We start from the raw sequence: 57,671 nt of genomic DNA, 5'->3' as shown, positions 1-57,671 counted from the left end.
TCCTACTTCAAGACCACATTCATGTGCAATTAAATGTGTTAAAAGTGAATAGCTTGCAATGTTAAATGGAATGCCAAGGAATATGTCACCGCTTCTCTGATATAACTGACAAGAAAGCTTTCCATCTGCTACATAAAACTGGAATAGCGTATGACAAGGCGGTAAAGCCATACTTGGTACATCTTCAGGATTCCAAGCAGAAACAATTAGCCGGCGTGAATCTGGTGTTTTCTTAATCATTTCAATTACATCTTTTAATTGATCAAGTGTCTCACCAGCTGTCGTTTTCCAAGCACGCCATTGCTTTCCGTATACGTCTCCTAAATATCCAAATTTCGTTGAGAATTCATCGTCTTCTAAAACGTTCTTTTTAAACAATTCCATTTGCTCATCGTATTGCTTCTTAAATTCCTCATCTTGTTGTGAGCGAAGACCGAAATCTGTCATATCAGGGCCAGTATACTCATCGCTTTCTACCCAGCTCTTAAACGCCCATTCATTCCAAATATTATTATTATGTTGCAATAAATAGCGAATATTTGTATCACCTTTCATAAACCAAAGCAGCTCACTTGCTACTAGGCGAAATGGCACTCTCTTTGTCGTTAATAGAGGAAATCCTTTACTTAAATCGAAACGCATTTGATATCCAAATACAGATACAGTACCTGTCCCTGTACGATCTTCTTTCTTCGTACCGTGCTCCATTACATGACGGCATAAATTTAAGTATTCATATTCAACATGTTTCATATGTAGAAAAACCTTCTTTCAATCGTATATGAGATTTATCATAACATGAAAAACATCGAATTTAATAATCCAAATTAATAAAAATTCTTTCAATATTTCTTACAAAATTATTAACTTTCAATATTAAAAAAGGTTTTCACTTTTCTATTACAGAAAGTATAGTGCGGAACATAAAATTTATATTTGGAGGTTGGAAGCATGTCTAAAATCAAAACTCCTGTTTTAAGTACGTTACAACATAAGGTTGAGAAGATGATGAAGGATTTACACGTTCCTGGAGCGGCTGTAGCTGTTATAAAAGATGGTGAGGTAATTATTTCAGAAGGTTTCGGCTATCGTAACATAGAGAAAAAAGAGGCTGTTACTCCGCAGACACGATTCGCAATCGGTTCTGCGACGAAAGCATTCGGTACGCTTTCATTAAGCTTATTAGCACAGCAAAAAAAGTTTAATTGGGATACTCCTGTCCAAACTTACGTACCTAACTTCTCTCTATCCGATATGCTCGCTAACTCGCAAGTTACAGGACGAGATTTAGCTTCTCATCGTACTGGGGTAAGTCGTCACGATGCTCTTTGGTACAGTTCTTCCTTAACTCGAAAAGGTCTTGTTGAAAAAATAAAGCATTTATCACTTGATGCACCGTTCCGCACAGCATTTCTTTATAACAACTTAATGTATGCGACAATTAGTTACATTGTGGAAAATATTACAAATCAAACGTGGGAGCAATACGTTGCAGAACATATTTTAGAACCTTTAAATATGAGGCATACAAACTTCTCTGTTACAGACTCACAAAATACAGATGATTATGCTTTACCTTATATTGAAAATGACGGTGAAATAAAAGAAATTCCATTCCGAAATATCGATACAGTTGGAGCGGCTGGATGTATTAACTCTACCATCGAAGATATGGCAAAATGGGTTTTGCTTCATTTAAACGAAGGAAGCACAGGAAATCATGATTTGATTTCTACTGAACTACTCCAAGACATGTATACACCGCATACTCCAATTCCAGATCAGCCAATGTTATCAACGAGTGAATCTCCATTAAATAGCTATGGACTCGGTTGGTTTATTAGTGCTTACCGCGGTTATAAAATGATTCATCACGGCGGTAATATTGATGGGTTTTCTGCACTTGCATCATTTATGCCAAACGAAAATATTGGTATTATCGTACTAACAAATTCTGGACAAACTTTACTTCCTACTTATATTACAAAGCATATTTACGATGAACTTCTCGGACTAGAATATATCGACTGGCATGAACGCGCTGTAGAAGATAGTGAAAAAATGAAAGAAATGATGAAAGAGGCAACTACATCACTTCCCGAACCAATAAAAGGGACTATCCCTTCTCATGCATTAGATGACTACACTGGAACTTTTGAGCATCCCGCTTATGGAACACTGAAAGTATACAAACAAGATGATTTCCTACATGTACAATTTATGGATATGGAATTTCAGCTAAAACATCATCATTACAACATCTTCTCAGCATCAATTAGTTTGTTCCAAATGAAAATGGGGCTTTTATTCGCTTATGATATGAATGTAAATGGTGAATTCCCGACTCTTCAATTACACGTACCTGCAACTTTAAGTACTCAGCCTCTTACATTTACGAAAATTAAATAACAAAATAATAGAGGGAAGATTACTCTTCCCTCTATTATTTTGCAATCAGAAATTCACCTTGCAACCTATAATCCTATTATTGAATTTAACAAATAAAATGAGGATAACCCAAATGCTAAATTATTTATCGTTTTCTGACAGAAGACTCCTTCCTCAAAAATGTGAAGGTGTGAAACACCAATTTTAGGTGGGAGATGAATGTCAGTAGGCGTAAGCCTACGTTTTTTTGTATACTGTAGATATACGATGAAAAAGTGAGGTGCAACCTATGTTAGTAAATAAAGCATATAAATTTCGTATCTACCCGAATAAGAAACAAGAAATATTAATTGCTAAAACAATCGGTTGCAGTCGCTTTGTATTTAACTATTTCCTTGCTCTTTGGAATGATACGTATAAAGAAGCAACAGGATACGATTTGTTTAAAAGAAGTAGATAGTATCGCTCTTCAATCCACATTAAAAAACCTCGCAGATGCTTTTTCACGTTTTTTCAAGAAACAGAATGATATGCCTCGATTCAAGTCTAAAAAGAATACAGTTCAATCCTACACAACTAAGCAAACAAACGGAAATATTGGAATTGTAGGCAACACAATAAAATTACCGAAACTTGGCCTTGTTCGCTTTGCTAAAAGTCGTGAAGTAGAAGGGCGTATCTTGCATGCAACGATTCGTCGTAACCCAAGTGGTAAATACTTTGTATCTATCCATATAAATTTTTTCAAACACATAAAAACAGTAACTGAAATAGCGACTCCAACTGTAACATCTGAAGCAAAATGGGCTCCTACCACAATACGACTCATTGGTACTAGTATCTTATTAGTTGGTTCATATAAACTATTGGATATTTGTAAGTCTGTAAATGCAAAGATACATAGTAAAATAGCGAAGCTGGAAATTAATATCACTTTTCTATTTCCCATTATTTCTCCTACTTTCCACTATGCTTAAATATAAAATTCCCCATCTCAATTGCTAAATCTTCACTTTGGGGATAAACACCTACATTATCTCCATAAGCGTGCCCTAAACCACGATAAAGGACTGTTTCAGTATCCACTCCTTTTTTAGTCAATTTAGCTGCATACGCTAAACATTCTATCATTAAAAAATCATGCTCTCCTACCGTAATAAATGTACTTGGATAGTCTGGGGATACATCAACATATGGACTTAAATACTTCGAATGAATTTCTTTCGTACCAAGTACTTCTGACATACCTCCAACCATTGAATGCATTATATTAAGCATTTTTTCTAATCCTTTTTTATACTTAGGAGCAATTTCATATTTATCTATACTCCAAGAATAAAATTCATCTTCATAGTCACACATATTAAGTGTAGGATACAAAAGCAACTGTCCCTTCACGTACTTCCTACCATCTTCCATATCTTTAGTTGTACAATACTGTGTTAAGTTCCCTCCTGCACTATCACCTGCCACAAAGATATTATTCTTATCCCCGCCTAATGTATCAGCATTTTCATAAATCCACTTTAAAGTAGTGTAGCAATCTGTATGCCCAGTTGGAAAAGGATTTTCCGGAGCTAATCGATAATCCACAGAAACGGCTAGTATATCTGTTTTTTCTACTATCAATTTCACAAGTTCTTCTACTACATCTGGTGATCCTGCCATAAATCCACCACCATGAATAAAGTATAAAACTGGCGCATTCTCTTGTTTAGAAACACTGTTATAAATTCTTATCGGAATATCATATCCATCTTCCGCTTTCACTGTTTTATGCGTAATATTAACGTCTTTAGTGACAATTGGAACACTCTTAATTCCATTAAATTGTTTTCGCATATTCCTTACCGATTTTTCAGAAGCGTCCATTTTCATCATATTTTTAGGCATAAACCTCATTACATTCATTTGAACCTTCGTGTCCTTATAAAGACGTGGATCCATCGCTCCTTTTTCATCACAATCTGGTATGTTTTTTACTAAAACTTTCGCCCCCTGTACATTAATGATTTCTTGTTTTTCTTGAATTTTTTCTAATAGGTTTAAGTCATATTTTCTAGTCATCTAGTATTCATCCTCTCTTATTTTAAACGCTTTCATTTCTTCAGATTAGATAAATCTCTATTGAATCTCACTTCGTTTACTATTACTAAATAAAAAACGTTCCATGTACAAAATGTAACATGAAACGTTTTTTTATTGTTGTTCATATTTGATTCGATTATTGTCATTTTTTGATATGATATTTTTCCTATACTGTAATGGTGTATATCCGTATTTTTCTTTAAACTGTGAAATAAATGATTTTACATTTGGAAATCCGTGTTTCACTGCTATATCTTGTATAGAATTTGTACTATTAATAATATCTTCATACGCTTTATAGAGCCTGTATCTCGTTAAAAAAGTGGTGAAATTTGATCCGAACGATTTTTTGAACATACGGGAAAAATGTTCTTCACTTACAAAAAAATGTTTAGCTACATCTTTCAGTTTAAGTTCTTCATCATAATGTTTATAAATATACGTAATCATTTCTTTCTGTTTATTTCCAAGTTGATAATTATTGTCTATACTCTCTCCATCTTTGCAATATCGCAATAGAATATAAACAATTTCATAAATTAAACTATTAATTTTTATGTAACTTAAATCATCAGAATTTGTGACTAACTCCTTTAATTCATAAAATATTTGCTGGAGGTTCGTTTTCTGAACAACTGATTCTTTTATATTAAATCTATATTTATCAAAATCTCCATTTACCTCTTTAAGAAATTCATAAGAAATAATTAACATCATTACTGCACAACTTGTATTTTCAACTTTTTCGAATTCATGAACATCTCCACTATTCACAAAAATAAATTCGCCAGCGGATACTTTCTTTTTTTGCCCATTCACATACAAGAAAACCTCTCCATATACGACTAGGCTAATTTCAATACTTCTATGCCAGTGAGGAGGAATATAATAGTGAAAACCAGTAGGTAACATTGTGTCCTCTATATATTCAACCATTCCTGGAATTCTATCGCGTACTTTTATTTCTTCATATTTACCTTGCCTGATTTTCAATAGTCCACCCCCTTTTTATATTATAAAGTGAAACTTTAATCAGTGGGGATTTTGTTCATCCCCACTGATTATTAGCCTTCACCAATCGGGCGTTTACGGGCAGCCCGACTCCCACCTAACTCCTTTGCTCAAGCCAAATTTTGAGGTGGGAGTTTTACTGCCCGACAAATAGCGGGATAAAGTAGACGTCAAGGTTTTCATTCCTTCATAAAAAAACTACATATATATTATGTAAAGAGACCGTCTCATGAGTTATTTACAAATAGCAGGTGTGAGATTCCCCACCTGCTATCCTTATTTTTTATTCATCATTTCACTATCAAACCAGATTGGCTTTAATAACTCAAAGTTTTTATGATCCTCTAAAACTATAGTAAGGCGCTCTAACGTATCATCTAACATATGCGGTGCTGCTCGTAAGCTCCAGACAACTGATGAGAAAACTGTCATGCCAACGTACACCGCATATAATTTCCAGAACTCCTCTGGAATTCTACCATTAAAGTATCCTTCTATTTGTCCGATTGAATACGGGATACTAATGTCTCTTGCAAATAATGCAATTTTCACGAAATCATGAAGTGGGTCACCCCAATCATAGCCATTAAAATCAACAACACCTACATATTTCCCATCCCGCACAATTATATTTTCTAAATGAAAATCATCGTGTTGAAATCGATTTGGGCGATTTTGTACATACATTTCATTATCATCTATAAACTTTATGATTTTATCATCATTTTTTATTTTTATTCCACATGTTTTATATGCCTCTAAATATTTTCGATGTTTTTTCATTGCTCTTTCATACCATGGAAGCATATCCTTAGGAGCTTCATATGTATGCATTTTTGCTAAATCTTTTCCTGCCTCTATACCAATATTATATTGTTCTTTTGGTGAATACGTAGGCAATAGCTTCTTCGCATCTTCCCCTTCTAAATATGAAAAAATGCCATAGCATAAACCTTCTTCTGCCAACAAACCCATTTCAATTGGTTTTTGTGCTTGCACACTACGTTTTTGCATTTCATTTAAAATTTGAAACTCTATTTTCTTTCTTTCATACTCTTTTATATCGCCTGTCCGTAACAAATACTTTTCATCTTCAATAGTCGTAATGATATATTTTTTATCAGGAGAGAAACCTTTAGAGATTTCTTCAATATTTGCTGCATCTTTTACTATTTGTATATTGCTTTGCCGTGCTGTAATTGTCTTCATGTTTATTCCCCTTACATTTCTACATTTGGTGTATACGCTACTTCTATAATAAATCCATTCGGATTGTAAAAAGTAATAGACTCATCTAAATTCGCTATCCCAAATTCAATATGATGAATACCTTATCGAAGTATATTCATATTAAGAATGTGCGCCCTGTACAACTTGTACAATTTCCATCGGCGTATTGACCATAAAATCTGGTTCATCTTTTTCTACTGTTTCAATGACATCATATCCCCAAGATACCCAAATTACATTCACACCAGCCTTTTTACACGCTGCTACGTCTCGCTGTTCATCACCAACGTATAACATATCTTGTTCTGTTAGCTTTTTCGACTTTAAAAATCTTTTAATCATTTTATCTTTACCAAACAAATTTTTAGAACAATACACTTCTTGAATATTTTCTATGCCATTACTATGTAAAAATGCCCTAATATGCTCTTCTGAGTTCGAAGATATAATCGCAATCCCGTAGCCTTTTTTATGTAGTTCATCTAATACATCTTTCATCCCATCGAATAAAACGAGATCTTTTATGGTAGGTTGATATAATTTATAAAACTCTAACGCCAATATAGGAAGTTTATAAAGTGGTACATCGAGTTTTTTACATCTTTCAGAAATAGTCAATTTTCGTAAAGGCTCAATTCCTTCCTCACTCACTGTCTTATATCCATGCTTTTCAGCAAGTTGATTATAGATTGGTACAAATATATTTTGTGAATCTACTAATGTGCCATCAAAGTCAAAAACGATATATTTTTGCATCCCCATACTCCCTTTTTTCTTTTTTCCTAAACATATGATGTTATTCAACAACATAAATGTCGTATCCTTTCATAAAGAAAAAAAGAACAAGATTTTCTCTCGTTCTTTTTAAGACAACCATTTCGGCGGTACATTCGTATTCCAATAAATATTTCCTAACTCATGGTGTCCTGAATATCCATCATCAAAACGATGATAGTGGAAATTAAAATAATATCCATCTTGCGGTGGATGATCTCTCCTCACATGAAATCGCAGTAAGTCATTTCCTGATTTCGTGTCATAAACATGAAAAATCTTTTCATTATTTCCACCAGCTGGTTTTTGAGAAATCGCTAATGATTGTAACGATTCTTCTGGCACATCATTTGCAAGTTCCGCAATTGCCTCTTCAATTTTAGGTAATACAACATCTTTAAATTCATCTTCAATTACAGGCCCAATTTTAGAGCCGAATTTTTGCATAGATTGCTTCTCTGCTTCTTGCATCGCATAGTTAACAAAAGTATCGGTGGTTAACCTATCATTTGTTTCTTCATATGTATAGGACGTACTCTCCAAATTTTGTTGCCCAGCTGTGCTCGTAGGCTTGTCCGCAGCTTTGGCATTATCAAGTAATATGGAAGGAGGCGTCACTAAACCAAACGTAAATACGGTAATTAATGCGACTAAGGTTTTTCTAAACCAATTTGGCATTTATGTTCCCTCCCCTTTCACTCATTATATTTTATATAACGGTTGTTTCTTCTATTATACAAAATGATTGTAATTTTTGCACTTTACAATTTTGTTAACGTTCACATATTTTTCACTTGAATATGAAATTGTAAGATTTCATACACTATAAATACAACAACAATGAGGGGGCAATCAGATGACTTTAGATGTCGTGTACTCAGCCGCAAGCATACTCCTTTTAGTATATTTTATTTACCAGTGTGTTACAGACTAGAAAAAGAGCCATTTCCGGCTCTTTTTCTATGGTAAAAATACAATCCAACCAATGAATACTATAAAAATAACCCCAATAATTATTGCTGGCAATAAATAAAACTGTGAGAGAATGACTGTTCCGTACATAAATACGACTGGAAGGAGCAAATAACGATCCGCCTTCCACCTTAATAATAGTAATTCTCCTTCATCACAATATAAATGAAGAAACATTTTTTTCGTAAATTCATTCCAATAATCGCGCGCATAACGAGAAATTCCAACTAAAGCAAATGCAAGAATAATAGCTGCAATCCACCTCGGACTCATGATAATACTGACAGTGCTTATACATACAATTTGAATATAAAATATTCGTGCACTACTTGTACGGAAAAATTCTTTTAAAAAGGATTCAACAATACGAGAATCCTTTTTCTTCCCTAAAAACTTTTTAGAACGAGGAAACATCCACGGTTTTTTATTCGAACTACTCGGTTTAGCCGCATGACCACCAACTTGCATAATCCCACTCGTCCAGCGCATACTTTCTTCTTTCTCTTTCTCAACTTCTTTAAAAAAGCAATTTTTATAATTTAGTTTTTCTTTTATCAATACGATAATTAGAAAAACTGCTAGACCTATACATAGTATAGAATAAAAGGAATTTTTATAAATAAGAAACAGACTCACTCCAAAAAAGGATAGACTTATAGAAAATATTACATTTTTTATAATCCATAGTAGCCATCGTTTCCCCACGCGTACATGAATAAACCTCGTTAACAACGACAACATACATCGGAATACCGTAAAGAATAGCCAAAATAATACGACTTGTACCTTCGTCACTCCAATACTTTTCATCAACACCGGTAACATAGCAACTACTACCACTACATTCGTTATCGCTATTCGAATAAACGTATATATCATGCCATACTGGATTAACTTTTGCATGTGAGAAGGGTACGAAATTAAAAATAAACTATCCGCTTGTTCAAAAAATGAACGAACTCCTCTTGAATATGTAATCACATAAAATGCGAGTAGGCCTAATCCGAAATAAACCGTCTCTCCCATCGATAGTTCTTCCATCCATAGTGAACGGTAATAAATCCCTATAAATATAAGTGCTGGAATAATTATATATAGCGCAACTGTCCAATCGGTTATAGAACGTATGGACTTCCATTTCCGCTGGAGTTCATGGCGCAATCTTTTATAAAATTGTTGTTTAATCATGCTGTTCACGCCTTACGATTACATCAAAACAGTCTAACAATGAACTCCCTGGCATTTCTGCTAACGTTTGAATTGCCTCTAAATGGCCATCTGCGACTAATGTACCTTTTGAGATGAGTAAAAATCTTTCACAAATTCTTTCAGCAGTATCTAATACGTGCGTACAAAGCAAAATCCCTGCGCCGCGTTCTTTTTCTTTATATAAATAACTTAAAAACTCTTTCGTAGCTACTGGATCTAAGCCGATAAAAGGTTCGTCAATTATATAAAAATCCGGTTCTGTTAAAAACGCTAATATAAGCATCGATTTTTGTTTCATACCTTTAGAAAATTTTGATAAATACTCATGTTTATGTTTATCCATTCGAAACATATGTAATAAATCTTCAGCTTTCCTTTCCCAGCCTCCTACTTCGTTCTCGCGAGCAGCCATTAATAATTCAATATGTTCCCAGAGCGTCAAATAATCATAATATGTCGGATGTTCCGGCACGTATGCATAAGGATTTTTCTTTTCACCAAATGATATTTCACCATTCATATTTACAAGTAAACCGAGCATCGTTTTAATCGTCGTACTCTTCCCAGCGCCATTCGCACCAATCAGTGCAACTAATTCCCCTTGTTCAATCGAAAAAGCAATATCATGAATTGTCTTTTCCCCTATATCATATCCAGCAGAGCGGATATTCACTTCTAACATACATTCCCCTTCTTTCCATTTCCAATACAATCAAGGAAAAGAATAACATATAACTATCTATATATCATTATAAAATATTTATCTTCGTAGCAGGAATAAATACTTTTTAACAGAATACTTAATGTTTGATTACATTTTATTGGAGTGGATAATATGTCTTTTCAAATTCGTGAAGCTACGATAGACGATATAGATGCACTTTGTTCTTTAACAAAAGAATTAAAAGGTTCCTCTATTTCCTATGAAGATATGAACAACCGATTGCAATTCGTACAAATGAGTCCGTTTGATTTTTTATATGTTTATGAGGAAGAAGAAACTATATTTGGATTACTTGGGTTTCGTATACGTGAAAATTTAGAAGATGTAACTCGTTATGGAGAAATTTCAATTATTAGCGTTGATTCTACAATACGGCGGAAAGGCATTGGACAGGTATTAATGGATTATGCAGAGCAATTAGCAAAGACACATAATTGTATCGGCACATGGCTAGTCAGTGGAACAAATAGATTAGAAGCACATCCTTTTTACAAAAAATTAGGATATGAAGTAAATGGGTATCGATTTGTAAAATATTTTTAAACTACTGGTACGAAGAAAGGACTATAACTATGACAAACATTGAAGCAATATTCATTGATCGTGACGGAACAATTGGCGGTGATACTACAATACATTATCCAGGTTCTTTCACATTATTTCCTTTTACAAAGGAATCTTTACAAAAGTTAAAAGCCCAAAATATTAAACTATTCTCTTTTACGAATCAACCAGGTATCGCGGATGGAAAAGCAACTGCGAATGATTTTACGAAAGAATTAAAAGAGTTTGGTTTTGATGATATTTATCTATGTCCTCATAAACATGGTGATGGATGTGAATGCCGCAAACCGAGCGCAGGTATGCTCCTGCAAGCAGCGGAAAAACATGGGCTTGATTTAACAAAATGCGCTGTAATCGGTGATCGCTGGACGGATATTGTTGCTGGGGCAAAAGTAAATGCAACGACTATATTGGTTCAAACTGGCGCTGGATATGATGCTTTACATACATTCCGAGATAAATGGGCACATATTGAACCAAACTACATCGCAGAAAACTTTGAAGATGCTACAAATTGGATTTTAAATCATCAATAAAAAAATTAAATGAGACGTCTTCACATTGAAAACGTCTCATTTAACTATATATATTTCAAAAAGTTAATTCATAATGGAAATAACGATTATCTCTCAAGTATCCATTTTCAGCGTATAATCGCTGAGCTGATAAATTATCAATCTCTGTTTGTAATTTCACACCTTTTGCGCCATTTTCTAAGGCAAATTCTTTTGCAGCTTCTAACAATTTTTTACCTGTTCCGGCTCCGCGCTTCGCCTTTTGTACAAACAGATCATTTAAAATCCATAACTCTTTCATCGAAATAGAAGAAAATGATGGATATAGTTGCGTGAATCCGATATATTCTCCATCTTCAACTGCCACGAAAATAATGGATTCTTTTCTCTCGATTCGATTTCGTAAAAACACTTTTGCTCCTTCAATATCGGAATCTTGTCGATAAAATACGCGATAGTTATTAAAAACAGATGCTAGTCCATCTAAATCTGCAATTGTTGCCTCATATATTCTCATTTTGTTTTATTCCCCTTCCAATATTGTTTCATAATATCCGTTACCCATTTAGGCTGTAGAATTTCTTCTTTCGGCATAAACTCTTTCATTATCGGCTTTATATCCAATATAGGGGTGCCATCAATAGCATCTAACCCCTCAACAATAATTGATTTATCTTCTCTTTTGATCACCTTTACAATTGTAGCTCCTATGCGATTCGGACGATTTTTCCCGCGCTGTGCAAAAATGCCTACTTTAGGATAATCATTATTATTTCTAGGATGTCTAGCAAAATATTGAATTTGTTCATCAGTTACTTTATGAAAATAAAAGACAACTTCAATATGAGAAAAATCTTCAATCCCTTGTATACTTTCCTCTGTATACATATCAGTTAAAGTAATATAGGATCTTACTTCTCCCCACTCATCATCTTTTATTTCCTTTCTTTCATTATGTACAAATGCGATTGGCTGAACTGAAAACATCCGCATTCCCCCTTAAATGTAACCACTTACATTATAAAATATTTTCTGAATGTTTTCCAGACAAATGAGTTGAGTTTACATAATATAATTACAATCTATTATCTAAAGCGAAATTGACTGCTTCAATCGCATGTATATGCGTTGTATCAAATATCGGAACTGATATGTCTTCCTGCTTTATTAATAACCCTATTTCTGTACACCCTAATATTATTCCTTGCGCCCCTTTTTGCACTAACTCTTCTATAACTCTTTTATAATACTCTCTAGATTGAGATGTTATCTTTCCTAAACATAATTCTTTGTATATTACTTCATTTATTTTTTCTCTATCTTTTCCTAATGGTACTATTACTTTTATATCATTCTCTTCTATACGTGATTTATAGAAATCTTGCTCCATCGTATATTTTGTTCCAAGCAGACCAACTGATTGAATACCTTTTCTATTTATTTCTTTTGCAGTTGCATCCGCAATATGTAATACTGGAATGTTAATATTCTCCTTTATTTTCTCAACTACTTTATGCATTGTATTTGTGCAAATGATTATAAAGTCTGCTCCTCCTTTCTGCAATGAATACGCCGTATTCCCTAATACTTCTCCTGCTCCCTCCCAATCTCCGCTAGACTGGAATCGTTCAATCTCTTCAAAATTCACACTATTAATCAGACATTTTGCTGAATGTAATCCACCTAATCTACTTTTTATTTCTTCATTTAAAATTCGATAGTATTCAGAAGTTGATTCCCAACTCATACCACCTATAAGACCTATCGTTTTCATAGTAAAACACCTACCTAAACTATTTTTATAAAACCAATAACAATATTTTATTATGTATATTATACACAATAAAACAAGACTTTAAATTTATAATATAAAGTCTTGTTTTAACTATTTCCAAGGAAATTTTATTATAATATTCTGAAATTAAAGCCCTGATGTTTTTATAGCATCTTCATATTGATAATTAAAACACTCTCGATACAACTGTTTGATTTCATCATAAGAAGGAACTCGTGGATTATTTCCTGGGCTACCACTTGCAATTGCATCTTTCGCCATTTTAGAAATAGCATTTTCAAATTCAACTTCGTCAATTCCGTATTCTCTTAAATTAGGAATACGAAGATCAAAACAAAGTTTCTTAATTTCAGCAATCGTGTAGTTCGCTACTTCTTCATCAGAATGAGAATACAAATCTTTGTTTAAGCTACGTCCTACTTCTGCTAACCTTTTTATTGCACTCATTTTTGTAAACTCTAAAACTGTAGGTAATAGTATTGCATTCGATATTCCATGTGGTACATGGAATAATGCTCCCACTGGACGGGACATACCATGCACTAATGTAACAGATGCATTCGAAAAAGCAATCCCAGCTTGTAATGAAGCAATCATCATTGCTTCCCTTGCTTCCATATTATCTCCATCTTCATATGCGATACGTAAATATTTCATAATGCTTTCAATAGCTGAAAGAGCAAGAACATCTGTAAGAGGTTGTGAAACTTTAGAAATATAAGCTTCAATTGCATGGCATAATGCATCTACTCCCGTTGCTGCAGTAATATGAGGTGGTACCGAACTTGTAAAAATCGGGTCTATTATAGCAACATGAGGGATAAAGCTTGGATGTTTTATCATCATTTTCACATCTGTTTTTTTATTTGTAATTACTGCTACACTTGTTACTTCCGATCCAGTACCAGAAGTCGTAGGGATTGCGATTAGCGGTAGTGGATTGTATTCTATTTCTATATCCTTTTGGACGTAATCTTCAATTTCTCCACCATTTGTATATAACACTGCTACTGCTTTCGCAGCATCAATACAGCTTCCTCCTCCAATACCTATGATAAAATCGCATTTTCCTTCTTTACAAATAGATAACGCTTCCAATACGTGTAAATTTGTAGGCTCAGTGTTTACTTCATTGTACGTAATAACAGTAATCCCTTTCGCATTTAAGTGATCCACACATCTTTCAACATAACCGAAACTCTCCATAATTGTATCACTGACAATAAAAGCCCTTTTCCCTAACTTTCTTGATTGATCCCCTAGTTTTTCAAACGAATTTCTTCCATATAATACAGACTTCGGCATACGAAACTCAGCAACTTCTTGCAAGTACTCCACCCCTTCTATTTATAATAAATATTTGCAACTACTCAGCCATGCATTTCATTCAGAAGTTTGATAAAGTCTATTATTCCAGTTAAAATAAGCCCCCTTATTAATATACTTTGTTTTAAAACTTTGCGCGTGGCAGGAAAGGCCCTGACCGCTCCTATAAATAGCCAGGTCCTCTCTCGACCAACTTAAAAAACTTTTCTGCCGATTTTTCATAGAGTGACTGAGTAGTTACAATAAATATTTTATTATGTAAAATATCAATCTAATAAATATTTTCTTTTCGTATATTAACTAGTATTAATAGATCCCTGTTAAAGTATAGAATGCGATGACTGCAAATACAGCAATCGTTTTCAAAATTGTAATAGCAAATATATCCTTATATGACTGTTTATGTGTTAATCCTGTTACCGTTAGAATAGTAATAATTGCCCCATTATGTGGTAATGTATCCATTCCGCCTGATGCCATTGATACAATGCGGTGCATAACTTCTAATGGAATGTTATATTGCGTTGCTGCAGCAATAAATTTATCACCCATCGCACTTAACACAATTCCCATTCCGCCTGATGCTGAACCTGTAATTCCAGCTAAAATATTCGTCGTTACTGCCCCATTTACTAATGGATTCGTGAAAGTTGCAGAGATGCTATCTCTCATTATCGCAAAGCCAGGAAGTGCGGCAATAACACCACCAAATCCAAATTCAGCTCCTGTATTCATTGTTGCAAGTAGCGCTCCACCAATACTTGTATTCAATCCAGCTTGAAATCCAGTTACTACTCGTTTCCAATATAATAAAAGCGTTGATAAAATCCCTATAATAAGTGCCAATTCTACAGACCAAATCCCAACTACCGCACTTAATTCAACCTTTCCAAATGCTTTCATACCAATAGCTGAGAAATCAAAACCATCTGGATACCACTTTGGTATCATGATTGTGAAAACTTTATTCATTACACCTACTAAAATAAGTGGTACAAACGCAATTACTTGCTGTACTCTTGTAATTTCAATACTGCTTAATATCGGCATATCTTTTTGTTCTAATTGCAAAGATGCTGCCATTTCAGAATTCCCATCGTTAAAACCAAAATACCCTTCTCCTGCTGCTTTTGCCTTCTTACGCTTACTCTCTAAATAAAGTAAACCTAACGTTAAAACAAAAATTGCTCCTAAAATACCAAGTATCGGTGCTGCATAAATATCAGTTTTAAAAAAAGTTGTAGGTATTACATTTTGAATTTGTGGTGATCCAGGAAGCGCATCCATTGTAAATGTCGCTGCTCCAAGAACGATTGTGCCAGGGATTAAACGTTTTGGAATATCCGCTTGTCGAAACAACTTAGCCGCAAAAGGAAATATAGCGAACACCACTACATACACACTAACACCGCTATACGTTAAAATAGCTCCCATTAAAACGATTGCTAAAATTGTACGTTTTTCTCCAACTAACTCTACAATCGTCTTTGCGATGGAATCAGCGATTCCTGACATTTCTACTACTTTCCCAAATATTGCTCCAAGTAAAAACACTGGGAAATATAATTTGATAAATCCTACCATTTTCTCCATAAAAATATTTGAAAAGAAAGGTAATACAAAACTAGGCTCTGTCAAAAATACCGCAAATAATGCAAAAATCGGTGCGAATAATATTACAGAAAATCCTTTATATGCTACAAACATGAGTAAACTAAGTGCTAATAAAATAATAACTAGCTCCAATTATAACCCTCCTTTTAAACTGAAAATTCAATCTTTTCACGAGGAACTTTTACTCGTATTTCGAACCCTTTTATTTCATGACATTCCTCCTCTTTTTATCCCGCTATTTGCGGGCAGTAAGACTCCCACCTTAAAATTCAGCAAATGTGCAGAAGCTAGGCGGGATATCAACTGCTCGTAACAGCCCGATTGGTCAGGGCTGTTACTCAGTGCCGGATGGACAAAACTTCCACTAATTAAAGTTTTACTTTATTACAAATTTTTCATGCTAAAATTGTCTAATTATAGTATTCGATTACATATGTAAAATCCCTTTAAACAAGAACGATTTCATCGCCATATGTTATAAAGGGATTTCTAGGTTCTATTTCTATAGTTTTATCGTACTATTCTCTATACAAAAGCTTTGTAACTCTTCGACATCTTTCACTATATGAATCGCCCCAGCATCACTCAATTCATTCTCATTACCATATCCATACAATACACCTATTGAAGCAATTCCGTTACTGTTCGCACCGATTACGTCATGCTTTCTATCACCAATCATCACCATTTCTTCTTTTTTGAGTTCTTCATTTGTTTGTAAAATATGAGCAATTATTTCTTCCTTTTTTATTCTTGTCCCATCTAAATTACTCCCAACAATCTCTTCAAAAAAAGATGTTAACTGAAAGTGCTCTATTACTTGTTTCGCAAATACAGTAGGTTTTGATGTTGCTACAAACAAACGATTATCAGCATCCTTTAATTCTTGCAATAGGGTTGTAATTCCATCGTATACTTTATTCTCTAATAAACCACTTTGCTTTAAATACTCCCGAAAGTAAAACACTGCTCGTTCTACTTCTATTTCGTTCATATTATATCTATCTACAAAAGATTGTTGTATTGGTGGGCCGATAAATGAATCTAACTCGCTTATATTTACTTCTTCAATCCCGATTTTTTCTAACGCGTATAGAACAGAATTTATAATCCCTTCTTTCGGATCCGTTAATGTTCCATCTAAATCAAATAGAAATGTTTTATACATATTTAATTCCCCCACTGATTTTATATGTACCCCATTAAATCCATGCTCCTACTTAGCCCTTTACTATACTATCACCATTTAACTTTTCAGAAAATTACTTTTTCTTATCCTTATACTTTCAGTTACAAAATCACAAAAGATATGATAAAGTGAAAAAGTTATACTCAATTTAATAGAAACTGGTGAATCAAATGTCAATTACATTAATTTTTATAATGGCTTTCACAATTGTTATCCACGCGGTTGAAACTAGCTCTTATAGTATTCGATTAGCTGGTGTTCGTTTAAAAAAGATTGTCGTTGCCTTATCCATCGTAGGAATGGTACTACTTATTTCAAGAACATCTAACTTACTACAAGCTTTTTTAATTGGTGGTATTGTCGATGAAGCAAAGCTAGATTCTTCTATTGATTTAGAGCATATTATACGGCTCGTTCTATTATCTGCTTCTGTCGGTACATTGCTCGCGATTATACTCTACCCAACTTTGACAAAGCTATTTGGATACGTTATTCAAAACTTTGAAACGGATGGTTCATTCATTCGAATGATGAAAACAAATAACATTCAAAAATTAAAGTACACAAAAAAATATGTACGCTTTCCAAAGCTTGAGATGATTCATCGAATGCGTATTGGCGGAATTCCGAAGCGAATTATGCTTATTAATATGTTTGCCACTGCCATTTATACAGCTGGTGTTCTTTCCGCACTATATGCTTCTTTTTTAAATCCGACTTATGCAACAAATGCAAGTACAGCTTCTGGCCTTGTGAATGGTTTCGCCACTATTTTATTAACAGTGCTACTCGATCCACGCATTGCCCTTTTAACAGAACGTGCTTTACAATCTGAAAAGGGTGCTGAGGCAATGAGTAAAATGTATGGTTGGCTAATGATATCTAGACTTTTCGGCACATTATTGGCACAACTACTATTTGTACCAGGTGCTTACTGGATTTTATGGATTATTGAACTGATGCATTAATTTACTAGAAAGGTGAATATATCAATGAAGATAAAAACAGAGCAAGATATAATTCGTTTTATAGAAAACGACGAATGGATGATGTATGTATTAAAAATGGCAAAATCACTAGAGCTACCTGATTGGTGGATTTGTGCTGGGTTTGTCCGTTCTAAAATTTGGGATACTTTACATAACTACGAAGTAAGAACGGCTACGCCAGATGTCGATGTCATTTATTATGATCCATTACATAAAGATGAGGCGTACGAACAATCATTAAAACAGAAGCTGGCGAATATGGATGCCTCTATCCCTTGGTCAGTAAAAAATCAAACTCGCATGCATGTAGTGAATGGAATGCCACCATACTCTTCTTCTGTTGATGCTATTTCTAAATTTCCTGAAACAGCAACCGCTTTAGGAGTTACGCTTGACGAGCAAAACAATCTCATATTAACAGCTCCATGTGGAATTGAAGATGTACTTTCATTACAAGTGAAACCTACACCTCATTTTCTGGAAACGAAAGAACGAATACATATGTACAACAAAAGAGTTAATCAAAAGAAATGGCAAAGCAAATGGCCTAACATTACAATCACTTATCCCGAAATTTAAAAAGAGTGCTTCTCATTATTAGAAGCACCCTTCTTTTTTATTTCAAAAAATGCATGATTGTTTCTGCGAATCTCTCTGCTTCTTCATAATGCGGTGAATGACCACTTTCTCCGAATACAATATACTTCCCATTTGAAGCATCATTATTAAATATTTCAATTTGTTTTTCACACGTTACTACATCGTATTTTCCTACAATTAATAACATTGGATTTTGTATATCTTTTATTTTAGATAATAATGACGTATGACATGCTCCCTCTGATTTTAATCTATCAAAATGGATTTTGGAGCGATTTGAAAATACTTCCCACTCTTCATCACTATATAAACTCTCGTCTGTCTCATCCTCCTTATAATTGTAAATCTCCATTCTTTTTTCTTCTAATTCATCGCTTAATCTTATATAAGCTTCTAACAACTCTTCTGAACTAGCATTACTAGATGAATAAGCAATGCACTCTTCTGCCGCTAATTCTTTTCCATACTTTTTTAATAAAATTCCTGTCTTTTGTAATAGAGCCCTACTTGTTAATGCAAAATCGAAAGTCGGACCTTCAAATATTATTTTCTCTATTGAATTTGGATACATCGACGCATATAACAACGCTAAATATCCACCGAAAGAGTGCCCGATTACAGACCATTTCTCAATTTGTAATAGTTTTCTTATTTCCTCACAGTCTTCAACTAAATCATTTAATCCAAAAGATTCTTCCTCAGTAATTCCTTCTGATCGACAAACTCCTCTTTGATCTATCATAATTACATATAAGGAATCTTTTAATCGTTCCGCTTGATGAAATGAAAAATCATAACAGCTTTCACCTGGGCCACCGTGTAAAAATAATACTGGTTTATTTTTAGGACTTCCATGTGTTTCAACGTATAGCTTTTTCCCTCTAATGTTCATATATTTCCCAACTTCAATCAAATTTATTTTTATTATCATCACCTTCTTTTTTACTGAATATTATAACATTTAAACTTAAATAATCCCTATTACATTTAAAAATACGATAACTATCGCAAGTGGTGCTACAAATCGAAGTAAAAATGCCCAGATAGTAAATACTATCTTTCCATAATTTCCACCTACAAAAAATTCAGCTTCTAACACTTTCTTTTCCATCTTGAATGATACGAAAATACTAATAAATAATGCTCCCAGCGGCATTAATATATTACTAGATAAGAAGTCTACTGCATCAAAAATATTCTTCCCAAAAATCGTAATATCACTCCATACTCCAAATGATAAGGCAGATGGTATACCTGCTAGGAAAATGCAGAACCCGATGATCCATGATAGTTTAGCTCTTCTTTCTTGTTCACCATTTGCTAATGCTGAAACAACCGTCTCTAGTAGAGAAAATGCCGAGGTTAATGTGGCAAATGTAAATAGCGCAAGAAATACAGTTAAGAACAATCCTCCGAATGGAATTTGGCTAAATACAGATGGCAATACGATAAATAGTAAGCCTGGCCCTTCTGTCGGCTCCATGCCTAACGAAAATACTGCTGGAAAAATGGCAAGACCTGCAAATAAAGAGACGAATAAATTCAATCCAACAATTGTTATTGCTGATTTTGGTAAACTTTCTTTTTTATTTAAATACGAGCTATACGTAACCATAATCGAAATCCCTATACTAATCGCAAAGAATGATTGGCCCATTGCGAATAAAATACTTTCTGAAGTAATCTTCGAGAAATCTGGTTGTAAGAAAAACTTCACGCCTTGCATCGCATTATCCAGTGTTAATGAACGAATAATAAGAGCGACAAATAAAACGAACAATGCTGGTAGCATATATTTACTTGCTTTTTCAATTCCATTTTGTACACCTTTTGATACAACCCATATCGTAATGAACATAAATGCAAAATGACCGATAATGGCCCAAGTCGGATTTCCAATTGTCTCTGTGAATAATGCACTATAATTTTGTCCCGGAGTAATAAGCTGTCCTGTTACTCCCCTGAAAAAATATATTAAAACCCAGCCACCTACAACACTATAAAATGATAGCAATATAAAACAAGTTCCAACGCCAAGACGGCCAATCCAGTGCCATCCTGTATTTGGTGCGATACTTTTAAATGCTCCAACTGCTTGTTTCTGTGTACTGCGTCCAATCATAAATTCAGCTATAAGTAGCGGTAGTCCAATTAATACAGTAAATAATATAAAGATTAAAAAGAATGCCCCTCCCCCGCTCTTTCCAGCAATATAAGGAAACTTCCATATTGCGCCAAGTCCAATTGCTGATCCTGCTGCTGCCATTATAAAACCTAATTTCGAAGTCCATTGCTCCGTCTGTTTCATCCTATTTTCCTCCTGTTAAAATCATTTTATATTAATAAATAAATATTATTGATCCATCTGAATAAAACCTCCATTTCTTTTTCTATAAAATAAAAAAATGGCCCAACGTCTCTATATAAAGAGACGCTAAGCCATTTACTTAACGCGGTACCACCCTTATTGATTCCATTATGAATCCACCTTAGTAGTAATCGTTTGATTACAAACCTAATATCGAAGGTTAACCGTTAAGATTTACTAAGAATGTGATTCCGTTCCACCTTACTGCTCCTAGGCGAGTTCAGGATGTCATTTGACTATGTCGCACCAACCCATAGCTCTCTGTACAAATACATGACCTTACTACTCCTATTCAATGCATTTTAATATTTAGAATATATTTTCTTTTGAAATTAATATGAAGTATATCGGTTATATTTATAACTGTCAAGGGCTATGTTAATTTTTTGTCGAAAATGATTTTTATAAATTTTCAATGTAAAAATGAAAGAACAGTAAAAAAGCATCTTCGCGATAATCGCGAAGATGCTTTTTTATGGTATAAGACGTGTACAATCTCTCGGAAAAGCACTCGCTTCTCTAACATTTGATAATTCTAAAAGCTTATACACAACTCGTTCTAATCCAATTCCAAAGCCACCATGCGGTGGACATCCGTAGCGGAATGTATCTACATACGATTGAAATTTCTCTGGATGTAATCCTTTTTCTTTAAAAGATGCGAGTAACGTTTCATGATTGTGAATACGCTGTGCACCTGACGTTATTTCTAATCCTTTATATAATAGGTCAAATGAATCCGTTACGGCTTCATTCTCCTTATTCGGTATTGTATACATCGGTCGCGATTCTTTCGGATAATGTGTAATAAAGACAAATTCACTTTTATATGTTTCCTTCACATATTTCCCTAGTAACTTTTCACCTTCTGTATCTAAATCCCCTTCAGGAGATTCTTTCCGATACTTCATTTTCAAAATTTCTTGCGCTTCTGCCAATGTGATTTTAGGAATTTCTGTAATGACAGGTACTGTTATTTGTAATAGTTGTAGTTCTTTTTCACATTTTCCTCCTACTTGTTGAAACATGTATCGTAAAATATCTGTTTCTAATTGCATTACTTCATGAAAATCATGAATAAATCCAAGTTCTACATCTAACGATATATATTCATTTAAATGTCTTGAAGAGTTATGATGTTCAGCCCGGTACACAGGAGCAATTTCAAAAACACGTTCGAGTCCTCCCGCTACCATCATTTGTTTATAAAACTGTGGTGATTGAGCTAAATACGCTTCTTTTTGGAAATATGGAAGCTTAAAAACATTCGCTCCTCCTTCTGCCCCTTGCGAGACAATTTTCGGAGTAAATATACGTGTGAAATCGTTCTCTATTAGGAATTCACTAAAGCTCTGAACGAGTATAGATTTCACTTTAAATATCGCCGCGATTCGCTCATGCCTTAACGATAATACTCGCTCATTCAATAATTGATCTAGGCCAACTTGTAACTTTTTTTTATTTATTTCAAATGGGAGTGATTCTGCTCCATTTAGTACTTCCACTTCATGTGCAAGTACTTCAACACCTAATTCTGTTTTCGGTGTCTCTACTATTTCTCCAATTATTTGGACCACACTTTCAACATCAACTTTGTATCCGGCTAACTCGTTTTCTAATACACATTGAATAACTCCCGTTCGGTCCCTTAATAATAAAAAACTAACATTCCCTAGATGACGAATCTTTTTTACCCATCCTTGTAGTAATACAACCTTCCCGCCATGTTCCGTACATTCTCGTGTGAGTGAACGCTTCATTATTTGATCCATTATATTTCCCTCCATTAATTTTATTTTTATTTACGTTATTGTTGTCATCGTCATCATCCACGGTCACTCACCTCCTTTCAAAGAATACAAAAATCCGCCCCTATAAATAGGGACGGATTTTTCCGCGGTACCACCCAAATTGTCATAATGACCATCTTAGCCCTGATAACGGTAGGTACCGTTTGCTTTTACTAATTATCACGTTCAAAGCAACACTCACAGGTGTCTTTCCATCATGCGGTATCGCAATCTTCCCAGCAACCGATTGCTCTCTGTAGACCCTTGCATCATGTACTTTTCCTAATCATCACTTTTTATATTTACAGAGTATTCTATCTCTTTATTTTATAAAACGCAAGCCCTTTTAGAAAAATATTGCATTTCACTAAACAGACCCCTTCTAAAGATATGTAACATGAACATTGAACTCTATACAATTATCATTTGACAGTTTAGAAATATTTTATCCTTATCAAATTCTTTCAATTGAACTTTTTTCCATTTTATTACATAAAACACGAGTTTCCCACGCATATTATTATTAAAGTTTTATCGGAGGTGTACATATGAAAAAAACAATTAGTTTCTTTCTCCTACTATTATGCTTAGTTGTAGTTAATGAAGCATATGCCTATTCACCAAAATCTTTACCAATCTCTCAAAATTCTGATCAATGGCAAGTAAATATTGATGAAGTAAAAAGAACGAGTGAAAAATTGTTACAACCCAAAAAAGGTGTATTTCAAACATATCATTTCTCTGTAAAAAATCTTGGAAAAAGTGAAGTGTATAATGTACAAGTTGAAGTTTTTCGGAATGAACCAAATACGAAAACAAAATATGAACTCTTTTCCCTAAAAGAAAGTCGTCTAGCGGGCGGAAAAACTGGATTTGAACACGCTAATTTTCCAGTTTCTACAAAATCGGATAAGGTTGACGTGATCATTACGTGGCAAGAACATCCTTTCCGCTCTATGAGAAACGGTCAAAAAGTTGAATCTAGAAAATTTAAAGAGCATTTTGTTTTTAAAGAAGCAGTAAAGTGAACTTATCGGTATATGTACATTATTACCGCTACCAATAAATTTTCTAGTACCAGTTCTTAAGCAAATTAAAAACGTCGTGGCTTATAAATACCACGACGTTTTTAATTAATTCGTACTAATTCCTCTCGCTGCCCAAATACGATCGATTTCAGCAGCATGTTGCCCGCCGTATAAAAGAGCATCTGCTTGCTTAATCGCTTTCGCTCCATCACGGAATTTCGCATTTGGCGTTAATGACCAATGTGATTGTAAAATAATTTTTGTTGCTACATCACGTCCAAAAGATTGCGCCATTTCGTATTGACCTTGAGCCCAAATTTCCCCATCATTATGCACTTCATTCGTTATATCTTTCGGGTATACTTTATTCGTATCTAATCGGCGTAAGCACGTCGGATCTGAACTAGAATAAGCAGTCGCATCCCATTCTCCAATACATGCTTTCCCGTATCCTGTTGTCGATACTGCATCTTCATAAGTAGCACCTAAGAAGTCTCCAAATCCTTCTCCCATCGCTCCACCTTCTGGTGAACTTCCGAATCCTGGCACTTGATTATCTTGAATAGAATGACCATATTCATGCGCAATAATGCCAGCATCTTCTGCATCATCTACTCCGCCAGTACCGAAAGTTAAAGCTTTCGTTGATGGAGAATAGAATGAATTATCGTCAGTTGTACCATTTACATTCACTTTAATCGAACGTTTATTAATATTTTGAAAACCTAATCCTTGAATGTAACGCTGTAATGTATCAATATGATAATATGACATAACATCTTCAAAACTATCATTTGCACGTGTATAGTTAAATTGTAAGTTTGTAGATTTCGTCTTCGCTTTTGAAGAAATCGTAACATACTCACCAATTAAAAATCCTGTACCATCTAAACCTTTTAACGTAACAGTTTTCAATTGATTCGTTAATGCTGTTGAATCTGCATCATTATTATCTTTTAACCCTGCTAAACTTCCACTAGATACGACAGGGTTAGGTAAAAATACTTTTCCTGTTCCTTCTGCTTTTCGGTTTATATCAACTTTTTTAATTAACTTTCCATTTTCCGCATCAATGAATGTTTCCCATGCACCGAATGGATTATTAGAATGGACTACCACTTTATATACAGGAATAGCGACTCCCTCTTCAACAATATATCCGAATTCTTTTTCTGTAGGAGCCCATAAGTTTTGCTCACTTTCTCCTCCAACATACGCCATCGATTTTTGTTCTGCATCTTTTTCACTAATTTTTTTCGTAACTTCCTTCACACCTGTAACAGGCTGATAATCTGAAATCGCAAGTAATCCTTTTCCCTCTCCGTTAAGAGTAACTGTAATTTGTTTTGAAAATACAGGCGCACCATTGACCACTTGTTGGAATCTAACATATGAAGCTACTGACGTTTCTGTTGTAGAAATATATTGCAAGTCTGAAAGGTCTGCCTTCAATCCATATTCCGTAGCATGTCCCTTTAAATATTCAATTGCTTTTTTCTGTGGTGAATAAGCTTCTAACTTTACTTGCTGTTGTTTTTCCAGTGCTGAAACAGTAGAAATTGTCCCCATTACTAATGGCACAGTCATTGCCATTGCCACCATTTTTTTGTTTAACATAGAACCACTCCCCCTAATAAATTGAAAACTTTACCCCATTCCTATAAGGCTATTACTGTCCACAAGTAACGAAATAAAGTGAATCTACGAGTAATTCTATACAAACAATTCTATTACCTTTACATTTTGGGTAAGTGAAATTTTCTCAATATTTATGTGTGAAACGAGAAAAATACTGTAGAAATATATTTCTTTTGTAAATTTCTTTACCTTATGCTTTTTAAAGTAATGTGTAAAAAAATAAGTTATTTTTTACCTAACGATAGGTTGAAAATAATATTAATGAATGATACGATTTATGTAACCTTTCTTATTAGGAGGACTTATCATGAGCAAAAGTGAAGAAACACTCTCTTCCATAGTCGAAGCAAGTTATCGACTATTTGCCGGACACGGCATTGCCAAAACGACCTATACAATGATTGCTGAAGAAGTTGGTATTGCCAAGCCATCTATTTATTATTACTTTAAATCTAAAGATGCATTAATTGAAAGTATTTTTAATGAATTATGTGCAGCGATGCAGTTCTCCTCATTCTTTCATACAGAAGAATTTACGAAAGAGAATTTCATTGAGAAATGTGTTGAAATTGGCTTTAAAATGATAGACGAACAACAGAAAGATCCTTATTTTAATCGTGTATTACAAGAATATGTATTACTATCTTCAAGAAACGATATGTACAAAGATCGATTACTAACTGTACAAACAGAATATTTAAACGGATTTGAATCACTCCTAACAAAAGCAAATGAACTTCAACTCATTCAAAATAAAAATCTAGTTTCAAAAGCTCATATGTTAGCATTAGTTCTTGATAATATTGGGAATTTTATGATGTTACATTTAGATATGGATTATAAACAAATATGGATTGAAGCTGTAAATAGCATTTTTGAAAGCAGGGATTGAAGTGAATACAAAAAAGCGCATTATCGGCTTAGATTTTGCTAGAGCGTGGGCAATGTTTGGAATGTTACTAGTTAATTTCATGGTGATAACAGGGGCGGAAGGAAATGGACCTCCTCTGTTAAAAATCTTTATGACACTTTTTGAAGGTAGAGCTTCTGCCTTGTTTGTTATACTTGCTGGGATTGGCATAACTTTAATGACTAAATCATCTGTTGCTAGCCAAGAGAAAATAAAAATCAATACCAGCCGAATATTGATTTGGAAACGATCACTATTCTTATTTATTTTAGGATTATTATTGTATGTAATGGAATGGACGGGTGATATTTTACACTACTACGGCGTTTACCTTTTCATCGCTGCATTACTAATTACTGTACGAAGAACTATACTAATATGGCTTTCTATCATTATTTTACTTACTGCACAATATCTCCAACTTACTTTCAACGCCTTCGAAGGATGGGGAGGCACAATCCCATTTATAAACTATATAGACTTTTGGACCTTAACAGGTTTTCTTCGCAACTTATTTTTTAATGGCTATCACCCTATTTTCCCATGGTTTTCTTTCTTCTTAATCGGTATGATAATTGGCAGGTTAGATCTTCATAATAGGAAAATTAGACATTGGTTGTTCTTACTGGGTTTAACAGTAACCGTAATTGTAGAGCTATTATCAAAAGGGTTAACACACCTTTGTATCCCATACATTGGTGAAGCAGCCTCTACATTTTTGTTTAACACAGGACCCATTTTACCCAATATATTATACGTCGCATCCGCTACAGGATCTGCTATTGCTATATTAATAATTTGCCTCTACATTGCTGAAAAATATGAAAATAATTGGTTTGTTACTTCCATTATACAAACAGGACAATTAACATTAACGCATTATGTAAGTCATGTATTTATCGGTATTGGCGCATTGATTGTATTAAATCGTATGGAACATCAAACACTACTTTTCGTTTTATTATTTGCTACTGCATTTTTCATTTTCAGTATTTTATTTAGCGTATTATGGCGAAGGAACTTTTCTAGAGGACCTATCGAATGGATTATGCGGAAAATAACTGATTAATTTATCTTCATACAAAAAAGGAAGTTGGAATGATTCCAACTTCCTTTTTTCTTTAATTAGCCGCGTTTAATTTAATTCGGATCTTTGTCTCACCTAAAGAAAGTTCATCGTCCTCATTCGTTAAGTGACCAAATGTAAATTGCTTGACGAGTAAGTTTTCTTCTAATAAATCTTTATGATTCGTTAACGTTTGCTGTAGTTCTTCTTCTGTATCAAGAATTACATCCACTCGTAAATTAACTGGTAAATTCAACTGCTTACGATATTCTTGAACTGCACGAATAAATTCACGTGCTACTCCTTCTTGTAACAATTCTCCCGTTACATTCGTATCTAACATTACCGTATATTGACCGTTAGTCGTATTTGAAAATCCTGATTTCGCAACTTTCTCTACTAATACATCTTCAGCTGTTACAACTACTTCTTCTCCTGGTGCTACTTCGTAAACTGCTCTTTCTGTAGATACAAAGTGTTGTACTTCTTCTTTTGATAATTGTTTTAACCAACCATTTACTGCATTCACACTTTTACCAAACTTCGGCCCAGCTGTTTTAAAATTCAGCTTTAATTGATAGGACGTGTATTTCGTTTCATCGAGTTCAACATGGAACGCTTTTACATTTAGCTCATCCATGATGATATCACGATAAGATTCCCAATCCATATCATTTTCATTATGCGCTAGTAATACAAGTTCTGCTAACGGCTGTTTTACTTTTAATGAATGTTGATTACGATTACTTCTTCCAAGTTCAACAACTTGTAAAACAGCATCCATTTCTGCTTCTAACTCAGGCTGGATAAGTGATTCGTTTACAACCGGATAATCTGCTAAATGAACGCTTCTTCCTTCTAAATTCAGATGAATATCCTCAGCTACAAACGGTGTAAATGGTGCGATTAATTTACTAATTGTTACAAGCACTTCATGAAGCGTTTCATACGCAGCTGCTTTTTCAGGATTCATACCAGATTCCCAGAAACGATTACGTGATCGTCTTACGTACCAGTTACTGACTTCATCTACAAGCGCCGCGATTTCACGAGCTGCATTCGTAAATTGATAATCATCAAGTGCTGTTCTCACTTTTTTCGTTGTGCTATGCAATCTTGATAATACCCATTCATCTAATTTCGTACGTTTAACTTCATACTTTTCTTTCGGATTATACTCATCTAAATTTGCATATAAAACGTAGAAGCTATATACATTGACTAACGTATCTACAAATTTAGATTTTGCTTCCAGTACTGTTCTTTCAGAAAAACGCTTCGCATTCCACGGAGCACTGTCAACAAGTAGGGCCCATCTTAAAGCATCTGCACCAAACTGATTTACTAAATCAACTGGATCTAGTGCATTTCCTTTACTTTTAGACATTTTCTGTCCTTCCTCGTCTAGAACATGCCCTAGTGATAACACTCGTTTATAAGGTACTTTTCCTGTATATAGCGCTGATACTGCTAATAAACTATAAAACCAGCCGCGTGTTTGATCAATTCCCTCTGCAATTACATCTGCTGGAAACTGTTCTTCAAACAACTCTTTATTTTCAAATGGATAATGATATTGCGCAAACGGCATGGAACCACTATCAAACCAAACATCGATTACTTCTGGCGTACGATTCATTGTACTTCCGCATTTTTCACAGCACACTTTTACTTCATCTACATACGGCTTATGCAATTCTAAATCTTCAGGCGTTTCTTTCGTACTATGCTTTCTTAATTCGGCAATGCTTTTCGGTGAGAATTGATGATCGCAGCTTTCACATTCCCATACGTTTAACGGTGTTCCCCAATATCTATTCCGGCTAATATTCCAGTCCACCATGTTTTCTAAAAACTTACCAAACCGTCCATGCTTCATATGGTCTGGATACCACGTAACAGAATCATTATTTCGTAAAAATGTTTCTTTAATCTCAGTTGTTCGGATTAACCAGCTTTCTCCTGCATAATAAAGTAATGGTGAATCACAGCGCCAGCAATGCGGATAGCTATGTTCATATTTTTCTTTATGATATAGCAAACCTTCTTTAGCTAAATAACGAACGATATCAACGTCACATTCTTTTACAAACTTACCTTTAAGAAATGGTACTGCATCCGTATACTCACCTTTCTCATCTACAACATGTAAGAACGACAATCCTTCACTTTGAACGACTCTATAATCGTCCTCCCCATATGCTGGAGCGATATGAACGAGTCCTGTACCACTATCTGCAGTTACAAAATCTGCTGCAATTACGTGGTACCCATTTGTAACTTCCTTCATCGGAAACGGTGCTGTATAAGATGTGTTTACTAATTCTTCGCCTTTATGAACGGATAATACTTCATAGTTTTCTTTTAGTACTTCTTGTACACGCTCTTTCGCAACGATGTATACATACCCTTCTTGTTTCACTTTAACGTATTCCATATTTGGATGTACAGCAAGTGCAACATTCGCTGGAAGTGTCCACGGCGTTGTCGTCCATCCAAGGAAATATTCATTTTCACTATTTTTCACTTTAAACTTAACTGTCGCGCTTAAATCTTTCACTGTTTTATATCCTTGTGCAACTTCATGTGAACTAAGAGATGTTTGACAGCTTGGGCAGTACGGTGAAACTCTATGCCCTTTATATAACAAGCCTTTTTCATGAATCGTCCCTAAAATATTCCATACACTTTCGATATATGGATTCTCTAGAGTAACATACGGATCATCCATATCTACCCAATATCCAATACTCTCCGTAAATTCACGCCACTGCTTCTCATATGTGAATACACTCTCTTTACACTTTTGAATAAATGGTTCAATGCCGTACTCTTCGATTTCATGTTTACCTGAAATACCAAGTTGCTTTTCAACACCTAATTCTACAGGTAATCCATGTGTATCCCATCCGGCTTTTCTTAACACTTTATATCCAGCCATCGTTTTATATCTCGCTACTAAATCTTTAATCGCCCGCCCAAGTGCATGGCCGACGTGTGGTAATCCGTTCGCTGTCGGTGGCCCTTCATAAAACACAAAAGATTGTGCACCTTCTCGATTCTGAATTGATTGCTCGAAAATACTTTGTTCATTCCACTGCTTACGAATACGTTTTTCTCTCTCTACAGCTGACTCTTTTACATCTACTTTTTTCATGTACAATCACTCCTTTGAATGTTTTAAAAAGCACACAAAAAACCCGTCCCTATGAAGTAGGGACGGGTTTACCCGCGTTACCACCCTAATTCTATTAGCTTTTCACTAATAGCACTTAGCAACGTACTAACATACGCGTTCTTTGTAACGGTAGACATCCGTCCGAGCTTACTTTATTCAGCCACGGCTCCTCGGAGATGATTTTCAAATAACGTCTGCACACCGGCTTTCAGCAATACACCGGCTCTCTGGAGAACAGCTCACTATTTTACTCTTTCTCGTCTTCAGATTTGTATACTTTATTAAAAGTTATTTTATGCCATTAAACAATTAATTGTCAACTAATTCGAAATATATTTTTATTTATACCCTTTTTCTCTATTCTTATACAATTACTTTTCAAATTCTCGCAATCCTGCTAAATCTTCATCTTCCTCTGCAAGTTCAGCGAAAAATCCTGTTTCATCTTCACGAAGCACAATTTCAAGTTCATCTCTTGCCTCTTCATTTCTGTTTAATAATGTTAAATAACAAGCATGATCGTATCTTGCTAGCAAGTCAGTAGCATCAATTGCTAATATTTCACTTGTTATTTTTTCTGCCTTTGTCGTTTGCCCAGCTCTATGATACGAAGATGCTAAAGCAAGAAGAATTGCTGTTTCATTTGGATGATGTACAGAAGCGTCTTCTAATAACTGAATCGAGTCCTCAATTCTCTCTTGACTTTGATATATTTCTGCTAAAGAAAGGAATCCTCTACTTACAAATGGTGTTTTCTCAATTAATTGCAAGTAAATTTTTTCGGCTTTTCTTTCTTCGCCTAGCTTACATAATACATTCGCTTGTAGAAGAAGTGTATCATAATCATCCGGTAGCTCGCGAACCATTTGTTTCGTTAATTCAAAAGCATCTCGTAACATATCTTCTTCTTCACACTCAATGAAAAGATTTACAAGTTGCTTCGCTACATCATAATCCCACTTATTTTCTAACGATGTTTGTAAAACCTCTATAGCTTCTTTATTCATCGCCGCATTCTCATAAAATATTGCGAAACGCTGCGCTGCCATACTATTTTTCGGATTTAAATTTAAGGAGATTTCAAATAAATCGATAATAACTGTAATCATTGAAATTTCCTTCGCACGATTTTTCATGCGATAAAATGCTCTTGTAAATATAGATTTTTTCGGTTGCTCATTTTGCTGTCTTTCTACTAATCTTTCGGCAACCGCAGTAGCTGCATACATAAACGCTGTACTTCTTTCTGCTTTTTTCACCTTTAACGTATGAAGTACGTCTCGTATTTGGGATAATTTTTTATGTTGCTCCATTGCTTTTACGTACACACCAAAAATACGTTCACTTTCCAAATCTTTATGCATTACTTTCAGCGCAACTTCGATTGCTTCTACACTCTGCTTTTTAACTAGCAATTTCGCATAATGATATAGTACTTCCACATGCGCTTCATCTATTTTCATTGCGCATTCGATATATTCTTTTTCTTTATTTACCTCATTCATCGCACCATATACATATGCAATTGCATCTAAACGCCATATTTCTGGTACCTCTTCTGCTAATTGTTCTAGTTCAACTAGCAATTCTTCATGAAGATTCAAATCTACTGAAAGCTGTGCCAAATATTCCATATTAATATGCAAAGGCTCTTCTTTCATTGCCTGGACCATATGACTTTGTTCTTTAGAACTATTTTCTTCTTTTTCATATATTTCTGCTAGTTGCACATGTACACCTGTGAAATTCTTATCCATTTCTAAACATGTTTCATACGCATGCTTCGCTTCTTGAAATTGCCCTAACGCCATGAATGTTTCACCGATTCGAAAATACGGCAATGAATCCTGTTTTTTCTTAAGTGCATCATTATACCGTTTTATCGCCTGATCATACTGTCCAATAGATTCATATAAAATACCAGCGTAACAACCGTATTCAATTACTTCCGTTTTCTCTTTTTCTAACGTTCTTAAAAACGCTATGCCTCGTTGCACAAAAGCTGTGTCTTTTATTCGATTTACATACTCATCCAACACGCTCGCTATATTAGCGTATACGCTTCGTATACCGTTCTCTAATTTAGAAAGTGCAAGTTTTAACTCTTTTTCATCCTCGCCTAATGCCATTTCAGCATCCCATAGCACCATACCAGCATTCATAAGGAAATCTTGATTGTCTTCAAATTGCTTATTAATACTGACAATATAGTTTTTTGCATCCTTATATTGTTCCTTTGCCATATAAACTTGAATTAAACCGAAATGAGAATATACATCTTCATTATTTTCTTCTAAAGAACGCTTATATATAGTTTCCGCTTCTTCAAGTTCATCATTTTGAAAATGAAAATCTCCTAAACGAACATATAAAGACGCCTGATCTTCACAATTTTGAATTCCTTGTAATAGAATTTCCTTCGTATTTTTCTCATCATCCAAATCCGATTCATAGATTTCCGAAAGCTTCGTATATAAATAGGCTGCTGTTTTATCTAATTGAATCGCCACTTTAAGTCCTTTTACCGCCAAATAGACTTTCCCTAAATACTGAGCACATCTTGCACGTTCATACCATATGTGCGCTTCATATTTATATTCTTTTAATAAATCATTAAAGAATCCATATGCTTCTTCATATCGTTCTAAATCTATTAAAATTAAACCGTGATTTACAAGTGTAAACCTTTCTGGACTACGTTCTATAGCTGTTAGAGAATACTCTAGCCCCTTTTCGGATTGATCCATATACATGTATGATAATGCTAAGAAACTCCACGCAACTGGTTGATCTGCATCCAATTGTAATGATGAACGAAAACTAGCAATCGATTCTGCATAATTATCTTGCTCAAAAGAGAAACGTCCATTTATAAAATGATACAACGCTTGATTGCTTTTCTTCTCCACACTTTGAAGCATCTGTCCTGCTTTTTCCATATCCTGCAGACGAATAAAACACTGTGCACTATGCAATTTCACAAAGTCAGAGCTCGGAAACTTTTTCATTAATTTTTCTATACAAAACTGAATAAAATCTTTATCTACTTCAGCATCTAAATGTTTAATCGTATATAACCAAGTGTTTGGATTTTCACTTGTTTCTTTTAAAAATAGTACTAACTTTTCAATCCCCTCTTTATCTTGCTCACCTAAATGATCTGTAAGAGAAAAGATTGTTTTATAATAAGTGTGTTCTTCCACATTTAAAAATGAAAGTTGTTCTATTCTATCTTTCGGTATAAACGTAATAGCTAAACAATCTGTATAACGATATTTTTCTTGCAACTTATCATATTCCACAAGAATCGGTTCCAAGAAATTCGGATCTTGAATATAAAAAGCTTGCAGTACATCGTCATAACCAGAAAGCACTTGTACATGGGAAGCGTGCTCAATATCTATACTTAATAAAACGGGAATACCTTGATTGAGTAATCTCTTATAATTTTCCTCATTCCCTTGAAAATAACGATATTCGTAACCTTGCTCTTCTATATATGTAACTGTATCTGAAAACTTAGAACCTGTTACATCAAAAATATGTTGTGCAATTTCATCTTGCGTACGTTTTTCTCCCCATACCCCTAACATCATTTCCAAACTTGTCGGAACGCAATAGTTATCCTTTTGTACAACCGGAACTATCGGTAAACGAACCTTTTTTCCATCAGGATTTTTTTCTATATGATGATATAGAGAATTTTTCAAACTCTTTTCACTTTTCAATAGCGCTTGCAAATCGTGAATATTATTCATTTTATAAAATGCTTCTGCACGTAAATGTATAAAATAAGTTGTATATGCATGATGCGGAAGCATATGATTAATTTTATCTATTACCGCTAACATTTCTTCATAGCGCTCTAAATCTAATAAATATTTTACTTTTTCAAAATAGAAATATGGTACTTGAGGAAACTTTGCAATCGCATCATTAATGAGTTGTAACGCTCGCTGCTGTTCACCTTTATATGCATATAATTGCGCCAATAAGTACGTAGCTAACTCCTCACAATCTTTATGCTGCTGACCGGATAAAAGTTGTTCCTCTGCCTTCTCCCACTCACCAGTCTGTATATATAAGTAACCCCATTTATCAAAAACTGCACGTGTACTATACTTTTCCGCCTTTTGCATATAGGCATAGGCCTCTTCATTTCGCTTCATATCTAACAAACATCTAACTAACGTAAAATATGCTTTCGTTAAAACATCCGCATCAGTTTCCTCTTCATTTACCTTTTCCAAAGAATCTTTTAACAATTGTTCAGCATCAAGGATTTTACGTTCATCAATTAATTCATCACAATATAAAGAGAGCGTTCTCATATTTGGGAACTTTTTATATGTATAACGAATTAAAAAGGAGCTATATTGATGCATCAAACCTTCATCAGCGAGACGAATTAATGTATCAAACTCCTTAGCTGACGAGACGTTAGAAAGCCATTTCTTCACGTATGATAACTTATTCGTTTCTTTTATATGCGCAATTTCATTATTTATCTCATGTAATCCATCTACGAATCTCTTTTCTTTCAAACAAATCTCTAATTGCTTAAAATCTAGCATGCATTCACCTCAAATTATTATTTATACTGCCATTTGCAAGCAGTATTCTAACCTACTTGCTTAGATTTTACACATCATATAGTATGCATTCAACTAAAACCTCATATAATGAATGATATTATTTAATATTATTCAAGTTTATAACTAAATATCTTAAAAACGATACTTTTTCTCGTTATTTTGTTTAATTTGATGAAATAACATGTATTATTCAAAGATGAGTTTTATCTTCTTTTTTGAGGCTTCATTCAGTGGATGAAATTATATTAACGATTTCCTGAATATATCAATCGTAACTTACAATAGATCAACGATTTGATAAGATATATCGATTTACCGAAAAAAATGACAATCATCCTATCTTTTATTTCACTTATCAAATTTTAAATCCATAAAAACACCGTAATGATCACTTGGAAATACGTGTAATGAAGTTAATGCTAAATCTCCAAATACAGATACATTTTCTATATTTAGAGATTCAAACGAATCCTTCTCTTGTATCAAAATCCAATCATATCGTTCTTCTTGCTTTTCATCCCCTATTAAATTTGTATTCTTTCCATAATCTAAAGTTGGCTGAGCAAGAATGTTATCTTGATTTTCTTTAAGCTGAGCCACGTCTATCCATTGATTACTTATTAAGTATTGATGCACCCCTGAATGTGGTTCATCATTAAAATCACCACATAATAATTCGTAGCCACTAACTCTGTTTTTAATCCAATTATTCACCGTATCCAATTGCTCTTGTCTTACCTTACTAGATTTCCAATTTAAATGAACATTCGTTATCCCGATCTTATACTCTTTATATTTTAACATGATTCGAATGGCACAATAATTCGATTCCTCTATATCTGTTTCCCAAATAGCTTCTTCAGCTAAGATAGGAACTTTACTTAAAAAAGCTAGCCCTTCATCTGGAGAATCTGGATACTCTTTAAATACACAAACCGGATATCCAGTTTGATCTGCTATATACTGCGCAACATTTTTCTTGGGTCCATAAGTAACACAACTTCTAACTTCCTGTAGAGCAAGAATATGCGGGGAAATATTGCGAACCTCCTCACAAATGGCTTCTAATCTCTCAAACCAAAAACTCTCGTGATTCCATATATTGAAAGTAGCAATTCGAATTACATCACTACAATTTAACATTTTATTTCACCAAATGTAATTTTCATATTCGGAGCATATACTAAAAATGCATGTATATGAAACACTTCAAAAAATCGTAGTTCTGCTTCATATTGAGCAAGCGCTTCAGCAAATGTTAATCCCCGACTCATTAAACGTTCTATAAATTGCTGTTTATCACCCGGATTGCCTGCAATCCCCTCTTCTTTTAGAGAATTATATAATCCTTGCTTATCATTTTGATTTAAATTAGAGTCTAAAAAATTCACTTTATCACTTACTCTACATTCAATATTTTTAACACCTAATTCACTTAAATACATAGGTATTTTCATACCGATATTTCCATCTTTACCGTTTCTCTGTGTGTCCCTTTCAAATAATTTCTGCAAAATACCTATCTGGATAATTTCCGATTGATTCTCTCCATCTAATACGTATGAAGACATATTTGACATCCAATGTGGTTCAAAACAGATTATTTTACCACCTGGTTTAATTGAATGTATCATCTTCTCTAGCATCGTTTTTGGGGAACTCATATGTAATAAGAAAGCATGACTGACAGCTATATCATATTTATTTTCCAATTCAATTTCTGTAGCATCTCCTTCAATAAATTCTGATTCATGTGGAAGCGAATGAAACAACTCTCTCGCTTCAGCTATTAATGCTTCCCCGCTATCAATGCCTGTATACTTTGATCCCTTTGGAAGCAATGGCAACAAAACTAAGCCTAAATAACCATACCCACAACCGTAATCAACAATATGTACCGGTTCAGAAATCTTCCAAACTGTATTTACTAAAAAACTTAAATAATCGTCATTGTAATATAAATCTCTCGTATTTCTTAAATACGCTAGCTTATTATTCCAATCATACTCTTTCAGGTCCAGCACCTCCTTTTATATACAAAACTAAAGTTCTCCATTTAATAGTCACATTCCTACACTTCTAATAAAAAAAGCTAGTATACCTTAAATGATACACTAACTTTTCCACTCACATAATTTAACAATTACAATCAGTATAATCGGTACAAGCTAATGTACTGCAATCACAGTTTCTATGTTCGTCATTTCTTTTTAGGTGAAAATAGAGTAACACAATAAATATTGTACAAATAACAAAAGAAATTATTGCTTCTATATTTCTTTCATAAATGAGAAAACTAATCCCGCTTCCTCCTGAAATAAGAATTAAAACTAAGTAGATCCAAAACATGTAAAGTTCTCCTTCCGTTAATATATGCTTTTAGATGTTATCCATATAATGCTAGAGGCAATAAATAGCCCCATACCATTACCGCTTAATAAACCAGTCGTTACTCTTAGTAAATTTGTGCTGCTTCTCCATTTCCATTTTTGGGTGAATCCATCAATAAGTAACGGAATTTGAGCGGAAAATGATAGTATTATTGCAGGCAGAAACGAAGGTGTCATATAAAAATAAATTGGAAACATTAAAATACCGATAAACATGCCTGTACAACGCGCACATAAAGGTATGTATTTTTGTAGTTTAAGAAAACTTCTTTCCGGTAGTCTATGACAAGGAATATGTAAAATGAAAGCTCGAATCAATACGGACCATCCTCTCTACAAATATTTTAATTGATTTCGCAACATAATTATAGAGTTCTTACACTTCGCAGCGTATAACTCTTTATAGATAAGGGTTTATTTAAGAAAATAAAAAAAGACAAGACAGGCTAACAATCGCCTGTTTTGTCTTTTTGTTACTCTATATTACGCTTTAATTTGATTTGTAGTTTATTAGTAAAGTAATGTGAATATTTCTCTCGGCGCATAAGCACAAAATTTTTATTTTACATCTCCTCAGGTGCGCCTACCCCAAGTAAACGTAATCCCTCTTTTAATACAACCGTCACAGCGTAAGCTAATGCGAGTCTACTCTCTTTCTCTTCGTTCTCTTCTAATATACGAACATTTCCATAATATTTATTGAACGCTTGTGCTACATCTAATACGTATTTTGAAATAATAGATGGCTCATTTTTGTTGAAGGCCGCCTCAATTACTTGCGGGAATTTATTAAGTAATTTTACGACACTCCAGCTATAATCATCTTTTAATGCAAACGTACAAGTTTCAAATTCTACACTTTCTTTTCTTAAAATTGAACAAGCACGCGCATGTGTGTACTGTACATATGGTCCTGTTTCCCCTTCAAATTTCAACATATTTTCTAATGAGAATTCGATATTATGCATACGCTCATTTTTTAAATCGTGGAAGATAACTGCTCCAACACCGACTTGTTTTGCCACTTCTTCTTTTTGTTTTAAATTCGGATTTTTCTCTTCAATATTTCGTTCCGCAAGCGCAACAGCTTCTTCTAACACTTCTTCTAATAAAATAATTCTGCCCTTACGTGTCGACATTTTCTTACCATCTTTTAATATGAACCCGAACGGTACATGTTCCATACCATCGACCCAGTCATAACCAAGCTTTTTTAATACAGTGAAAAATTGATTGAAATGTAAGCTTTGTTCTGGGCCTACAACATATAACGCTTTATCAAATTCGTATGTGTTTTGACGATACAATGCCGCTGTTAAATCACGCGTTGCGTAAATAGTTGCACCATCTGATTTTCTAATTAAGCAAGGCGGCATACCTTCTTTTTCTAAATTAACGACTAATGCGCCTTCTGATTCTTCAAGTAAATCGTGCTCTTCTAAAATCCCAATAAAGTCTTCCATTTTATCGTTATAAAAAGCTTCTCCTTGAAAGTTTGTAAATTCCACACCGAGAAGTTCATAAATACGTGAAAATTCTTTTAAAGATTCGTGACGGAACCAGTTCCAAAGCTCGACTGCTTCCTCATCGCCTTCTTCTAATTTTTTAAACCAAGCGCGTCCCTCTTCTTCTAGTTCTTCGTCTTCTTTTACTTCTTCATGGAATTGAACATATAACTTAAATAACTCACGTATCGGATCCTCTTTAACTACCTCTTCATTTCCCCATTTTTTATATGCGGTAATTAATTTTCCAAACTGTGTTCCCCAATCGCCAATATAATTAATTCCTACAACTTCATACCCACATTTTCCGGCGATATGTTTCAGCGAATTACCAATCATTGTAGAACGTAAATGCCCCATTGAAAAAGGTTTCGCGATATTAGGAGAGGAATAATCGATAACTACCGTTTTTTCACATCCAAAGTGATTTTGACCGTACTCTTCTTTCTCCGCTAAAATTATTTTTAATACTTCATCACTTACTGTTTCACGATTAAAAAATACATTTACATAAGGACCAACAGCCTCTACTTTCGTAAAGAACGGATCTTTTAATTTCTCCGCCAATTCCTTCGCTACAATAGCTGGTGATTTTTTATATTGCTTCGCTAGTGAAAAGCATGGGAACGCTGCATCTCCGAATTCATCTTGTTTTGGTGTTTCGATTAAATCTAAAATTTGATTTTGTATTAATTCATTCGTAAAAATATTCGATAAACTTTTCGCAAACTGCGTTTTATAATTCATACTATAACCTCCTTATTTTTTAAAACACAAAAAACTCGTCTCTAAAAAAGAGACGAGTTTTAACCCGTGGTACCACCCTTGTTGTTCATTTCGAACCACTTTCCCGTTTATAACGAGGACAGGGGGCCTCGGCTTACTCTACTATTCGTTCAAGAAGCGTCTCCGAAGTGCGCTTCATCTTTTTCTTCTGCACTAGGCTCGCACCATCCCTAGCTCGCTTTCCTTCTGAAAAAGACTACTCTCTTCATCACAGACAGTATATTTAATTAATTATTGCTTATTATACATCTTTTCAAACAATTAGCAAGGGTCAATTACACCAAAGTGAAACTTAGCACTTTTTCTTTTGTATACGTGAAAATTATGTTTTTCAAATCTAGCACTACGGAAATGATCTTTCAGAACGACACGCTTTCTCGCCACACGCTTTGCTTCCGCAATTGTTTCGTCAGTAATATCATGATACAAAGCGAAGTGTTTTAATCCTTTAATTCCATCTGATTCTATGACAGTTTCTTCAAACATCGGATCAAGGTAAACGACATCATAACTATTCTCTTCACATTGTGTTAAAAATGCGTAATGCTCCGTTTGCTTCACATCGATTTGTTGCATTGCTTCATCAATTTCAGAAACGAATGAAGACCATGTTTGCAAGCCTTTTTTCATGATGTAAGCCATATATTCGTTTCCTTCAAGCCCTGTTACTTTTCCACTTTCACCAACAACATAACTAGCTACAATACTATCTGACGCCATACCGAGCGTACAATCTAATACTGTCATTCCGCTCTCTAATTTAGCAGCTTGTACAAACGGATCGTGCTCTCCGCGCATTAACCTTTTCACACGAAACATCGCTGAGTTTGGATGAAAGAAAAACGACTCTTCCGTACCTTTTGGATAAATGGCTAATCGATTTTTCCCTACGACAAGTACATCTTGTTCATACTGCTCATGCAGTTTATGTACTGGTATGTCATTACGTTTAATGAAAGAAAGATTTAATTCTTCCGCTACCTTGTTTGCATAATCTGTCATTTCTTTGTTCGTTCTTCCTGCTGTTGTTACTATCATTTTTTCACCTCTATATAAAGAAAAGAGGGAGATTTACTCTCCCCCTTCTTTAGCAATTCTTTTCAAAAGCTTGTTCTAAGTTTGTAATAATTTCGTCCATTGTTGCGCCTTCAATTTCATGACGGTGAATGAAGTGAACAACTTCTTTTCCTTTTAGTAATGCCATAGATGGTGAAGATGGAGGAATTTCTCCGAAGTATTCACGCATTTTCACAGTAGCATCTTTATCTTGACCTGCAAATACAGTTACAAGATGATCAGGTTGTTTTTCAGCACGTACAACCGCTTGACCTGCTGATGGGCGTGCTAAACCAGCTGCACAACCACAAACAGAGTTTACAACTACTAAAGTTGTACCTGATGCATTCTCCATAAATTCTGTTACAGCTTCTTCTGTAGTTAACTCTTCAAATCCAGAACGCACTAACTCTTGGCGCATTGGAATTACCATTTGACGCATGTATTCTTCATATGCATTTGACATCTTGTATCTCTCCTTCAACTTTCATTCCAAATTTATCATATCACGCTCTATTAATAGGTGCAAAAGAAAGATAACGATGATTTCATTTTTTTGTAGGGATTTCACAAACCCCTTCACGACAGTGTCCAACTGGGACAAGTTTTCTATTGTTGGCAATATAATCGTATACTTTACTTCCAAATCCAAGTACGATAGATAGTTTTATAAAAGGTACTGCAAACCAATAAGATGGAACGGCCTTTGCTAATACGTTAATGCTATGAATTCCGTCATACCACTTATTATTTTTTAAAATATACAATCTTTGTTCCATCTTACTTTGTAATTCTTGAGAAAGTTCATACTTCTCAACCACATCTTCATCTCGAAATGAAACAAATTTCATCTTACCCTTTTTATCTAATCTTTTCGTACGTTCTGTAACCGCCGTACACATCGGGCACCAACTATCATAGAAAACAATCATAAACTATTCCCCTTTACGAGACTCCGTCATTTGCTTCCATACTGATCCTTTTGCTTCTTCGCCGCCTTCAATACGTTCTAAAGCTAAACGTGCTTGCATCGCCACTTCAAACTCTGGATCATCTTCTGCTGCTTTTAGTGCCGGAATTGCACTTTCATCACCAAGTTCAAATAAGAACATCGCTGCACGCCAGCGTACTAATTTACTTGAATCTTTCAGAGATTTAATCATAACGAACATCGCTGCTGGATCACCTACGTCTGATAAGCAATCTCCCGCTGTACGGCGAACACTTACTGAACGATCTAATAACGCTTTATATAATAACGGCAATACTCCATCACCTTTTACCATACCTAAATAAGCTGTTGCTAGGCGGCGGATAGATACTTTCTCATCATCTAATGCCATTTTCAATACCATCATATCTTCTTCCGTTGGATCCATTTGTTCTAAAGCTGCAAAACGGTTTTTCCAGTCAGAATCTTTCATCATCTCTTCTGTTACTTTATATGGCTCACGCTTTTGAATCGTTACTTCAACAGCACCTGCTTGATCTAATAATTCTTTAACCGTTTCATTTACACGTTCTTCTGAATAAGCAGCAATAATTTCTTCTACTACTTCTTTCCCGATTTCTTCAAAATTACCGTAACGTGTACTTTGCTCTACCCACTTGCGCTCTTTCACAACGTTAGGTGCAGACATTTGCACTTTCATAATGGATTCTTTAAAACGATCAGGTAAGCCTACACGCTCTTCTGTCGTTCCATCTGTTAACTTCACTTGCATCGGAATAGTAAAGAACATTTGAACAAACACTTTCACTTCTCCAAAATGAGAAAGTTGCTGTTCTTCACTTTCTTCCACTATTTCTTCACCGAAAACGGCACGAACTTGTTGTAATAAAACTTTCCAGTCATGCTTCGCATTTCGCTCCACTGCTAAAAAGTCTGCTACATGATATACACCTTTAATGCCTTCAATTTTCAAAATTTCTTGCACTTGCATTGGTGCTTGTTCTTTATTTTCATTTGTATAATTATTACGCGCTCCTGATGGTAATACTTCATTCAAAATAACTTTCATTGTATTCGGACTTGGCGTCGGTTCAATTGCTTTAATTTTCACGTAAAAATACTCTCCTTTATTGCGTGTTCTTAGCTGTATTGTAACATGTTATCCCTCTATACTCCTACTCGGATGCTTAACTTTACTAATTCCTTTTCTACATTTCATATAAGTTTAACTATTTCTATTTTCACCTAATCATTCCGAAACTACAGTTAAAAGTCTAATTGACAATAACAAAAAAAGGCATTAATCTTAACTCATAAAATGACCTCGGTCATTTTATGATCAAAGTCATCTGAAAGTGGAGGGATAACAAATGAATAATGTCATGATTATTGGTGGTGGTATTGCTGGTCTTTGCGCAGCAATTTCCTTACAAAAAATAGGATTAGATGTAAAAGTATATGATAAAAATACTGAACCTACTGTTGCTGGTGCAGGTATTATCATTGCCCCAAATGCAATGCAAGCACTTGAACCATATGGAATTTCTGAGCAAATAAAAAAATTCGGCAATGAAAGTAACGGTTTTAACCTTGTATCCGAAAAAGGAACTATATTTAGTAAATTGACCATTCCAGCTTGTTATCCAAAAATGTACTCCATTCATCGAAAAGATTTACATCAATTGCTACTTTCCAAACTACAAGAAGGTACTGTCGAATGGGGAAAAGAGTGCGTAAAAATAGAACAAAATGAAGAAAACGCCTTAAAAATATTATTTCAAGATGGTAGTGAAGCATTCGGCAATATACTCATTGCTGCAGATGGTATTCATTCTGTCGTTCGAAAACAAGTAACACAATGTGATGGTTATCGTTATGCCGGTTATACGTGTTGGCGCGGCGTAACTCCAGCTCATAATCTATCTTTAACAAACGATTTTATTGAAACTTGGGGAACAAACGGTAGATTTGGTATCGTCCCTCTTCCTAACAACGAAGTATACTGGTATGCGCTCATAAACGCTAAAGCTAGAGATCAAAAATACAAGGCTTATACAACAGCAGATTTGTATAATCATTTCAAAAGTTTCCATAATCCCATCCCAGCTATTTTAAAAAACGCATCGGACGTTAATATAATTCATCGTGATATTGTAGACCTTATTCCAATGAAACAGTTTTTTGACAAACGCATCATCTTTATTGGGGATGCTGCCCATGCACTTACACCGAATTTAGGCCAAGGAGCTTGTCAGGCAATTGAAGATGCTATTATTCTTGCTGAATGCATCAAAAATAATGCCCACTATCGCCAAGCATTTACAGAATACGAACAAAAAAGACGAGATAGAATTGAAAAAATCTCAAACACTGCATGGAAAGTTGGAAAAATGGCGCAAATAGAGAGTAAATCCTTAACTATACTAAGAAACCAAGTAATGAAACTTGTTCCGAAATGGGTTTCTGAAAAGCAAGCACATGAACTATACAATTTTCATTTATAAAAAACTACAACGAAAAGTGGCGAAAAGTATGACCAGATTTCTCTCTATCTTATTTTCAACTATATTACTTATTAGTTTACTTGGATGCTCTGCTTACACCTCAAATAAAGCAGACTCAAAACTAGCATTAAAAACAGATGATGTAACGGATGTAAAGTTATTAAATATGAAGGAAAATATTACAGTAAAAGCAGAAACAAATAATAATGGATTTATTGTACAAATGCTCAAATCTATTCAAGCAGGTACACCTAAAGAAATCTCCTTAACAAAACAAACTATGGAATCTGTATCGAGTAAAATGGAAATTGTATATGAAGATCATTCAATCAAAACTTTATTAATTTGGGTGAATGATGATGAGACAATTACAATAGCCGAAGACTCTAATGATACAACTATTAAAGGCGTTCAAGTACAACACGACCTAAAAACCCCCATGATTGTATTAAATTTTATTAAACAGTAAATTTGTGCATAAAATAAAATTTCGTTTGAGATTATCTAAGAAATAGATATAATTGTTTTTGTTAGGAGTAGATTATATGCTTAGAGAAACGAGAAAAAAAGAATTAAAAGAACTCATATTCCTAAAAGCAGTACAGCTCTTCCAAGAACGTGGGTACGAAAATGTAACGGTTCAAGATATTACTACTGCATGCGGGATTGCAAAAGGAACTTTCTTCAACTACTTTCCGAAAAAAGAAAACATATTATTATTTTTAGGTGATTCTCAAATTGAACTATGGAATGAAAGTTTAAAAACGTATGAAAATGTGGAACATCCAAAAGAACGAATCAAACTTGTTTTAGGAGACTTACTAGATCGCTTTACTGGACATGGAGAATTAATGAAGCATGCTGTTTTTGAAATTATTAAATCTAACTACTTAGTAGAAAATGAATTAAAAAGTATACAACAGCTACAAGAAAGTTTGTCTTCAATTATTACAGCAGCGAAAGAAACAGGAAAATTAAACAGTCAATGGGATATAAATATTATCACTTCTACTATTATGAGTACTTATTTTTATACACTCATGTCCCAATCCCTATTAAATTCTAATGAAACAAATGCGAAAAATATACTCAATCAACAGTTAGATGTTGTTTGGGAAGGTATCAATCAAAAATAATAGAGGGCTATGCTACAAAGCCCTCTTAACTTTTAATACTCTTTACATCTTATTGCGATGCCCCCTCCCTCCTTCTCTCCAGAAATGTAATGCTCTCAATCAGAACTTCAGTTCTATATACTCTCTTTCCTTGTTCATCATCGTAATTACTCGTATGAATACGCCCTGTAATCCCAACAAGTGAGCCTTTCGTACAATATTCTGTTACATTTTCAGCCGACCTTCTCCATACAACACAATTAATAAAATCTACTTGTTGCTCACCTAAACTATTTCGAAAACCTCTATTCACCGCAACACATATTCGTGCATAAGCGACACCTTGTTTTGTGTAGTATAATTCTGGCTCCTTTGTCAATCTACCGATTAATACAACTCGATTCATCATAAGTTATACCACCTCACATATTTTTCTTCATTGTAAAGAAAAATGTTGGAAGGGTAAAAAGCGCAAAATGATATGTTTGTAAGCAAAAATTATTACTTTATATCTTACAAATCAAAAAAAGAAACCCTACATAGTTTAAACATGTAAGGTTTCCAAAAATATTATACTTCACTGCAAGATATGTAATATCCTCCGCGGGCCATCTTTATTTCAGCGCGGTACATTACATTTTCTAAGTAGAAAGTAATCGGTTTAACTTTACTCTCAAATTTCAATTGTTCATTACATTCTGTCGCATGTCCTTCAATAGCTGAACGAATGACTTCTGCTGACGGATATGTTAAAGCGTTATCTAGTTCTATGAAAAAACTTTTAGAAAATAGTTTTTTCATAATCCCTTTTTTCTCTTTCATCATATTCCATCCCCCTTCAATTTAAGTCGCCAACATCCATATTTTCAATTTATTTTTAAAAACAAAAAAACCTGCACATTTCATGCAGGATTTTTTTATTAGTCATTTTTCGTAAAGTAAGAAACGAAACGAAGAATTTCTAAGTATAACCATACTAGCGTCATCATTAAACCCATTGCACTGTACCACTCCATATATTTTGGAGCTTGACTACGTGCGCCACTTTCGATTAAATCGAAATCTAGTAATAGATTTAATGCAGCAACTACAATAATAACTGCACTAATGATAATACCGATTGTACCGCCCTGGTGAATATATGGAACTGTAACACCGAACATGTTTAGTAAGAATACGATTAAATACATAACCATAATTCCCATTGTCGCTGCGATTACACCTGTGCGGAATTTATCAGTTACTTTTACTACGCGTGTTGCATACAACACTAGCATTGCAAATAGAATTGAAACTGTTAGTAAGACAGCGTTTAAAACGATAGTATCGCCAAATTTCATTGTATAAATCGCTGAAATACTCCCTAATACAACCCCTTCTACCGTTGCATAGATTGGCGCACCGATAGGTGAAATGCGCGGGAAGAATATAGACGCAAATGCGACGATTGCCGCAATAACTAAAGCGCCAATTAATACTGGCATCTTCATCGTACCTTGCGTCATCTGTATGTATGAATAGACAGACGTTGCAAGCAGCAAGATAAGCATGATAAACGTTTTGCCTACTGTTCCGCCAATAGTCATCGCAGAAGTATTTGCTCCCTCTTTACGGAATGCCTCTTTTTTCAACATTGGATTAGATGTTCTCATTTTTTCCCTCCTAAAATAGGTTCTACCAATAGTGTAAAGTTTTTCTCTTTACTTTTCAATATATGCAGCTTGTTTTTATTTTAATCCTTCAACGATGTCGGATAGTTCACTCCATCGTTCCATCGTTTTTTCTAGCTCTTCTTCTATCTTCTGCCCTGCTTCAGATAATTCTTGGGCCTTTGTGAAGTCAGATCCAACATTCGTAAGTTCTTCTCCAATTGACTCAAGTTTCTCTTCTAGTTGTGCAATTGTATCTTCAATTGTTTCCCATTCACGCTGCTCATTGTAAGAAAGTTTACGTTTACGTTGTTGTTTCGGAGCCTCTTCTACTACTTTTTTCTCCTTTTGAACTTCTGCTTTCTCAATGAGTTCTCTCGTTTTTTCCATTTCTAAATACTCTGTATAACTACCTAGGAATTCACGCACTTCGCCTTCGCCAGTAAAGATGAACAATTCATCTACTACTTTATCTAAAAAGTAACGGTCATGCGATACAGTTAAAACAACACCTGGGAAATCTTCTAAATAATCTTCTAGCACTGTTAATGTTTGTGTGTCTAAATCATTCGTAGGCTCATCAAGTAATAGTACGTTTGGTTCTCCCATTAAAATACGCAATAAATATAACCGTCTTCTTTCGCCACCAGATAGTTTACCAAGCGTTGTTCCATGTGAATGCGGTAGGAATAAGAAACGTTCTAGCATTTGAGATGCGCCAATTACTTTTCCGTCTGTCGTATGAATAACTTCCGCAATTTCTTTAATGTATTCAATCATACGCTGGTTTAAATTCATCTCTTCATTTTCTTGCGTATAATAGGCAACTTTTACAGTTTGTCCTACTTCAATTTCACCACTATCAGGAGAGAATTTTCCTGCAAGCATATTTAATAGTGATGATTTTCCGCTTCCATTTGCTCCGATGATTCCGATACGATCACCAGGCTTCACAATATGATTAAAGTTATGTAGTACTGTTTTATCACCAAATTTTTTCGTTACATCTTTTAATTCAAGTACTTTCTTTCCTAAACGACTTCCACTTAGTGCAATATCAACTGATTGCTTCGCTGCTGGTCCTTCTTGTCCCTTCAGCTCATCAAAACGCTGAATGCGCGCCTTTTGTTTCGTAGAACGGGCTTTTGCACCACGGCGAATCCAAGCAAGTTCACGACGATATAAATTTTGGCGTTTTGATTCTTGTGCCGATTCTTGCTCTTCACGAAGTGCTTTCGCTTCTAAAAATGTACTGTAGTTTCCTTCGTAGCTATACAGTTTACCGTTATCTAATTCAAAAATACGGTTTGTCACACGATCTAAGAAATAACGATCATGGGTTACAAGTAATACCGCACCTGTATATCTTGCTAAATATTCTTCTAACCATTCAACTGTCTCATGGTCAAGATGGTTCGTAGGCTCATCCAAAATTAATAAATCAGGTGTTTCAATAAAACATTGCGCCATTGCAATACGCTTTTTTTGTCCACCAGATAGGTTTCCAACAGTTGCTGTAAAATCAGTAATTCCTAATTTCGTTAATAACGATTTTGCATTCGCATTTGCTTCCCATGCACTCATCGCATCCATACGTTGCTGCACTGCAAATAATTGTTCCTGTACTTTTTCATTACTTGGATCTTTTTCGATATTTAATAACGATTGTTCATAATCACGAAGAAGACGAATTAAAGGTGTATCACCATGGAACACTTGCTCTAATACTGTTAGTTTTTCATCAAACTCTGGTTGCTGTGATAAATAACTAATTGTATATCCGCGTGAATGCGTCATATCACCTGTATCAGGAGTTTCTAATCCTGCAATAATTTTTAATAACGTTGATTTACCAGTACCGTTTACACCGATAATTCCGACACGTTGTCCTTCTGTAATACTACATGATAATCCATCAAATAACGGTTTTTCTCCGTATGATTTCGATAAGTTCTCCACAGTTAACATTTTCATATTTGTGCATTCCACTCTTTCATAAATTGTTCAATAAACTGTTCCATATAACGATGACGAACTTCAGCCTCTTGTTTTGCTGCGTTCGTGTTCATTAAATCTTTTAGTTTTAAAAGCTTTTCATAAAAATGATTTAAAGATGGATCATTATTTTTTCTATATTCATCTTTCGTCATCACTTCTCGAGGAGGGATAGTTGGATCATACATTAATCTCCCTTTCGCTCCTCCGTATGCAAACGTTCGAGCTATTCCAATTGCACCAAGAGCATCTAAACGATCCGCATCTTGAACAATTCTCCCTTCAAGTGACTCAACTGTGCCACCATGACCGCCCTTATAAGACATATTGGCGATGATATGAAGAACATGCTTACTTTCCTCTTCTTCAACACGTAACTCTTCTAACCAATCAGAAACTTTTTTCATTCCTGCTTCTTCACTCTCATTTAACTTCTCATCTGCTACATCGTGAAGTAATGCTGCCATTTCAATTATAAAACGATTTCCCCCTTCTTGCTCGGATAAAGAAATCGCCAATTTATGTACGCGTTCAATATGATACCAATCATGCCCACTCGCATCTTTTTCTAAAATATGCTTTACGAAAGTTATTGTTTTTTGTATTTTTTCTTGTTTTATCATTTTATCTTCACCCAGTTACTTATTGTAACACGCCCGCATTTTTTCATCACATATTTTCTTGTCCGCCCATACACTAGGTGGTAGGCATCATTATGAAGGAGGAATAAAAATGTTCTATAATAACCAACCGCCTTACCCACAACAGCCTCTTTATCCTCAACATCAGGAACAAAGATATGCTGAACAATATGAGGAGCAAGAGACACAACATCAAGAGCCACAATACGAACAAAATCCATACGCAACACCGCAAAATCAAGAAACTGAATATCCTCAAAACCCTTATGACACACGTCCAAATTATGAATATCCTCAAAATCCATACGTAGCACAACCTAGCCAAGAACCTCAATTTCAAGGTACTCCATACGAGACGCAACCACAATATCAACAAAATCCATACCAACAACAAATGTATCAACCAAACTATGACGCACGTGTCTCACCACCTAAACCACCAACAATTGATCCGACGCAACCACAAATATTACCACCTGGGCCGACTTTAGATATTACACAACCACAAATTTTACCACCTGGACCTATTACAGAACCAACGCAACAACAAATCCAACAAGTTGTCGGTACACAGTTTTTACCTTTAAAGAAACCTGTACTTGATTTCGTAAAACCTTGGGTAGATTACGGCTTGAATGAAGCGAAACATACATCACACAAACATGCTTTAACAGAAGTTGCTGCGATTATGTTCTTAGTTGGTAAAGGATTCAACCCAACGATTGCTCATTATATTGTAGAATCTTGGGAGAAGAATGAGCAGTTTTAGAATTGTTGATTTTAAAAAACATAAAAACCTCAAAAATGCCAAATCCCTTATGTCACAAAGGATTTGGCATTTTTAAGTTTCTAGAAAAACCCGCTAAATATAAAGAGGAATTAAAAGTCATAAATCCGGTACAATACTGTATCCACGCCCAAGGAACTGTAAAATGAAATAACGTGTATAACTTTTTGGAGTCTATTGACCTTTTCAAATCCCCTTATATTAATGCTCGCTATTAAGACCTTCTCCTTCTAGGACCTACAATTAATTTGATTGCTGTTCTTTCTTGATTATCGATAGTAACCTCTTGAAACGCTGGAACAAGCACCAAGTCAATGCCACTTGGAGCTACAAAACCTCTTGCAATCGCAATTGCTTTAATCGCTTGATTTAAAGAACCAGCTCCAATCACTTGGATTTCTACTTTGCCACTTGCTCTTAGTACACCGGCTATTGCACCTGCCACTGAATTCGGACTTGATTTTGAGGATACCTTTAATATATTTTCCATGTACGTTGCTCCCTCTATTATTTAATCTCTCTTTTCTTACTGTTTGAAATATAACTAACGTATCTTTAACTATTATTCAAAATAAATACAAACAATTCTGTATAATTACATTCATTCGATATTTTTTGCCTTCTTCCTGCACAACTACATAAATAAAAAGCGACGACTAAGTTAAAAACTTAATCATCGCTTTTTCCATTTCTCTGTTTCACTAAAATGCTGTCCTTTAAATACTTCTCTTCTTTACTTTGGCGATATACTATCTTAAAGTTTAAATACTTCAACATTTTAAAACCTTGGATAGAGTTATCTGCTAAATATTCATCCTTTTTATTTTCCAAAATTTATCACATAGAATATTCTAACTCCATTTTTTGAAAACTATATCCCCTCATTAGAGTACTTTATATTATGCCAGTTTTTTATCCTAAATCTATTACCTTATATATGGACAAGTATACACGCCAATTGCTTTTCGATTGCATAAACTACTATGTGTTATACATTTATTAATAATAGGAGGTAATATATTGGGTTCATACTATCATTCTTCAAGTTCATATAAAAGATCTTCATGCCACTCTTCTTCTAGTTCATATAAAAAATGTTCGTGCCATCAATCTTCCAGTTCGTATAAAAAATGTTCATGCGACCATTCACATAAATCATCTAAGCCTGCTTACGGCACTTTTTGGCAAACTGAGTTTATAACTGTTCCTTTTGGCGGTTCTTTTCCGTTTAATCACGTTGGCCCTTTGGCAGGAGGAGTTTCCTTATTAAATCCGACTACTATACAATTTAGTAAAGCTGGTGATTATAGAATTTCTTTCATTTCAAGTATTAACACTACGTTAAATCCTGTATTTCCCCATATTCCAGTCATAACTATATTTTTAAATAATAATCCACTTGCTAATAGTCAAGGTGATTTCGCTTTTCAAATGAATACTTCATCAAATAACGAATGCCTTCAACTAGCTGGCGAAACTATTGTTACGGTGCCTGCTAATTCAACTCTTCAACTTAGAAATAATAGTGGTTTCAATCATCAAAGTATTGTAACTTGTGATAATGGTATAAATTCAGTTGAATTAACAGTTACAAAACTAAGTTAATACTATTCCCTCACATTCAGATACTAATTTAGTATCTTTTTTTATTGCATAACGTTTTTTTGATTCCTATCGTCCTCTTATACAACATAAACTCCCATTTCACTTTTCTATTCATCTAATAAACATGAAAAAGTGCCGAAATCCTTCTGCCACAAGAATTCGGCACTTTTTTTATTAAAACCGATTCATTCTTTCCTACTTCTCCACATAAACCGATTTAACTATCGTACGATTATAAGGTTGTCCTTCCTTATTCATTCCTTTTATATCAATTGTAACGTTATATACACCCGGCTGTTCTATATTTTTCAAAGCACCTGTAAATGTAGTTGTATTAATGTTTTTCGATTCATTTGATTCAGAAACTAATTTTCCATCTTTATTAATTACTCGTACTGTTACTGAAAGATCGCCTTTCATTTCTGGAGCTACAGGTGATTTTTTGAGTTTATACTCTGCTTTATTTACTTTAACCTTTGCCGGCATTTGAAGGACGAACGGAGCATCTTTTTTGTAATCGGTCACGATTAAATATGCATCTTTCTGCTGCTTCGCCATCATTTTAACTTGCCATTCTCCTTCTTCCATTTTATCAAATTTAAATGTTCTTATAGTCGCTCCTTTAAAGAAAGATTCACCTTCACCAGTAGATACAGCACTATCTTTATTTGTATAAACTTTTCCTTTTGGAGATATTAGTTGTATTTCTACATCCGAAGAAGCTGTTAAAACAGAAATTACCCCTTCTGCCTTTTTATCAACTGCGATAGTTTGCCCTACCCACTCATTTTGTGACAACTCTCCTCCTAAAATAGCTTGATTAGAAGTTGTGTTTAATTGTTCTACCTTATCCTCTGAACTATTACTCGGGGCTAATAAAGCTGGTACTGGTACATTTACTGTCCGTAAATATGGTTCAATTCGTGCGAAAACAGCTGAACCTTTTCGGATATTATCATGATCAAACCGTGAATCTGTAAATAAATGTGTTCCATATGGTAACTTAGCACTCCATTCATTCACTAACCCATCATTAGAACCGTATGATGACAAATACAACCCGCCCATAGATAATGCTGAAAAAACAGGTCCCCAGCTTGTCCCAGTAGCCGTATAGTAACGGTTTAATTTAGCTGCAGGATTATTATCTATTGTAGAACGAAACTTTGCCATTTCACCTATTTGCAATGAATATGTCCCATCATCTTTTTGACCTAATATAGAGGCAAGCCATCCTGCCCACCAACTATATGATAAATCCGCTAAATTGGATCCGTAATGCGGAGTGGCAAGCGTAATAACACTTCCAACAAATCGATTCGCTCCATATCCAACTAACGCAGCTTGTGTATCAATACCACCTTTACTGTGAGCTACAATATTTACTTTTTTGCCAAAATGATTATAAATCTCTTCAAGCTTTTGTGCTAACAATTTTCCATTGTCCCATTGGCTAGCTGATCCTTTCCCCGCGGCATCATATAATTGAATAAATACAGTTTGATAGCCTGCTTTCAAAGCATAATCGTACATATCATTCATCTCATGATATACTGTCTTTCCATACCAACTATCCGCATTACCATTTCTTCCTTGTACAAAGAGAATTGGTGGTTTATTCTCATCATAATTAGTAGGTTTCTGACCTAAAAACCATTCTCCAGGAGTAAATACTTCTTGATCTGGAAAGCCAGTCTTAAGCTCTGTTACAACCTCCGCGTGTACATTTGCACTAAAAACCAGCGGACTCATAAAACAAAGTACAATAAATAATGCGATACTCCTTTTCATAATTCCCATTAACATCCCCCTTTTTCTCCTGAAAGAAAACGCTGCCATTCCGTTGAACACCAATTGTTGTAAATTCCATTTAATCAATTACTTTTACGTTACAATATAATAAGAAATTAATAGCCGCATTCCTTTCTTATCAAACGTTATTCTCTCAACATTTCTTCATTCCTTTTTACAATAAGCGTTTTGAATATTTCTCAATAAAGCTTTCTCTTTACAAAAAAACTGCGTATAAAAGGTCTCTTTAATAACCTTTTATACGCAGCTTCTTTGTTTAAAACTCGATGATATACTCATCATCATATTTATCGTATTGCAAACCCGCTCCTATTTTGAATTCTGTAACTTGATCTCTTAGAAATGGTGCATCTTCTATTTTACTAGTTGCTATTTCAATCCCATATTTTTTTGTTAAATGCGCTAATTCTATTAAAAACCATTCTCTTCGTAATACGACTGGAATATCATACGTTCGTCTTTTCATATATACTAGCACCTCTTTTATTTTCATTATTGAAAAGAATATCACTTCTACTTTCGATACACTTTTTAAAACTATCGTTCATCATCAAAGGCCAATGAAACATTATAGTATATGCATGTCCGTTTTAAACGTGCTATGGCAAAAATAATATTAAAAAACTCATTTAGTTTACATAAAAAAATTATGTAATAGTAAAAGGGTAAGGCTTGTCCCTCATCCTTTTACTATCAAAAGCTAAATTAAGAACATCTTGGTACACCTAAAGCTAAGAATAAACCTGCTACTCCTGCTGTAATTGGCACTTTCAACGTAATAACATCATCTACTTTTGTTACTAAAAAGTAAGCATTCCCTTCTTGTAACACGCAATTCACTAATAATTGAAATTCCATACAAATCTCCTCCTTTCAATCGATATACTATAATTTATGAAATCTCTTTCAAAAAGTAATAGTAAATACATCTATTTTTCCTTATATATAAAATAAATGTTTATATGTCTATTAAAATATTAATTTTCTAAATTAATATAAAACGTGTAATATCCAATAAATCCCTATATAATCTATAGAGAAAATCTTACAAATGGAGGTATTAAAATGGCAGTTTTGAGTAATATTGGTGCAGCTTTATCTTTTATTGCTTTTATTCTTTTAATTTTATGTATCATTTCATTCTTTAAGAAAAATGGAAAAGCAAAACAGTATGGTCGTCCAACTGTTATTCTTTTTATGATTTCATTTCTCTTAATAGGAATGGGCACTACAAAATCTGAACACCCAGTCATCGATTTCTTTGCTACTTTAAGTTTGATTTTATTTATTTTTTTCCTTGTTCTAGCAATCTTATCCGTAATTAAAAAGACAGGTGTAGCAAAAAAACAATTTATTATCACAGCTATTTTATTTGTCATTTTTGTTGCGCTATCAGGTATTTCAAGTCCTTCTTCTGCAAAAACGACAGCAACGAATAAACAAGTCGCTTCTAATAGTGAAGAGAAAAAAGATGACGAAAAGAAAAAGGAATTAGAAAAGAAAGAGGCGGACGAAAAAACTCGTAAACAACAAGAAGATGAAAAACGCCAAACCGAAGAGCAAGCTCTTAAGCAAGAAGATGAAAAGCGTCTAGCTGATGAGCAAGCTCGTAAACAACAAGAAGAGCAAAAACGTCTAGCTGATGAACAGGCTCGTAAACAACAAGAAGAGCAAAAACGTCTAGCTGATGAACAGGCTCGTAAACAACAAGAAGAGCAAAAACGCCAGGCTGATGAACAGGCTCGTAAACAACAAGAAGAACAAAAACGCCAGGCTGATGAACAAGCTCGTAAACAACAAGAAGAGCAAAAACACCAGGCTGATGAACAAGCTCGCAAACAACAAGAAGAGCAAAAACGCCAGGCTGATGAACAAGCTCGCAAACAACAAGAGGATCAGCAAAAAGCACAGCAAGCTCAAACACAACCAGCTGCAAGTAACAATAGTAATGTAACTTACAAAAATTGTACTGAAGTTAAAAATGCTGGAAAAGCTCCATTATATAGAGATCAACCAGGTTATAGCTCTAAACTTGATCGTGATGGCGATGGAGTTGCATGTGAAAAATAGTAGTAAAAAAGAAGCTTCTAGTAAGCTTCTTTTTTTATTATCAGAAACTATTGCGACGAATTACCCTCCCTCTCCCTTTTATAAAACTCATTTTATTATTCTCAAAAATGACACATAATAAGTGATTTAAATCACCACATTAATTTTAATTTATCGCTATTCTTAATTTAGATATTACATTTAAATTTTATGGAGGCATTCATATGAAACATACATTTACTGAAACTTCAATTGTTGGTGAGATTGTTACGCAATTCCCGAAAGCTAGCGACCTTTTTAAGTCATATAGAATAGATTTTTGCTGTGGTGGTAATAGACCACTTATTGATGCAATTAATGAAAGAAATTTATCAGCTTCTGAAGTAATTACAGAGTTAAATACGCTTTATCATAATACGAAACTATTAGATGAATCTGAAATTGATTGGAAAAATGCTTCTTATCGCGAATTGATTGATTATGTAATTAATAAGCATCATCGCTTTTTAAATGAAGAGTTGCCACAGCTAAGTCCATATGTAACGAAGGCATTACGTGTTCATGGGGCAAATCAGCCTCATTTAGCTCAAATTCATAAGCTATTTCATGAACTTAAAATGGAATTAGAACAACATTTAATTAAAGAAGAAACGGAAGATTTTCCGTTAATTTTAGAATTCGAACAAAATCCAACTGATGAAAACTATGCAAAGTTACGTAAAGTAGTAGATGAGCTCGAAAATGAACATAACCACGCTGGCAATATTATTAAAGAACTTCGTAAGGTGACAAATGATTTTACTCCACCAGAAGGCGCTTGCGGCACTTATCGACTTGTTTACCAACGTCTTGAAGCGCTAGAGTCTGATTTATTTGAGCACATTCATTTAGAAAATAATATTTTATTTCCACGTGCCATTACGAGAGTATAAATCAAGTGCAGGACATGGGTGTAAATACTTATGTCCTGCTTTTTCATTTTGCGAAAAATATCCACATCCCCCTCACACAAATCCGAATTTTAACAATTTGTGAATCATTGTCAACTACCCCCACTGAGATAAAACGTTTCAGTGGAGGCTTGAGTTAGAACGCTAGGTCTTTTCGTCTATCGCTAGACAGTTTGACGCTCTAGAATTCATGCCACCTTAAGGTAACACCCCAAGTAAGTTTTTGGTTGGTACTAGAAACGAATAATCGTTTCCCCACTTGCACCACCCTTTCGAAAAAGAGCAGTTCTTCCTTATAGAAGAAGCCACCACTC

54 protein-coding genes, 2 pseudogenes and 4 other annotated features (1 of these 60 running past the window's edge) are annotated in these 57,671 nt (G+C 34.4%); of the genes and pseudogenes, 16 read left to right on the top strand and 40 right to left on the bottom strand.

Annotated features, from left to right (window positions below):
• A protein-coding gene (locus DET63_RS21260) for a thymidylate synthase (RefSeq protein WP_113937776.1) crosses the window boundary here: on the bottom strand, positions 1–753 show its 5' portion. The gene continues 204 nt to the left of window position 1, outside the view; 753 of the gene's 957 nt are visible here — the first part of the coding sequence; its start codon is at positions 751–753; the stop codon falls past the left edge of the window.
• Positions 754–951: 198 nt separating this feature from the next.
• Between DET63_RS21260 and DET63_RS21255 the strand changes: the two genes are divergently transcribed.
• Both DET63_RS21255 and DET63_RS21245 read left to right on the top strand, forming a co-directional pair.
• Entirely contained in the window at positions 952–2,409 is a 1,458-nt protein-coding gene (locus DET63_RS21255) for a serine hydrolase (protein ID WP_113937775.1), read from the top strand.
• 268 nt (positions 2,410–2,677) lie between these two features.
• Positions 2,678–3,125 (top strand): annotated as a pseudogene (locus tag DET63_RS21245) (helix-turn-helix domain-containing protein); the annotation flags it as partial.
• A 220-nt stretch (positions 3,126–3,345) separates the two neighbouring features.
• On the opposite strand, the gene DET63_RS21235 reads toward DET63_RS21245, so the two are convergent.
• The 8 genes and pseudogenes from DET63_RS21235 to DET63_RS21200 all read right to left on the bottom strand — a co-directional run bounded on the left by DET63_RS21235 (position 3,346) and on the right by DET63_RS21200 (position 10,354).
• A complete protein-coding gene (locus DET63_RS21235; RefSeq protein WP_113937774.1) occupies positions 3,346–4,455 on the bottom strand; it encodes an alpha/beta hydrolase in 1,110 nt (369 codons plus the stop codon).
• Positions 4,456–4,587: 132 nt separating this feature from the next.
• Positions 4,588–5,469: an AraC family transcriptional regulator gene (locus DET63_RS21230; protein ID WP_113937773.1), complete on the bottom strand. Its 882-nt coding sequence runs from the start codon at positions 5,467–5,469 to the stop codon at positions 4,588–4,590.
• A gap of 294 nt (positions 5,470–5,763) precedes the next feature.
• Positions 5,764–6,696 carry an aminoglycoside phosphotransferase family protein gene (locus tag DET63_RS21225; protein ID WP_002136078.1) on the bottom strand — a complete coding sequence of 311 codons (933 nt, stop codon included), beginning with the start codon at positions 6,694–6,696 and terminating at the stop codon, positions 5,764–5,766.
• Between the two features lie 29 nt (positions 6,697–6,725).
• A pseudogene (locus DET63_RS21220) lies at positions 6,726–6,815 on the bottom strand (aminoglycoside phosphotransferase); the annotation flags it as partial.
• Positions 6,816–6,837: 22 nt separating this feature from the next.
• Positions 6,838–7,473 carry an HAD family hydrolase gene (locus tag DET63_RS21215; RefSeq protein ID WP_181777944.1) on the bottom strand — a complete coding sequence of 212 codons (636 nt, stop codon included), beginning with the start codon at positions 7,471–7,473 and terminating at the stop codon, positions 6,838–6,840.
• A 108-nt stretch (positions 7,474–7,581) separates the two neighbouring features.
• Positions 7,582–8,169: a YpjP family protein gene (locus tag DET63_RS21210; protein ID WP_002012605.1), complete on the bottom strand. Its 588-nt coding sequence runs from the start codon at positions 8,167–8,169 to the stop codon at positions 7,582–7,584.
• A gap of 282 nt (positions 8,170–8,451) precedes the next feature.
• Positions 8,452–9,651, bottom strand: coding sequence for an ABC transporter permease (locus DET63_RS21205; RefSeq protein ID WP_113937771.1), 1,200 nt, complete (start codon positions 9,649–9,651; stop codon positions 8,452–8,454).
• On the bottom strand, positions 9,644–10,354 hold the full coding sequence (locus DET63_RS21200; protein WP_113937770.1) for an ABC transporter ATP-binding protein: 711 nt from the start codon (positions 10,352–10,354) through the stop codon (positions 9,644–9,646). The genes DET63_RS21205 and DET63_RS21200 overlap by 8 nt, the downstream gene beginning before the upstream one ends.
• Before the next feature lie 153 nt (positions 10,355–10,507).
• Here DET63_RS21200 and DET63_RS21195 point away from each other — a divergent pair, with 153 nt between their 5' ends.
• Together DET63_RS21195 and DET63_RS21190 are read left to right on the top strand one after the other, a co-directional pair.
• Positions 10,508–10,939: a GNAT family N-acetyltransferase gene (locus DET63_RS21195; protein ID WP_002136073.1), complete on the top strand. Its 432-nt coding sequence runs from the start codon at positions 10,508–10,510 to the stop codon at positions 10,937–10,939.
• Positions 10,940–10,968: 29 nt separating this feature from the next.
• Positions 10,969–11,496, top strand: coding sequence for an HAD-IIIA family hydrolase (locus DET63_RS21190; protein WP_016102095.1), 528 nt, complete (start codon positions 10,969–10,971; stop codon positions 11,494–11,496).
• Positions 11,497–11,551: 55 nt separating this feature from the next.
• On the opposite strand, the gene DET63_RS21185 is transcribed toward DET63_RS21190, so the two are convergent.
• From DET63_RS21185 to DET63_RS21155, 6 genes are all read right to left on the bottom strand, one after another.
• Complete coding sequence (locus DET63_RS21185; RefSeq protein ID WP_002085894.1) at positions 11,552–11,992, bottom strand: GNAT family N-acetyltransferase; 441 nt, start codon at positions 11,990–11,992, stop codon at positions 11,552–11,554.
• A complete protein-coding gene (locus DET63_RS21180; protein WP_016102096.1) occupies positions 11,989–12,462 on the bottom strand; it encodes an SAM-dependent methyltransferase in 474 nt (157 codons plus the stop codon). The genes DET63_RS21185 and DET63_RS21180 overlap by 4 nt, the downstream gene beginning before the upstream one ends.
• Positions 12,463–12,550: 88 nt before the next feature.
• Positions 12,551–13,249, bottom strand: a complete 699-nt coding sequence (locus DET63_RS21175) for an aspartate/glutamate racemase family protein (RefSeq protein ID WP_002012596.1) — start codon at positions 13,247–13,249, stop codon at positions 12,551–12,553.
• Positions 13,250–13,396: 147 nt separating this feature from the next.
• The gene (locus tag DET63_RS21170; RefSeq protein ID WP_002141613.1) at positions 13,397–14,599 is read right to left on the bottom strand and encodes an iron-containing alcohol dehydrogenase; all 1,203 of its coding nucleotides are present in this window, start codon (positions 14,597–14,599) and stop codon (positions 13,397–13,399) included.
• Between the two features lie 303 nt (positions 14,600–14,902).
• A complete protein-coding gene (locus tag DET63_RS21165; RefSeq protein ID WP_113937769.1) occupies positions 14,903–16,342 on the bottom strand; it encodes a GntP family permease in 1,440 nt (479 codons plus the stop codon).
• Positions 16,343–16,712: 370 nt separating this feature from the next.
• Positions 16,713–17,378 (bottom strand): HAD family hydrolase, encoded by a 666-nt coding sequence (locus tag DET63_RS21155; RefSeq protein ID WP_113937767.1) that lies wholly within the window; start codon positions 17,376–17,378, stop codon positions 16,713–16,715.
• A 191-nt stretch (positions 17,379–17,569) separates the two neighbouring features.
• On the opposite strand from DET63_RS21155, the gene DET63_RS21150 reads away from it, so the two are divergent.
• A complete protein-coding gene (locus DET63_RS21150; RefSeq protein ID WP_061673890.1) occupies positions 17,570–18,367 on the top strand; it encodes a lipid II flippase Amj family protein in 798 nt (265 codons plus the stop codon).
• Between the two features lie 24 nt (positions 18,368–18,391).
• Positions 18,392–18,967, top strand: coding sequence for a nucleotidyltransferase family protein (locus DET63_RS21145; RefSeq protein ID WP_113937766.1), 576 nt, complete (start codon positions 18,392–18,394; stop codon positions 18,965–18,967).
• A 37-nt stretch (positions 18,968–19,004) separates the two neighbouring features.
• Here the strand turns inward: DET63_RS21145 and DET63_RS21140 are convergent, their stop codons facing one another.
• The 3 genes from DET63_RS21140 to aspS all read right to left on the bottom strand — a co-directional run bounded on the left by DET63_RS21140 (position 19,005) and on the right by aspS (position 23,128).
• Positions 19,005–19,919 carry an alpha/beta fold hydrolase gene (locus DET63_RS21140; protein ID WP_113937765.1) on the bottom strand — a complete coding sequence of 305 codons (915 nt, stop codon included), beginning with the start codon at positions 19,917–19,919 and terminating at the stop codon, positions 19,005–19,007.
• 36 nt (positions 19,920–19,955) lie between these two features.
• Positions 19,956–21,296 (bottom strand): sodium-dependent transporter, encoded by a 1,341-nt coding sequence (locus DET63_RS21135; RefSeq protein WP_113937764.1) that lies wholly within the window; start codon positions 21,294–21,296, stop codon positions 19,956–19,958.
• 116 nt (positions 21,297–21,412) lie between these two features.
• Positions 21,413–21,661: a binding site (T-box leader), on the bottom strand.
• A gap of 168 nt (positions 21,662–21,829) precedes the next feature.
• Entirely contained in the window at positions 21,830–23,128 is a 1,299-nt protein-coding gene (gene aspS, locus DET63_RS21130) for an aspartate--tRNA(Asn) ligase (protein ID WP_113937763.1), read from the bottom strand.
• Positions 23,129–23,233: 105 nt separating this feature from the next.
• Positions 23,234–23,445, bottom strand: a binding site (T-box leader).
• Positions 23,446–23,694: 249 nt separating this feature from the next.
• On the opposite strand from aspS, the gene DET63_RS21120 reads away from it, so the two are divergent.
• The gene (locus tag DET63_RS21120; protein WP_113937762.1) at positions 23,695–24,174 is read left to right on the top strand and encodes a hypothetical protein; all 480 of its coding nucleotides are present in this window, start codon (positions 23,695–23,697) and stop codon (positions 24,172–24,174) included.
• 105 nt (positions 24,175–24,279) lie between these two features.
• Here the strand turns inward: DET63_RS21120 and DET63_RS21115 are convergent, their stop codons facing one another.
• Positions 24,280–25,791 (bottom strand): M36 family metallopeptidase, encoded by a 1,512-nt coding sequence (locus tag DET63_RS21115; protein ID WP_113937761.1) that lies wholly within the window; start codon positions 25,789–25,791, stop codon positions 24,280–24,282.
• A 328-nt stretch (positions 25,792–26,119) separates the two neighbouring features.
• Between DET63_RS21115 and DET63_RS21110 the strand changes: the two genes are divergently transcribed.
• Both DET63_RS21110 and DET63_RS21105 read left to right on the top strand, forming a co-directional pair.
• Positions 26,120–26,704 carry a TetR/AcrR family transcriptional regulator gene (locus DET63_RS21110; protein WP_002136053.1) on the top strand — a complete coding sequence of 195 codons (585 nt, stop codon included), beginning with the start codon at positions 26,120–26,122 and terminating at the stop codon, positions 26,702–26,704.
• 1 nt (position 26,705) lies between these two features.
• Positions 26,706–27,791: a DUF418 domain-containing protein gene (locus DET63_RS21105; protein ID WP_113937760.1), complete on the top strand. Its 1,086-nt coding sequence runs from the start codon at positions 26,706–26,708 to the stop codon at positions 27,789–27,791.
• 52 nt (positions 27,792–27,843) lie between these two features.
• Here DET63_RS21105 and ileS read toward each other — a convergent pair whose 3' ends face one another.
• The 11 genes from ileS to DET63_RS21050 form a co-directional block, all read right to left on the bottom strand.
• A complete protein-coding gene (ileS, locus tag DET63_RS21100) occupies positions 27,844–30,945 on the bottom strand; it encodes an isoleucine--tRNA ligase (protein WP_113937759.1) in 3,102 nt (1,033 codons plus the stop codon).
• 55 nt (positions 30,946–31,000) lie between these two features.
• Positions 31,001–31,239: a binding site (T-box leader), on the bottom strand.
• A gap of 98 nt (positions 31,240–31,337) precedes the next feature.
• Positions 31,338–35,540 carry a bacteriocin-processing peptidase family protein gene (locus DET63_RS21095; protein WP_113937758.1) on the bottom strand — a complete coding sequence of 1,401 codons (4,203 nt, stop codon included), beginning with the start codon at positions 35,538–35,540 and terminating at the stop codon, positions 31,338–31,340.
• A 369-nt stretch (positions 35,541–35,909) separates the two neighbouring features.
• The gene (locus DET63_RS21090) at positions 35,910–36,704 is read right to left on the bottom strand and encodes an endonuclease/exonuclease/phosphatase family protein (protein WP_113937757.1); all 795 of its coding nucleotides are present in this window, start codon (positions 36,702–36,704) and stop codon (positions 35,910–35,912) included.
• On the bottom strand, positions 36,698–37,582 hold the full coding sequence (locus tag DET63_RS21085) for a class I SAM-dependent methyltransferase (RefSeq protein ID WP_113937844.1): 885 nt from the start codon (positions 37,580–37,582) through the stop codon (positions 36,698–36,700). The genes DET63_RS21090 and DET63_RS21085 overlap by 7 nt, the downstream gene beginning before the upstream one ends.
• A gap of 115 nt (positions 37,583–37,697) precedes the next feature.
• Positions 37,698–37,910 carry a hypothetical protein gene (locus tag DET63_RS30775; RefSeq protein ID WP_113937756.1) on the bottom strand — a complete coding sequence of 71 codons (213 nt, stop codon included), beginning with the start codon at positions 37,908–37,910 and terminating at the stop codon, positions 37,698–37,700.
• Positions 37,911–37,927: 17 nt separating this feature from the next.
• The gene (locus tag DET63_RS21075) at positions 37,928–38,269 is read right to left on the bottom strand and encodes a DUF2085 domain-containing protein (protein ID WP_002141578.1); all 342 of its coding nucleotides are present in this window, start codon (positions 38,267–38,269) and stop codon (positions 37,928–37,930) included.
• A gap of 245 nt (positions 38,270–38,514) precedes the next feature.
• On the bottom strand, positions 38,515–40,203 hold the full coding sequence (argS, locus tag DET63_RS21070; protein WP_113937755.1) for an arginine--tRNA ligase: 1,689 nt from the start codon (positions 40,201–40,203) through the stop codon (positions 38,515–38,517).
• Between the two features lie 45 nt (positions 40,204–40,248).
• Positions 40,249–40,463, bottom strand: a binding site (T-box leader).
• A gap of 40 nt (positions 40,464–40,503) precedes the next feature.
• A complete protein-coding gene (locus DET63_RS21065) occupies positions 40,504–41,280 on the bottom strand; it encodes a class I SAM-dependent methyltransferase (protein WP_113937754.1) in 777 nt (258 codons plus the stop codon).
• Between the two features lie 49 nt (positions 41,281–41,329).
• Positions 41,330–41,764: a BrxA/BrxB family bacilliredoxin gene (locus DET63_RS21060; protein WP_002012568.1), complete on the bottom strand. Its 435-nt coding sequence runs from the start codon at positions 41,762–41,764 to the stop codon at positions 41,330–41,332.
• Between the two features lie 82 nt (positions 41,765–41,846).
• The gene (locus DET63_RS21055) at positions 41,847–42,230 is read right to left on the bottom strand and encodes a thiol-disulfide oxidoreductase DCC family protein (RefSeq protein ID WP_098634941.1); all 384 of its coding nucleotides are present in this window, start codon (positions 42,228–42,230) and stop codon (positions 41,847–41,849) included.
• Between the two features lie 3 nt (positions 42,231–42,233).
• Positions 42,234–43,361: a conserved virulence factor C family protein gene (locus DET63_RS21050; protein ID WP_002136040.1), complete on the bottom strand. Its 1,128-nt coding sequence runs from the start codon at positions 43,359–43,361 to the stop codon at positions 42,234–42,236.
• A gap of 259 nt (positions 43,362–43,620) precedes the next feature.
• Between DET63_RS21050 and DET63_RS21045 the strand changes: the two genes are divergently transcribed.
• The 3 genes from DET63_RS21045 (at position 43,621) to DET63_RS21035 (ending at position 45,890) form a co-directional block, all read left to right on the top strand.
• Positions 43,621–44,754: an FAD-dependent monooxygenase gene (locus DET63_RS21045; protein WP_016092706.1), complete on the top strand. Its 1,134-nt coding sequence runs from the start codon at positions 43,621–43,623 to the stop codon at positions 44,752–44,754.
• A 28-nt stretch (positions 44,755–44,782) separates the two neighbouring features.
• Complete coding sequence (locus tag DET63_RS21040; protein ID WP_235661789.1) at positions 44,783–45,223, top strand: hypothetical protein; 441 nt, start codon at positions 44,783–44,785, stop codon at positions 45,221–45,223.
• A 76-nt stretch (positions 45,224–45,299) separates the two neighbouring features.
• Positions 45,300–45,890, top strand: a complete 591-nt coding sequence (locus DET63_RS21035) for a TetR/AcrR family transcriptional regulator (protein ID WP_002136037.1) — start codon at positions 45,300–45,302, stop codon at positions 45,888–45,890.
• 49 nt (positions 45,891–45,939) lie between these two features.
• On the opposite strand, the gene DET63_RS21030 is transcribed toward DET63_RS21035, so the two are convergent.
• The 5 genes from DET63_RS21030 to DET63_RS21010 form a co-directional block, all read right to left on the bottom strand.
• Entirely contained in the window at positions 45,940–46,278 is a 339-nt protein-coding gene (locus DET63_RS21030) for a single-stranded DNA-binding protein (RefSeq protein WP_002141572.1), read from the bottom strand.
• A gap of 161 nt (positions 46,279–46,439) precedes the next feature.
• On the bottom strand, positions 46,440–46,694 hold the full coding sequence (locus DET63_RS21025) for a DUF4318 domain-containing protein (protein ID WP_061688393.1): 255 nt from the start codon (positions 46,692–46,694) through the stop codon (positions 46,440–46,442).
• 95 nt (positions 46,695–46,789) lie between these two features.
• A complete protein-coding gene (locus tag DET63_RS21020) occupies positions 46,790–47,521 on the bottom strand; it encodes a Bax inhibitor-1/YccA family protein (protein WP_113937752.1) in 732 nt (243 codons plus the stop codon).
• Positions 47,522–47,596: 75 nt separating this feature from the next.
• Complete coding sequence (locus DET63_RS21015; protein WP_002127139.1) at positions 47,597–49,492, bottom strand: ABC-F family ATP-binding cassette domain-containing protein; 1,896 nt, start codon at positions 49,490–49,492, stop codon at positions 47,597–47,599.
• Positions 49,489–50,136, bottom strand: coding sequence for an HD domain-containing protein (locus DET63_RS21010; RefSeq protein ID WP_002065130.1), 648 nt, complete (start codon positions 50,134–50,136; stop codon positions 49,489–49,491). Before DET63_RS21010 ends, DET63_RS21015 begins: the two co-directional genes overlap by 4 nt.
• 109 nt (positions 50,137–50,245) lie before the next feature.
• Between DET63_RS21010 and DET63_RS21005 the strand changes: the two genes are divergently transcribed.
• Positions 50,246–50,923, top strand: coding sequence for a hypothetical protein (locus DET63_RS21005; protein ID WP_002065129.1), 678 nt, complete (start codon positions 50,246–50,248; stop codon positions 50,921–50,923).
• A 232-nt stretch (positions 50,924–51,155) separates the two neighbouring features.
• Here DET63_RS21005 and DET63_RS21000 read toward each other — a convergent pair whose 3' ends face one another.
• On the bottom strand, positions 51,156–51,431 hold the full coding sequence (locus tag DET63_RS21000; RefSeq protein ID WP_002035358.1) for a stage V sporulation protein S: 276 nt from the start codon (positions 51,429–51,431) through the stop codon (positions 51,156–51,158).
• A gap of 179 nt (positions 51,432–51,610) precedes the next feature.
• On the bottom strand, positions 51,611–51,772 hold the full coding sequence (locus DET63_RS30355; RefSeq protein WP_181777943.1) for a hypothetical protein: 162 nt from the start codon (positions 51,770–51,772) through the stop codon (positions 51,611–51,613).
• Positions 51,773–51,961: 189 nt separating this feature from the next.
• On the opposite strand from DET63_RS30355, the gene DET63_RS20995 reads away from it, so the two are divergent.
• Entirely contained in the window at positions 51,962–52,546 is a 585-nt protein-coding gene (locus DET63_RS20995) for a preprotein translocase (RefSeq protein ID WP_113937751.1), read from the top strand.
• Positions 52,547–52,741: 195 nt separating this feature from the next.
• On the opposite strand, the gene DET63_RS20990 is transcribed toward DET63_RS20995, so the two are convergent.
• The 3 genes from DET63_RS20990 to exsG form a co-directional block, all read right to left on the bottom strand.
• On the bottom strand, positions 52,742–54,352 hold the full coding sequence (locus DET63_RS20990; RefSeq protein WP_395922866.1) for a lipase family alpha/beta hydrolase: 1,611 nt from the start codon (positions 54,350–54,352) through the stop codon (positions 52,742–52,744).
• 262 nt (positions 54,353–54,614) lie between these two features.
• Positions 54,615–54,824: a hypothetical protein gene (locus DET63_RS20985; RefSeq protein ID WP_002085943.1), complete on the bottom strand. Its 210-nt coding sequence runs from the start codon at positions 54,822–54,824 to the stop codon at positions 54,615–54,617.
• A gap of 239 nt (positions 54,825–55,063) precedes the next feature.
• Complete coding sequence (exsG, locus tag DET63_RS20980; protein ID WP_000395676.1) at positions 55,064–55,216, bottom strand: exosporium protein ExsG; 153 nt, start codon at positions 55,214–55,216, stop codon at positions 55,064–55,066.
• A gap of 207 nt (positions 55,217–55,423) precedes the next feature.
• Here exsG and DET63_RS20975 point away from each other — a divergent pair, with 207 nt between their 5' ends.
• Both DET63_RS20975 and ric read left to right on the top strand, forming a co-directional pair.
• Entirely contained in the window at positions 55,424–56,428 is a 1,005-nt protein-coding gene (locus DET63_RS20975) for an excalibur calcium-binding domain-containing protein (protein WP_113937749.1), read from the top strand.
• A 203-nt stretch (positions 56,429–56,631) separates the two neighbouring features.
• A complete protein-coding gene (gene ric / locus DET63_RS20970) occupies positions 56,632–57,339 on the top strand; it encodes an iron-sulfur cluster repair di-iron protein (protein WP_113937748.1) in 708 nt (235 codons plus the stop codon).
• The last annotated feature ends 332 nt before the right edge of the window (positions 57,340–57,671 follow it).

The sequence above is a fragment of the Bacillus sp. DB-2 genome, assembly GCF_003315125.1.
In the GTDB taxonomy this organism is placed as follows: domain Bacteria; phylum Bacillota; class Bacilli; order Bacillales; family Bacillaceae_G; genus Bacillus_A; species Bacillus_A mycoides.
This window is presented reverse-complemented; position numbering and strand designations above follow the sequence as displayed.

Bases quoted from the DNA above. Each gene is read 5' to 3' on its own strand.
- DET63_RS21255 (WP_113937775.1), top strand. From the start codon at position 952: ATGTCTAAAATCAAAACTCCTGTTTTAAGTACGTTACAACATAAGGTT.
- DET63_RS21235 (WP_113937774.1), bottom strand. From the start codon at position 4,455: ATGACTAGAAAATATGACTTAAACCTATTAGAAAAAATTCAAGAAAAA.
- DET63_RS21225 (WP_002136078.1), bottom strand. From the start codon at position 6,696: ATGAAGACAATTACAGCACGGCAAAGCAATATACAAATAGTAAAAGAT.
- DET63_RS21215 (WP_181777944.1), bottom strand. From the start codon at position 7,473: ATGCAAAAATATATCGTTTTTGACTTTGATGGCACATTAGTAGATTCA.
- DET63_RS21210 (WP_002012605.1), bottom strand. From the start codon at position 8,169: ATGCCAAATTGGTTTAGAAAAACCTTAGTCGCATTAATTACCGTATTT.
- DET63_RS21205 (WP_113937771.1), bottom strand. From the start codon at position 9,651: ATGATTAAACAACAATTTTATAAAAGATTGCGCCATGAACTCCAGCGG.
- DET63_RS21200 (WP_113937770.1), bottom strand. From the start codon at position 10,354: ATGTTAGAAGTGAATATCCGCTCTGCTGGATATGATATAGGGGAAAAG.
- DET63_RS21195 (WP_002136073.1), top strand. From the start codon at position 10,508: ATGTCTTTTCAAATTCGTGAAGCTACGATAGACGATATAGATGCACTT.
- DET63_RS21190 (WP_016102095.1), top strand. From the start codon at position 10,969: ATGACAAACATTGAAGCAATATTCATTGATCGTGACGGAACAATTGGC.
- DET63_RS21185 (WP_002085894.1), bottom strand. From the start codon at position 11,992: ATGAGAATATATGAGGCAACAATTGCAGATTTAGATGGACTAGCATCT.
- DET63_RS21180 (WP_016102096.1), bottom strand. From the start codon at position 12,462: ATGTTTTCAGTTCAGCCAATCGCATTTGTACATAATGAAAGAAAGGAA.
- DET63_RS21175 (WP_002012596.1), bottom strand. From the start codon at position 13,249: ATGAAAACGATAGGTCTTATAGGTGGTATGAGTTGGGAATCAACTTCT.
- DET63_RS21155 (WP_113937767.1), bottom strand. From the start codon at position 17,378: ATGTATAAAACATTTCTATTTGATTTAGATGGAACATTAACGGATCCG.
- DET63_RS21150 (WP_061673890.1), top strand. From the start codon at position 17,570: ATGTCAATTACATTAATTTTTATAATGGCTTTCACAATTGTTATCCAC.
- DET63_RS21145 (WP_113937766.1), top strand. From the start codon at position 18,392: ATGAAGATAAAAACAGAGCAAGATATAATTCGTTTTATAGAAAACGAC.
- DET63_RS21140 (WP_113937765.1), bottom strand. From the start codon at position 19,919: ATGATAATAAAAATAAATTTGATTGAAGTTGGGAAATATATGAACATT.
- DET63_RS21135 (WP_113937764.1), bottom strand. From the start codon at position 21,296: ATGAAACAGACGGAGCAATGGACTTCGAAATTAGGTTTTATAATGGCA.
- aspS (WP_113937763.1), bottom strand. From the start codon at position 23,128: ATGGATCAAATAATGAAGCGTTCACTCACACGAGAATGTACGGAACAT.
- DET63_RS21120 (WP_113937762.1), top strand. From the start codon at position 23,695: ATGAAAAAAACAATTAGTTTCTTTCTCCTACTATTATGCTTAGTTGTA.
- DET63_RS21115 (WP_113937761.1), bottom strand. From the start codon at position 25,791: ATGTTAAACAAAAAAATGGTGGCAATGGCAATGACTGTGCCATTAGTA.
- DET63_RS21110 (WP_002136053.1), top strand. From the start codon at position 26,120: ATGAGCAAAAGTGAAGAAACACTCTCTTCCATAGTCGAAGCAAGTTAT.
- ileS (WP_113937759.1), bottom strand. From the start codon at position 30,945: ATGAAAAAAGTAGATGTAAAAGAGTCAGCTGTAGAGAGAGAAAAACGT.
- DET63_RS21095 (WP_113937758.1), bottom strand. From the start codon at position 35,540: ATGCTAGATTTTAAGCAATTAGAGATTTGTTTGAAAGAAAAGAGATTC.
- DET63_RS21090 (WP_113937757.1), bottom strand. From the start codon at position 36,704: ATGTTAAATTGTAGTGATGTAATTCGAATTGCTACTTTCAATATATGG.
- DET63_RS30775 (WP_113937756.1), bottom strand. From the start codon at position 37,910: ATGTTTTGGATCTACTTAGTTTTAATTCTTATTTCAGGAGGAAGCGGG.
- argS (WP_113937755.1), bottom strand. From the start codon at position 40,203: ATGAATTATAAAACGCAGTTTGCGAAAAGTTTATCGAATATTTTTACG.
- DET63_RS21065 (WP_113937754.1), bottom strand. From the start codon at position 41,280: ATGATAGTAACAACAGCAGGAAGAACGAACAAAGAAATGACAGATTAT.
- DET63_RS21060 (WP_002012568.1), bottom strand. From the start codon at position 41,764: ATGTCAAATGCATATGAAGAATACATGCGTCAAATGGTAATTCCAATG.
- DET63_RS21055 (WP_098634941.1), bottom strand. From the start codon at position 42,230: ATGATTGTTTTCTATGATAGTTGGTGCCCGATGTGTACGGCGGTTACA.
- DET63_RS21045 (WP_016092706.1), top strand. From the start codon at position 43,621: ATGAATAATGTCATGATTATTGGTGGTGGTATTGCTGGTCTTTGCGCA.
- DET63_RS21040 (WP_235661789.1), top strand. From the start codon at position 44,783: ATGACCAGATTTCTCTCTATCTTATTTTCAACTATATTACTTATTAGT.
- DET63_RS21035 (WP_002136037.1), top strand. From the start codon at position 45,300: ATGCTTAGAGAAACGAGAAAAAAAGAATTAAAAGAACTCATATTCCTA.
- DET63_RS21030 (WP_002141572.1), bottom strand. From the start codon at position 46,278: ATGATGAATCGAGTTGTATTAATCGGTAGATTGACAAAGGAGCCAGAA.
- DET63_RS21025 (WP_061688393.1), bottom strand. From the start codon at position 46,694: ATGATGAAAGAGAAAAAAGGGATTATGAAAAAACTATTTTCTAAAAGT.
- DET63_RS21020 (WP_113937752.1), bottom strand. From the start codon at position 47,521: ATGAGAACATCTAATCCAATGTTGAAAAAAGAGGCATTCCGTAAAGAG.
- DET63_RS21015 (WP_002127139.1), bottom strand. From the start codon at position 49,492: ATGAAAATGTTAACTGTGGAGAACTTATCGAAATCATACGGAGAAAAA.
- DET63_RS21010 (WP_002065130.1), bottom strand. From the start codon at position 50,136: ATGATAAAACAAGAAAAAATACAAAAAACAATAACTTTCGTAAAGCAT.
- DET63_RS21005 (WP_002065129.1), top strand. From the start codon at position 50,246: ATGTTCTATAATAACCAACCGCCTTACCCACAACAGCCTCTTTATCCT.
- DET63_RS21000 (WP_002035358.1), bottom strand. From the start codon at position 51,431: ATGGAAAATATATTAAAGGTATCCTCAAAATCAAGTCCGAATTCAGTG.
- DET63_RS20990 (WP_395922866.1), bottom strand. From the start codon at position 54,352: ATGTTAATGGGAATTATGAAAAGGAGTATCGCATTATTTATTGTACTT.
- DET63_RS20985 (WP_002085943.1), bottom strand. From the start codon at position 54,824: ATGAAAAGACGAACGTATGATATTCCAGTCGTATTACGAAGAGAATGG.
- exsG (WP_000395676.1), bottom strand. From the start codon at position 55,216: ATGGAATTTCAATTATTAGTGAATTGCGTGTTACAAGAAGGGAATGCT.
- DET63_RS20975 (WP_113937749.1), top strand. From the start codon at position 55,424: ATGGCAGTTTTGAGTAATATTGGTGCAGCTTTATCTTTTATTGCTTTT.
- ric (WP_113937748.1), top strand. From the start codon at position 56,632: ATGAAACATACATTTACTGAAACTTCAATTGTTGGTGAGATTGTTACG.